Below are 56,864 nucleotides of genomic sequence, written 5' to 3' on the forward strand. Positions count from 1 at the left end.
ATCAGTCAGGCGAGATCGACCGAAGTGGTCGGATCTCCAAGTGCGGCGATCCGTTGCTGCGCACGTATCTGTTTGAAGCGGCCGGGATCGTGCTGAACCGGGTCTCGCGCTGGTCTGCGCTGAAAGCCTGGGGCACCCGGCTCGCCAAGAAGGTGGGCGGCAAGAAGGCGACCGTTGCGGTCGCGCGTAAACTGGCGGTGATCCTGCACCGGATGTGGCGTGACAACACGGACTTCCGGTGGGCGCGTCAGGACGGGCAGGCCGCATAAGGTAGCCGCCTCAAGAGATCCGCCAGATCTGGCGGTACGATGTCCCTTGTCGGGACGAGGCAGCAGCCATCGCGTGGGCACCGTTGCGGCCTGAAACCTGAACCTCAGGGAGCAGATTGACCGCGTATGCAACATGGCGAGGCTGAGGCTTCCGATCCCATCATGCGGCGGTGTCTGCCGACCGCGGAGAGAACCATGACCCGACAGGTGATATCAGCCAAACTGACGGAAAGGGCCGCTCAAAGGGCTTGACCAGAATCCCCGGAATAAGAGAACGGTCCCCGTGGATTTCAGTCCCTCCGGATGCCAACAGGTCGCCGCTGTTGCTTTCAGGACCCCTGTTGGAACTTCTCCTCATCCGTCTATGGAACAGCGGTTAGGAACAGGAACACGGCAAAAATCACGAGGTGAACCGAACCCTGGAGCACCGTAGTGCGACCCGTCGCAAAGGTCAGCGTGCTGACGAACAGCGACAGGACAAGCAGCACCATGCCCTCCGGGATCAGGCCTAGAGTGAGGGACTGGCCAAGATAAACGGAGACCATCCCGACGATCGGGATCGTCAACCCGATGCTGGCGAGGGCCGACCCGAGCGATGCATTGAGAGCCGTCTGCAATCGATTCGCCTTGGCCGCCTTGATGGCTGTCAGGCCCTCCGGCAGTAGCACGACCAGGGCGATCACCACCCCGACCACCTCCACTTCCAGGCCGGCGCGGAGGATCGCGCCCTCGACGATCGGCGATAGCGACTTGGCGAGCAGAATGACGGCGCCGAGGCTGACCACGAGCAGGACGGCACTCAGGGTGGTCGCGACAGCGTCCGGTTTCGCGCCATGCTCATGGCTGTCGCCGACCATCACGAAGTCCTCGCGATGACGGAAGGTCTGGATGAACACGAAGGTGACGTACAAGGCGAGGGAGACCGTGCCGCAAAAGAGAAGCTGGCTCGGCGCGTAGGTCGGTCCGGCTGTGGTCAGGGTGAAGTTGGGCAGGATCAGCGACACGACCGCCAGCGTTGCGATGACGCTCAGGATAGCCGAGGCGCTTTGCAAGCGAAACTCCTGCTGGAAGTGCCGGAGCGCACCGAGGACCAGACAGAGGCCGACGATCCCGTTGAGGACGATCATCACGACGGCAAAGACGGTGTCGCGGGCAATGGCCCCGGCGCCCTCGCCCCCCGTCACCATAACCGAGATGATCAGGCCGACCTCCAGTGTGGTGATCGCAAGGGCGAGCAGGATGGAGCCGAACGGCTCGCCGATCCGGATGGCGAGGATCTCCGCGTGATGGACCGCCGAGAAGACCGAGCCGCCCAGCAGCGCGATGGCCAGGATCAGGATGGGCCAGCTCTCGACGCTCGCCCATCCGGCCAGCTTCGCAAGGATCAGAAGGGCTCCTGCCACTGGAGCGGCCCAGCACCAATGGGGCATCCGGTGCGAGTGCTGATCGTGAAGGGGCATCAAGCCTCCAGGGAGATGGTGCATCGCGTCTGTCATTGCATGCCTCCTAGTTTGTCGCCGCCGGAAGCAGGACGGGTCGGGCAACGGCGATGATGCCGCTCTCGCGCAAAGTCCGCTACACGGCAGCTAGAACAACCTCAGCCTGCGCCGTCACCGGACGCAACAGCCGTTGACGAGGCCTGTCACACCTCAGTCTGTTAGCTTGTCGGGATTGTATGCGTCAAGTTCCGCAAAGCGGGGCGGCCGGTCAGGCTGGCTAAGCGGCTTCGCGAAGTTGATCCTTATTGTGCTCCTTCAGATCATCCATTGTGAGATAGCGGTACGCCTCGAGCCAGTTCTCACGAGGGTCCTGTGAGGTTGGCAAGGACTTGCGGCCTATGGCAGGGTCTCGGGCATGAGCACAACCCCAAAACCGTACCGCGGCTTCTGAGATCATCAATCAGGCGGTCTGGATGTATGACTGCTTCAGCCTGAGCCTGCGTGAAGTCGAACTGATCCTCGCCGCACGAGGTGTCGTGGTCAGCAACGAGACGATCCGCGAGTGGGGTCTGCGTTTTGGACATACCTATGCCAACAGCCTCAAGCGGCGCGGGCCGAAACCGGGAGACAAATGGTTTTTAGATGAAGTGTTCATCCGGATACGAGGCAAGCTGCGCTATCTCTGGCGAGCCGTTGATCAGCACGGGAGCGTGCTCGATGTTTTGGTTCAGGGGCGTCGTCACACGACAGCGGCCAAGCGGTTCTTTCGGAAGCTGCTGAAGGGTTTATGCTATGTGCCGCGGGTACTCGTGACGGACAAACTCAGGTCCTATGGCGCCGCCAAACGCGAGATCCTTTTGAGCATTGAGCATCGACAGAGCCGAAATCTGAACAATCGTTGTGAGGTCTCGCACCAACCAGCCCGACGGCGGGAACGCCATATGAGACAGTTTAAGTCATGCCGGCACGCTCAGCGATTCCTCGCCACCCACACCCCGATCCACAACAACTTTCAACTCCGCTACCATCGCCTCTCTGCCGGTGAGTATCGGGCTGCGCGCGATCACGCCTTTTCCATCTGGCGCGATGCCACGGGAGTTGCCCTCGCAGGTTAGCGTAGACGGTGTTGTCACGTTAACTCGGGTTTGACCGCGACCGTGTAGACGGGCCGGTATGCCCAACCCCGTCAGCGACAAACGCCATCGCTTTCCGCCTGAGATCATCGCCCATGCGGTGTGGTTGTACTTCCGGTTTCCCCTGAGCCTGCGGATGGTGGAGGAGATGCTGTTGGAGCGCGGCATCGTCGTCTCCTCCGAGACGGTCCGCCGCTGGGCGCTGAAGTTCGGGCCGGCGTACGCGCGTCGTCTCAGGCGCAAGCCGCCGAGCCGCCGCGATATCTGGCACTTGGATGAGGTCGTGGTCACGATCTCGGGCCAGAAACACTGGCTCTGGCGGGCGGTTGATCAGGACGGCCATGTGCTTGATGAGGTCGTCCAGGACCGCCGCGACACCCAGGCCGCCAAGCGCTTGCCGAAGCGTCTCTTGCGGAAGCAGGGCGACCGCGAAGACAACCCTGCTTCCGGCAGCCGGCCATCAGTGGCACCAAACGAATAAGCAGCACAGCCGCAATATCGGCCTCCCGTCTTTGCCGGTCACAAGACCGGCAATGACATCGTTGAGCAATTACGAGAAAGGACTTGATCAATGAGTTGTGATTAGGCAATCCCCATCTGAACAACAGGGCCGAGAATTCGCATCTTCCGCTGAGAAAGCGGGAGTGGATGATAAAGGCTTTCGGTCCGCGGGAGGCCTGCAGCGGTTCACCTCCGTCTTTTCAGCCGTCAGGAACTTGTTCGTTTCGTCCCACTCGCACCGGTCTGCCCTCGCCACCCACCTTCACTGCCTACAAGCCATGGCGGCATGGAAAGCCGCGGCGGGCGTCCTCGCCTGAAAGAGCGGGGACAGAGCAAATTGCGGTCTCCTCGGGTTAACGTGACATCACCCTCGCAGCCGGTTCAGTTGATCCCCCATGTCCGCCATCCCTGGACAAACGCCAGACCTCTGACACCTGCTGTCGGGTTTGTCGAGTCCGCGACACGGTGCTGTGCGGCCCGGCGCCTGCCGCGCTCTCATGGAAGCCCTTGAATAATCTGCACAACATCTTTTCTGAGGCGCTTTGGGCGCAGTTGGCACGAAGTTTGCACCCTTCAGTACGAGGCGGCAGGAGCGGCCGACCGGATCGTCATGGTTTGAGTAACCGCGCGGTCGATGGACCAAAGGAAGGAAAGCAATATGTCAGGACAGCACCGTCACCTTAAGCCGAGAAGCCCTCGTTCAGGCCCTCCCGGCCAGCCCTGTCCCATTGATAAGGACGGCGCCGGCTCCCAGCCGAAATCTTCAGCAAGGCAAGTAGCCTCGTTCAGTTGACGATGCCGTTTCGAGCACATCCAGTTCAGCTCAATGATGCGGCGCGCGGAGCCCGGTGAGCGCTGTGTGGTGATGCAGTCGCATACTGCGTGAAACAACGCGTTGAAGACGACATACGCAGACAATGATCCTTGAACAGGTCAGACTTACCTTAGGAGTTATCTCGTGAGTGAATCGACAAGAGCACTTGTCGCGCTCTGCAGCGCGGCAATGCCGTTAGGCCTCGCGGCAGGGCTTTCGCCTGCTTATGCCACCGATCTCGGAACTCAGCAGGCCCCGATCGCGGCAGTGTCCTCGAGCCCGCTGTTCTCAGCCGAGGTGTTCAGCGGTTATCTCGCGGGCATTGCCGGCGAGTACGTTTATCGCGTTCCGGTCGACGGATCGAAGCTGAGCCAGCTCAACTGGCAGATCGACAACGCGGCTGTCCTGGGTGGACGCCTGTCCTATCAGGCGCTCGACTGGCTTTCGCTGCGTGCCGGGGGATGGTCCGTGATTGCCTCCGATAATGCCATGGACGATTTCGACTGGTTGCGTGGCTATAACGGTTTTGACAGCTGGTCCCATTGGTCCTCCCATTCGGATACGAGGCTCGCCAAAGCCTTCCAGATCGATATCGGCGGCGCAGCTCGTTTCTATGAGCAGAACGGCCTCGCCCTCGACGCCTTGGCCGGCTATCGCTTCCTGACCACCAAGATGAACGTTTACGGCGGGAACTACATCTATTCGAAGGATGGCTTCAGGGACAAGGTCGGCACGTTCGACCCGCATGAACTCGGTATCGCTTACCAGCAATGGTGGCACACTCCTTATGTTGGCCTGGGCGCGACCTATACGGCCGGATCCTGGCGCGTGACCGGTGAGGTTATCACCAGTCCGTTTGTCGTTGTGAAGGCCAAGGACCATCATAACCTGCGGGACCTTCTATTCACCGAGGATTTCGCTCCCGATTGGATGGTTGGTGTGGACCTTGGTGCTGAATACGCCGTCTCGGAGCGCCTCTCGCTCACGGCGAAGGCCGAGTACCAGAAGTATTTCGAGGCGGCGGGTGAAACGCTTGCATACAAGGGCGGCGAGGGGCTGGTCGCCCGCGCGCCGAAGCCTGCAGCCGGCGCCGATCTGAACATGCTGATGCTGACCGTGGGTCTCAAAGCCAACCTGTAACCGGTAAGGTTCTATACCAGGAAATCGGGATAGGGGGGAACCTTGCGGTTCCTCCCCTCCCACACCACCGTACAAACGGGTCCGTATACGGCGGTTCGCCAGATTACTCGGCTCGGCGGATATAGACAGAAGCGAGACCAAGGCTCTCGAAGAAGGCATTGGGGAAGGCAAAGGAGAGCGCGGGGCTGTTGCTGAGCCGCCAGACACCATGGGGGCTTCCGGCGGCTCGCGCGGCCAGATCCCGTCTGATGCCCATGCGACGCAGTTCCGCAAAGCGGTTACGCCCGTACTTCCACTGCTTCCAGACGATGGCACGGAGCCGTCGCCTGATCCACTTGTCCAGAAGCCGCAACTCCCCTGGGGTCTCGCAGAAACCGAAGTAGCCGCGCCATCCAATGAGATAGCGCGATAGCTCCGGTATAATCTGCGCGAGGCTGCGCCCTCCATTCCTTGCCGTGGGTTCTCGAACCCGCCCCTTGAATCTGGTCAGTGCCTGCGGTGCGATGCGCCGCCTAATGTAGGCACGACCTGAGAAGCTAAAGTCGAGGAACTTACGCTCGGTTGGAGAAGCGACAGCGCTCTTGGCCGGGTTCACCCTCAGCTTGAGACGCCGTTCGAGGAACCGGGTGACGCTGGCCATGACCCGTTCGCCTGCACGAGGACTGCGGACATAAATGTTGCAATCATCGGCGTATCTTGCGAACCGGTGGCCGCGCCGTTCCAGTTCCTTGTCGAGCACATCGAGCATCAGGTTTGAAAGCAGCGGCGAGAGCGGACCCCCTTGCGGGACTCCCTCATCCATCGGATCGACCATGCCGCCCACGAGCACACCTGCCGTCAGATAACGGCGGATGAGCCGGAGCAGGAGCCGGTCCTGCACCCGTTTGGCCACCAGACCCATCAGGATGTCGTGGTTCACCCGATCGAAGAATTTCTCCAAATCGAGATCGACGACGGTGTGGCAGCCGTCTGCGATAAACTGCTGCGCGGCGGCCACAGCCTGGTGCGCCGAGCGTCCGGGCCGGAACCCGTAGCTCGACGGCGAGAAGGTCGGGTCCCAGTCCTCTTGCAGCACCTGCATCACCGCCTGCTGGAGGAAGCGGTCGAGCGCCGACGGAATGCCGAGGCCTCTAGTGCCTCCGGATGCCTTCGGAATGTCGACGCGCCGCACCGGCTGCGGCTGGTAAGTGCCGTTGAGAATTTGGGCCCTGATCTCGGGCCAGTGGTCTTTCAGGTGAGCGGCCAGATCGTCGACAGTCATGCCGTCAACGCCGGGCGCGCCCTTGTTGCGTCTGACCTGGGCCAGCGCCTTCTTCAGATTGTCGCGAGCGACAATCCTCTCCATCATTGATCCCACCGGGATCGCTGGGCTTTCGGGGGCGGGTGCCGCCGGCACGACTTCGGCTCCTTCGACGAGCGCGCTCGGGGCTTCACCCTCTGCCACACCGCCGAAAGCCAACTCGAGTTGGTGTTGCTGCCGCTTGGTCTGTCGAGACACCTGCGCTACTTGCCCTCTCTAACGTTCGGGCCTTCGGCCTTGCGGCCTACTATGCCGTCTGCTGACTTCTCCGCCACGATCACGGGCCTTGCGACCCGCTCAGTCCGGAAGACCGGACATGGTGGAGATCTCCCGAGGTAAGTTCGACCGCCTTCCCCGCACACCTGCCGAATTTACCGTCCCGGTCTTTGATGACTGTGGACTTCGCGGTCATTGGCCCGCTCGTCCGACCTGGGTGGCCTCATATCCGGTTCTTGTTCATCAGGTCGCGGTTTTGCTCCATGCTTCCTTCAGACCCCGCCTCACGACGACGCCCTTGCACTTCGCTAACCCTTCGCCGTCATCAGGCTGGGTAGAGGACTTAGAGGCTGGTGAGCAATTTTATTGCTCGATGTAAGTCATTGATTCAGAATAGGTTTGATGCTGGCCGCTGTTGCGGATGTGGGCTGTTTGACGATCCGGGAGCCCCGCCATGGATGCCAGTTCCTACGCCTGCGATCTCACTGATGCCGAATGGGCGCTGCTTGAGCCCCTGGTCCCGCGCAGTCATCCTGCGGGACGGCGGCAGACTTACCCGTTGCGGCGCATTGTCGATGCGATCTTCTATCTGCTGCGCACCGGAGCCCAGTGGCGGCTGCTGCCGCATGAGTATCCACCCCGGTATGCTGTCTTCTATCACTATGCCCAGTGGCGCGACGACGGCACCTGGGAGCACGTGACCCAAGCCTTGCGGGAGAGCTATCGGCGTACGCTCGGCCGCCATCCTCAGCCGACAGCGGCGATCATCGACAGCCAGTCGGTTAAGACCACTGAGATGGGTGGACCACGAGGGTACGATGGTGGCAAAAAGATCAAGGGCCGCAAGCGTCATCTTCTCGTTGATACGCAAGGCAATCTGCTGAAGAACAAGGTGCATTCGGCCGACATCCATGATCGCGCCGGCGCCGAGCTCTTGTTGGAGGGTTTAGAGCATCTCTTCCCGGCCATTGAGCGCCTATGGGCTGACACGGCTTATCGCGGATTGAAGGATTGGCTGCGCAAGGCACTGGGCTGGAGGCTGTCCATCCCGCAACACTGGTGGTCCGGTGGTGTCTGGACGCGGGCTGACGCGGAGCCGCCGACGCGCCCGAGTGGCTTCCAGGTGCTCGCACGCAGATGGATCGTTGAGCGGACCATCGCCTGGCTCACCACCAACCGGCGATTGGCCAAGGTGTCAATCGGCTTCCAAATATGACCCTCGATCAGCATCCAATTCTAACCCTCCGGGCATAGAGGCAATTCCGCCATTCTGTGGCGTGATTAGATTCTGTTCTTGAAGCGCCAGCTCTCGTTGCCGGTCTCGACGATCTCACAGTGGTGGGTGAGCCGGTCGAGCAAGGCCGTGGTCATCTTTGCGTCACCAAAGACGCTCGGCCATTCCCCAAAAGCCAGATTGGTTGTGACGATCACAGAAGTCTGCTCGTACAGACGGCTGACCAGATGGAATAGGAGCTGGCCTCCCGATTGGGCAAACGGCAGGTAGCCGAGTTCGTCCAGCACAACGAAATCCATCCGCGAGAGATAGTCCGCCATCCGGCCCTGCCGGCCCGCGCGAGTCTCCGCCTCCAGCCGGTTCACCAGATCAACCACGTTGTAGAACCGCCCGCGGGATCCAGCGCGAATGCACGCTCGCGCAATCCCTATCGCCAGATGGGTCTTGCCCGTGCCGGTGCCTCCCACCAGGACGACGTTGCGTTCCTGGGTCAGGAACTCCCCGCCGGCCAGATCCCGCACGAGGCCTTCATTGATCGGCGTGCCGGCAAAGACGAAGTCCTCAAGGTCCTTGGCCAGGGGCAGTTTGGCAATCGTCATCTGGTACTTGATCGAGCGCGCCTGCTTCTCGGCGATCTCGGCAGACAGAAGATCGCCCACCACCCGCTGCGGCTCATGACTGCGCTTGACCGCGGTCGTGATGATCTCGTCATAGGCCGACCTCATGCCATAGAGCTTGAGGTCGGCCATGGCAGCAAGGATCTCAGTCCGTTCCATCACACAGCCCTCCTGATACTGTCGTAGCGGGCACAATCGGCCTGCGGCTCATGCCGGAGCCGCAACGCCTGTGGGGTCGTAATCGTCCGCGGCGGTTCCGGCTCGCGCTGCCGGGCGAGAATGTTGAGGATCACATCAGCGGACCAGACGCCCTCACTCAGAGCCTCGGCACAGGCAGCCTCAACCGCCGGCAGGCCGTCGCTGAGCACGGCCGCCAGGATGCTGACCATCTGGCGGTCGCCATCGTCCCGGCCGGCGTGCTTGCGCCGGACGCGCTCAAGGGCAGCGGGCAGAATCCAGTCCTTGAACGGAGCACCATTGCGCAGAGCCCCGGGCTTGCGGGCCAGCACCGGCACGTAATGCCAGGGATCGAAGATCGTCTGATCGCGGCCGAAGCAGCGGACATGCTGCGCGACAACTCTGCCATCCTGGCGGCATTCAATCCGATCCGCATAGGCCCGGATCTCCACCGGGCGTCCGACAGCGCTGGCGGCCACCGAGTACTTGTTGGAGTCGAAGCGCACCAGACAGGTTCGGGAGACGGAGGCCGGAATGGCGTGGAAGCCGTCGAACGGTCCGGGATAGGGCACCAGACTCACGCGCTCGGCTTCGAAGACCTGCCAGATCGTCCGGTCGCGGTGCTCGGGATGGGCATGCGCTTTGGCATAGGCGATACACTGATCGAGCAACCAGGCATTCAACTCGTCATAGCTCTTCACCCGCAGCCGCGGGGTGAAGAAGCGCTCACGCACGAGCCCAACCTGGTTCTCTACCTGACCCTTCTCCCAGCCGGAGGCTGGCGTGCAGGCGACCGGCTCGACCAGGTAGTGCCCGCACATCTGGAGAAAGCGACGGTTGTAGGCGCGCTCCTTGCCGATGAAGATGGTGTCCACCGCCGTCTTCATGTTGTCGTAAATGCCGCGCCGGCAGGCGCCCTTGAAGAAGGCGAAGGCGCGGTCATGGGCGTCGAAGACCATCTCCTGGCTCTCACGCGGATAAGCCCGCACGAACATCATGCGCGAGTGGCAGAGCCGGACATGGGCGACTTTGACGGTCACCGGCATGCCGTTGAGCAGGATGGCCTCGTGGCTCCAGTCGAACTGGTAGGCCTCGCCCGGTGCAAAACTCAGCGGCACGAAGACGGCGGTCGCAGAGGTGGACTGCTCCCGGCGCCAGCTTCTGGCATAACGGCGCACGGCATCGTAGCCACCCTCATAGCCAAGACCCCGCAGCTCCTCGAAGAGGCGGATCAGGGTCAGACGTTCCCGAGTGGGCTTGGCGTCATTGAGCGCCAGAAGGCGATCCAGATCCTCCCTCCAGGGGCCGATGCGTGGCAGAGGCTGGCGTTCGCGCTCGTAGCGGAACTCAGTGGCTCCCGAGCGCAGAACCTTGCGGACTGTGTTGCGAGCGATGTGGAGCTCGCGGGCGATCTGCTTGATCGTCTTGCCGCGCACGAAGAACTCGCGTCGGATCCGTGCAATCGTGTCCACGCCCTTCATCCCCTGCCACCTATCCTGATCCAGGACAGGCAGTGTGCTCGCGTGACAGCCGCAGGGGTCAAATTTGGACGCCGATCCCCCGTCTCAGAGGGTCAACATTGCATGCCGAAACACAGGCCAAGGACTATGAACGTCTGGTCGAGACCAGCGAGATGCTGCTGTATCTCGCCATGAGCCGCATCCTGCTGCGCCGTCTCACCCGAAAGGAAAGATAATTGCTTACCAGCCTCTGAGTCCCTACATCTTCGATGCCTCCCGCACGAAGCCAGGACAGTGGCCGGGCCAGTGGGAGCAGACAGGCCAGCGCTTTACCTGGGCGTTTCCGGATCAGAACATCCGGATCGAGGGGAGCCTCCAAGGACCAGGTCAGTCTGCTGCGCGGCTCACGGGCATCAAGACCTCGCCAGGTGGCAGGTCTGCAGTGGTGTGCACGGCCCTATCCAGATTGCCGAAGATCGGGGAGGGGCTTGTGATCCCGAGAAACAGCCGCTTCATCGACCTGGATGGAGGTGTACGACGCCAACTATGATGTCCGCCTGATGACGACAGAGATGGCCGGTTTGGTGTGAGATGCATCACTCTTCTCCCGATTGCGGGAGAAGGTTGATGCCGGGCATTCACGTCACCGACCGCCAGGTCAGGCGCTACATGAGTTCACGCAAGGACGGATATTCTCAGGCCGCCGCTGCGGCACGGGCCGGGTTCAGCGAGCGCACCGGCCGGCGCATCGAAGCCGACCCGGTTCTTCCCAGCCAGCGCGAGGGACGGCGCTACCGGACGCGTCCGGATCCGTTCGCCGCAGTCTGGCGCGACGAACTCGTGCCGATGCTGGAGGCCGCGCCCCAGATCCGGGCCACCACTTTGCTCGAAGAGTTGCAACGGCTGCATCCTGGGCGCTATGGCGACGGCCACCTGCGCTCGCTGCAGCGCCGGGTGGCCCATTGGCGCGCCACCGAGGGACCGGAGCGCGAGCTGATCTTCCGACAGGAGCACCCGCCCGGCCGACAGGCTCTCTCGGACTTTACCAATGGCGCCAAGCTCGGCGTGACCATCGCCGGCCGACCCTTTCCCCATCTGCTCTACCATTTCTGGCTTGCCTATTCCGGCTGGCGCTTCATCAAAGCCATCTGCGGCGGAGAGAGCTTCACGGCTCTCACCGAAGGCCTACAGGAGGCACTCTGGCAGCTCGGCGGCGTCCCGCGCGAGCATCGCACCGACCGGCTCTCGGCCGCCTATCGCAACCTCGCCGAGCGCGAGGACGAGGCTAAGGCCTATGCCGCGTTCTGCAGCCATTACGGTCTGCAGCCCACCCGCAACAATGCCGGCATCGCCCACGAGAATGGATCGGTCGAAGCCGCCCATGGCCATCTCAAGCTCGGATTACGCGAAGCTCTCGACTTGCGCGGCTCGAAAGACTTCGCCGACCTGGAGGCGTACCAGGCTTTTCTGCAGGACTTCGCCATGCGCAAGAACGCAGCCGTGCAGGCGGCACTTGCCATCGAGCGCAAGGCGCTGGCTCCTTTGCCGCGCTTTCGCACCAGCGACTACTCGGTGGCGACTGTCACCGTCACACGCTCCGGCACGATCTCGGTGCGCAACGTCCTCTACACCGTGCCCTCGCGCCTCGTCGGCTGTCGCCTCAAGGTGCACATCTACGATGACCGTCTTGTCTGCCATCTCGGGCTGAGCCCGGTGCTGACGGTCCCGCGCCGCTACTTCAAACGCGGCGGTCCCGGTGTCCGTGTCATTGATTACCGCCATCTGGTCCATGCTCTCGTGAAGAAGCCGCAGGCCTTTCGGCACTCGGTCTTCCGGGAGGATCTGTTCCCGCAGACCGCCTTCCGGCAGGCCTGGGAGGTACTTGATGCCAGGCTCGATCCAAGACAGGCGTGCCGGGTCTATGTCGGCCTGCTGCATCTGGCGGCCACGCACGCCTGCGAGGCCCAGCTGGCCGATCATCTCGCGAGGGTTCTCGCCGGCGGCGGCCTCCCGGATCTCGACCAAGCCCGGACCGTCGTGGCCGGGCCGTTGAACGTCCAGGCGCCGGTTGTCCATGTGAGGGCGCCGGATCCGAGCGTGTACGACTGCCTGATCCCTGTCGATCCCATCGCTGCTTCAGAAGGGGCCGCACCATGACCCGATCCTCATCCGCCGCGCCGCCGGTCGACACGGCGAAGTTGCCGGTCCTGCTCACCACCTTGCGTCTGCCGACCATCTCGCGGCTCTGGCAGGAGATCGGCGCCCGGGCCGATGCGGAAGGCTGGGGATCGGCCCGCTTCCTTGCTGCCCTGTGCAAGCACGAGATCCATGAGCGACACAGTCGACGCATTGCCCGCCATCTCGCCGAGGCCGACCTGCCCCATGGCAAGACCTTTGCGACCTTCGACTTCTCCGCGGTGCCGAGCCTGCGCAAGGCGCAGGTCCTGGCCCTGGCGGAAGGCGATGCCTGGCTCGACCAAGGTGCCAACATTCTGCTGTTTGGCCCCTCTGGGACCGGCAAGACGCACCTCGCCGCTGCGATCGGCACCGCCCTGATCGAGGCCGGCCAGCGGGTGCTGTTCACGCGCACCACCGATCTGGTTCAGAAGCTGCAGGCCGCCCGGCGTGATCTGAGCCTGCCGGCGACCCTGACCAAACTCGACCGCTTCGATTGCCTGATCCTCGACGATCTCGGCTATGTGCGCAAAGATCAGGCGGAAACGAGCGTCCTGTTCGAGTTGATTAAAGATCGTCATTCATAATGATGCTTCCTCTTCTGGTCACGTCAAACCGCCGGCCCGGGTAAGCGTCGTAGGTGCCACTCCCAAACTTGGCCATGCGGCACCCGGAAGGCTTGATAGTCTCTGTCGCGAACCTTCGCCCAAAGCGCATCCCGCGACAAATGCTCATCCGCCATCACTTGGGCAAAGCGCGGCAGGCGATAACCGATCGGGCTCGTGCCATCGAGGCGAGCCAGATCGTCTTCATTCAAGCGAACCCAGACCCGCGATGCCGTCTGATGTTGATCGAAGTCCAAGACGCCGTGACGTACCCACACATGCAGCAAGGAGGGCGAGACGCCAAGCCGCTGCGCGGCCGTCCTGGCCGGCATCAATCCATCCGCACGCTGGACAGCCCCTTGCGTTTGCAGGGGACACAACGTGGGAATGCCATGCTGCTTGCGCATCGAGTGAACCCGGGCATAGGTCCAGAACTTGCCAGTCCGCGTGCGGAATCCTTCAGTGTTCAGCCACATTGCGATCTGATGGTCAGGGTATTTCTCTGCCAGAACGCGCAGACGCGCGAGCACCTCGGGCTCAGTGCAAGCATGCCACCCCACTGGCGGACAGTGCACCTCGTGCCGGCTTGTCGCTCCACCGCTCCACACAATGACGACCTCCGCCCGGCGGTGCTGGGGATCAACAGAGACGACAACCTCTGACATGACCAGGCGCAGCAAGCGCTTGCGGTCCACAGCAGTGGTCGTGCCGGCATGCCAGAGGCCTGGCAGATCTCCGGCCAGATGCCGAACGGCTTGTTGCTCGGCCCCATCCAGAGGCAGCAGTTCCGTCCGCCGGATGACGGCGTAGTCCTGCTCCAGCTGCTCGAGCGTTTCCAAGGCCGCATTCCACCGTGTCTCGAGCGTTCGGGCGACCAAGCGGTTCTCGGGCTCGATCGCATCGTATTGTCGCTGAGCGCGCTGGACATCGTAGCGGGCGCGTTCAAGCCTGAGCTGCCACTGCCGGTCGAGAGCCTGACGCTCGTGTTCGAGCACGGCGAGCGCCTCCAAGGTCGTCGCAAGGGCTGCCGGCTTGACCGCCTCCAGGAAAGCCTCTCCCGCCGCCCGATCGAGATGCGAGATCGGGAAGGCCTGACACAGCGGGGCGCCGTAATCAATCTGCGCCCGCCGGCACTCATAGCGCAGACGATCGCTGCCATGGCTGACGCTCATGCGCCGGCCACAGCGCCCGCAGATCACGAGGCCTTGCAGCAGAGCGCGTCCCTCGCGCGGGGCGCCGTGCCGTTTGGCAGCGAAGTTGTAGAGGTTGTCCTGCAGGGAGCGCCGGTTCAGCAGGTACTGATCATAGCTGAGATAGGCCGGATAGACGCCTGGGATGACGATATCCCACTCATCCACGGGGCAGCGTCGGGTGGTCACGACAGGAGGATCCCCGGGGCTGATCTCCTGCTTGCGGCGCCCGTAGACGAAGACTCCGGCGTAAACTGGGCTGGTCAAAACCTGCTGGATCATCTGGTAGGTGGGCCGGACCCAGACGATGCGGCCAGCCTCGGCGCCCTGCTGGATCAACCGCGGCATTTTGAGGCCGTGATCCGCCAAGTAGCGCTGAACCGCGCGCCCGTTGCGCAGCAGGGCGAAGCGCTCGAAGATCCGGATCAGCACGGCCCGGACCTCGTCGTCGGGATCGAGCACGACGGTGCCGTCCCCCAGCCGCCGATAGCCGACCGGCAGGCGCAGGGCCAGCTCGCCGCGCCGGGCCTTGTTGAGCAGATTGCCGCGCATCCTGGCATGCAGGATATGCAATTCCGCGGCAAATAGGGTGCCTTTGACGCCCAACAGCAGTCTGTCATTTGGATCCTGCGGGCAGTACACGCCGTCCTCGTCCGCAATCAAGGTGCGGAAGACGGCACACAATTCGATCACGCGATGCCAGTCACTGTTGCGGCGCGACAGGCGAGAGACCTCCGTCACCAGAATGATGCCGACCTCTCCCAGGCCGATTGCAGCGACCAGGCGTTGAAAGCCCGTCCGCAGGTGGCTGCTGGCGCCAGACTGTCCCAGGTCCTCGTCAATGACTTCGACCTGGGGTGCGGCCCAGCCCATCTGGCACGCTCGCTCGGCCAGCTGATACTGCCGGCGGGTGCTCTCCTGGTTGTTCTGGACCTGCCGCGGCGTCGACTGGCGAATGTAGACGATGGCGCGTCGCGTCAGGTGACGGGGTTCGATTTTGGGGAAGATCGCAGTCATGGCACGGCTTTCCTTGCGCGTGCGCGTGTCCCGGGGCGAGGCGAAGCTGGCGCTGCACGAGGTCGGTCCAGAGGGCGACCATGAGCTGGCGGATCTCGGGCTGGAGGGTGCTCCACACCTGGAGGGGTGGGGTCTGACGGTGCAGGCGCATGGCGGGCCTCGGGAGCAGGAAACGGCGCATTGCGTAAACCAGCGACCAGGCTGGCCAGCGCCCGGAGACTGCCGGGGGTGAAGGTGAGAGCCGGAGCGGCCACCCTGGGCAGCGGAGCCGCTGCCTCCACGTGGCGAGCCGGTAGAACCTGCCGCCCGCCATCCGAGCCTTCAATAACCAAGTGCGGTTCACCGTTGTGGCGCTTGCGCCGTATCACGCGGACCAGTTGGCCAAACAGGGGATGGTGTGAGGCTGTAATCCGAACCCGTTCGACCGAACGGGGATCCAACTCATCAGTTTGGTGGTCGTTGTGCCGAGCGCTATGAGCGCCGCTCTCTGATCACGACCTGTAATCAGCCCTTCAGCACCTGGAATCAAATCTTCCCGGATCCCGCCATGACGGTGGCGGCGATTGATCGTCTGGTGCACCACGCCACCATTCTGGAGCTCAACACCGAGAGCTATCGACGCCGGACCGCGACGGAGGCTAAGAGTGCCGCGGTCTAGTTGTCGTCGGACGCGTCCGGCTAGTTGACGCCGCCCCCGGTGACAGGTCCACTGGGGCATGTCCTGGAAAGATCCCAACGCGCTCCAGATCAAGATCACCCTGGCCGAGATCGAGCCGCCCGTGTGGCGGCGGCTGGTGGTGCCGTGGACCTGGCATCTGGGACAGCTGCATCTTGCGATCCAGGCGGCGTTCAACTGGTGGGACTACCACCTGCATGAGTTCCGCATTGGCGGCCTGCGCTATGGCGATCCGGAGCTGCTCGAGGACGGCGCTTTTGAGGATGACCCGCGCGTGTTCGACGAGCAAGAGGTGCGGTTGCGCGACTTCGACCGGGAGCCGGGCACGTCATTCACCTACCTCTATGACTTCGGGGACAGCTGGCTTCATACGGTTGAGATCGAGAAGCTGCTGGCTCTCGATGCGCCTCCTCGCTTCGGGACCTGCATCGCAGGCGCCCGCGCCAGACCTCCGGAGGATGTGGGCGGCGTGAGTGGCTATGAGCGCTTTCTCGCCATCATGGCCGACCCGGACGATCTTGAGCACACCGAGACCCGGATCTGGTGCGGTGGCCACTTCGACCCGGAATGGTTCGATCTGGCGCTCACCGACAAGGACGTCAGGAACGCCCTCAAGCCCAATGTCCGGCGCCGCCTGCACCAGCCTAAGCCCGCACGAAAAAGCCGGTCATCGTAGTTGACGCTACCCGGACACTAAAATTGTCGTTGCACATGGAGGGGAGGGCGAGCTCAAGGTGCCGGCCGGCATCTCGCTTCAGGAGGAAGGATCCCGCTGAGAGCGGCAATGTGACGGACCACCGAGCGTTGGGAATGCGCCGCCTGATGCCCAGATAAGACGCATGTCGCACAAGGCTTCTTCGCCCCGCACCCCCGACCTGTTCGAGTATACGCTGACCATTCCGACCCCATCGTCCGAGCCGACGCCTGCTCCAGTCAGGCCGCCAACGCTGGCGAGCCTGTCTGACGTGCAACTGGCCCAGCAGCTTGGCCAAGTCGTCGAGGACATGCAGCGCCGACTGGAGAGGAAGGGCACGCGGCCGGAGCGAGAGATAGCAGTGCAACAGGCCAGATCGTCCCTGGACCGGCTTGTGCCAAGACCCGCCAAACAGACCAGATCGTCGAGATCAGCCAAGCCCGCACTCACCCTGCAGGAGGGGCAGCGCAAGGCAGTCCGGGCGGCGCTTGTGGCAGGCGTCGCTCCTGCCCAGGTTGCTAAGCATTTCGGCCTGTCGCTGGCCGCCATCGACAAGGTGCTCGCGGAGGCTGGCTAAGCAATCTGCGCATCTCGCGGATCACGAGTCTGGCTGGGGAGCGGCCTGAAGGGAAGCGCGGCACCGCAGGAGGGGAGGGGAGCCGCGACGTCCCGTGCTCCGGGTGACTCGGATGTCGGTCTGAAACTCCGCGGCGCGAGGGGAGAGGTTAGATTTTCCGGATCGGTCCCGCATACTGGGCGACGATCGCATCGGCCGTCAGCAAGGTGATCCCCTCGATCATGGCTTGCGCGATCAGGATGCGATCGAAGGGATCCTTGTGGATCGCCGGCAGGCCGACAATCGCCACGGCATGTTCGCTGACAACCGGCAGTTCGCTGTAGCCGTTATCCAGCAGCCCTCGCCGTAGGACACGCGCGTCGGCGGCAAAGTCGCTCCGCCCCAGGCTGCTCTTGATGGCGATCTCCCAAAGGCTCGCGGCGCTAAAGAACAATTCATTGTCAGGCGCCTCGATCAGTCTAAGGGCTTCGTCAGACAGTTTGTCCGGTTCGCCAGCTGCCCAAAGGAGCACGTGAGTATCAAGGAGAAGCTTCATGACTGGCCGCTGAAGAGCGCGTCGATGATCTCTTCCCCCATGCGGTCAAAGTCGGTGGGGACCCTCACCTGGCCGGACAGGAACCCGACCCGCTTGACCTGAGCGGCCTCGGGGGCTGTGAGCGGCACGACCTTGACCATCGGCTTGCCCGCTTTGGCGATGACGAAGCTTTCGCCCTTCGCGGCCCGCTCAATCAGGCGGGACAGATGGGTCTTCGCCTGGTGGATGTTCACCGTGTCCATCTCAGCACCCTGCAACTTAGTTTAACGGACTTAGTCTATCGGAGAAGGGAGTGTCCCGCAATCATTTGGTACAGCCGCCCGGGTCAGCGCGCACGGGCCTGGTGCCGGCCGCTGGGTCTGGCGGCCGCGGCTGGCAACGGTGAGGGCGGTCGAGGGCCGACCTCGGCGCCCAGCGGTCTCGAACGCCGCGAAAACGGCTCAGCTAACGATAAGCGGCCGCAATCGATTACATGGATGACAGGGGATTTCAATTGAGAGCTCCCAGCGGTAAGGAGCTTGCGCGACCCGCTCTCCCCCTTGTGCATCCGCGGCGTCGCTCCTCTGAGAAGAGGGCATCCTCCCAAACTCGGGCTGCTGGCAACGGCAGCCCGTTTCTTTAGCGCAGCTGGAGTGTGGCGATGGTGGGCAAGAATGTGATCCGGACTGACCTCGCTGATGCCGTTTGCCAGAAGGTTGGCATCTCCCGAGCTGAGGCCATGGACCTGGTCTCGCAGGTTCTCGGCGAGATGTGCGATGCTCTTGTCACGGGCGAGAGTGTGAAGCTGTCGGGGTTTGGCATCTTCCATGTGCGCGATAAGGCCAGGCGGGTAGGACGGAATCCGAAAACAGGAGTTGAGGTGCCGATTGAGCCACGCCAATCCATCATGTTCAGCGCCTCGCCTGTTCTCAAGGCACGCGTGAATGGCGGCCGCAAGAAGCCTGCCCGGACGAGAGCCAAGCGAGGTTCTGCCTCAGGGGCTGACGCTACCAAGTCGCCCATTTTGAAATAAATGGAATGAAATCGATTTCATTTGCGACATGATCTTGCGAGGCCTTAGCCTTTCGTATAATGCCCCTGCCTCACAATCAGAGCCGCGTCCAGCCACTTCCTAGAACAGAGCCGCACTGCTCTGCACCTCGGACCCTTGGAGAACAGCGGCCCCTTGCTTTTCAGTCCAACGGGGTTTGCTTTCATGCCGCGTTACTACTTTGACGTCCACTACGATGAGGCAGCGTGGTCGCTTGATCCGGACGGAGGGCTCCGCCCCCTCCATAATCCGATGATCCGGCCGCGGTGCTCAGCCCAGGCTGCCTTGCCACAAAGCTCTGCCTCAAGCTCGGCTCGCTTGTCGGGGTGAGTGACAGCCTCCACCAAGTAGCGATTCATCGCAGGGATATGCCACTCGGGATTGTCCTCAATCAGGCGCCATGTTGCCTCGATCGCGAAGAGGTCCTCATAAATCCCACCCTGCTTGCTGGTTCCGAGCCCGTTTCTCGGCGCTTTGACAAGCGGGGTCAGGTCTCGGCGTGAAGGGACAACGATGACAGCTTGGAGGATCGAAAACCCGTGCGGCCGCTTGTTCCGCCCGTTGCGATGGAGGCGACCAAGTCTCTGGAGGAGGACATCGACGGGACAGAGGTCTGTAATCAGGAAATCCGCGTCGATATCCAAGGATTGTTCTAAGGTTTGCGTGCCAACAATAACGCGCCCTCCGAAACTCCGCGTGCCTCCGAGTTCCATCTCAACATGCCGATCGAGCAGCTTCCTATCGCTGGCGGAGAAGCGGCTATGATGCAGCGTTGGGCGTCCTTCAACGCGGAAGAATTCCGCCGCCTCAGCACCGGCGAGGGTCTCGAGTGCCGAGGTATCGTCAACTTAACAAGTTGAGTTAGGTCTGCCCGTCCCGGATCGTCAGATCAGATACCGGCAGCGACACCAGTCACCTCAGCCCAAGTCATAAATGCCTGTGCTCGGGATTTGCGATGATCGGCGGCATGGATGTTGGCGGGACGACGGAAGAGGTTTGCAACCTGATCGTGAGCGGAGAGGAAGCGCTGGGCCTGACCGGCTGACTTGAAGCGCTTCATGATCCGCTCCCGTCGTCGGGTGGGCTGATGACTGCTTTTCCGCGCGATTGTTTAAACCCTTATGCTGCCGATGCTCGACGCCCGGCATGATCTCTCGTTTTGCGGCACCATAGCTCGCGAGTTTGTCAGTGATCATCACGCGCGGTGCGATGCCTTGCTTCTTGAGCAGCTTGCGCAACAGCCGCTTGGCTGCTTTTGCATTGCGGCGGCTCTGGACCAAAATATCGAGCACAATCCCATATTGGTCGACCGCTCGCCAGAGCCAGTGCTTTCGGCCTGCGATGCTGATCACCACCTCGTCGAGGTGCCACTTGTCACCCGCTGCCGGAAGACGGCGGTGGATCTGATTGGCAAAACCCTGGCCGAACTTCAGCGCCCACTGCCGCACCGTCTCATGGCTGACCAGGATGCCGCGGGCAGCCAGCATCTCCTCGACCATCCTCGGGCTAAGGGGAAATCGAAAATACAGCCAGATGGCGTAGCTGATTACTTCCGCAGGAAAACGGTGGCGGGCGTAGCGAGAGGGACGTGTCGAGGTCATACTTCGTCTATGCCAGCATACCATCACTCAGAAGTTAACCTGACGGTGCCGTTTTTTCTTGATCATTATCTCTCAATCTGCCCGAAATCGTTCTTTTGAGGCCGTAGGGTGTACACGGCGGAGCACTTGCGCGTTTCCTCGACTTCGCAATGTCGCAGCTTGATGCCTGTGCCTTTGAGCTGTTGCGGCCCCACCACGAGCACAAGATGCTGTGCAATATTTTCAGCAGTTGGATTGAACGGGACCAGCACGATGCCATCGCCGAGCGTCGTCCCGTCACCGGTTCCGGTTGTGTTGTCGATCAACACATTCGCAACCGGGTCATGCTCCCACAGCAGCATCTTATGGTCCCAATTCTCTTCCAGCCACATACAGAGCTTGCTCTTTATCTCGCTGAAGTCGATGACGCGCCCCAAGTTGTCGAGCTCATCTGCTTCGCAGGTGAAATGCACACGGTAGTTATGCCCGTGCAAATGCCCGCACTTGCCTTCATGCCCAACGACGCGGTGTCCGCAACTGATGTCGTGGTAGCGCTTCGCCTGCCAGCTCATGCGTCACCACGCAGCGATGCATAGTTCGCCGTTGTAGGCAACTCCATGCGTCCCTCACGCCACGCGCGCACAACCAACGGGTCGGGAACTCCAGCTTCAAGAAATCCTTGGGCTCGCAAGACGTTTGAGTGATTCATGTCTGTTGGCGGGTATTTTCCGTCATAGCTGGTGTGGCTGTATGCCAGCGCTTCAATACAACCGGCAAGCTCCATGGCTAGGGCGATCGACTGCGCTTTGCTCAGGTTTAGGAGGGGCGCGAGTATCTTAATTCGTTCTTCCATGTGGCGCCCGAGCGACTGGTTGATTGCCTCTTCCATCTGCGACAGGAACAACTGACGACAGTCAGGGTAATTTGCATTGTCCTGCTCGCTTATCCCGGTGACGATGTGGTTGCATCCGAGCGCGACTGCGCGATTCGCAGCGATAGTGAGAAAAAGGGTATTGCGCATGGGAACGAATGTCAGCTCGACGCGGCTACCGATGACGCGGTCCATCTGCGCGTAGCTTTCGTATCTCTCAAGTTCGTTTTCGCTAGTCAATGGGGACGCCGACTGCAGGTAGTTTGGAACTTCGATCACTTCGTGCGAGTCCACGTTTGCCATGCCGGCAATCTTGCGTGCGGCTTCGATCTCGATTCGATGCCGCTGGCCATAATCAAACGTTACAGCATGCAACGCGTCACCTTTATCGGTGAGCAAGCCGCGAGCCCAGAAAAGGCAGGTTGTGGAGTCTTGCCCGCCAGAAAGAACGACAAGGATATTCATCAGAGTTACTCCATACGAAGGATCTTGTGAACTTGAAGTTGCAGCCTGTAACCGTATTGCATGCACGACCGCACACACGCTTGCAGGTGACGCTCATTGAGCTGCGGGTTCTGCTCGTCCATCGGCTGCAGGTATATTGTGCCCGTGTAATTCACTGGAGGTCGCGCAACGCGCAGTTTGCCGAGGCTATTGTCAAGCGCGTACACCGGCAGCCCGTCGTTTTCGTCGACGCTGTGCGCAGCTATCACGTATTTGAAGCAACACGCTCGCTCAGCTGTAACCGGGTTGATTTTGCCCGACTTTGGACTGCACACGATGTATAGACCCTCGCAATCAGCAGTGTTCTTGTTGATGATGTTGAGCGGTGGAGGAGGCAGCAAACCGTTCGTTTCGACCTGCACATAGCAACCGAAACGCTGAATGAGTTTGAGCACCAGCACTTCGATTTGCTGTCGCAACGGCTCGCCGCCTGTGATGACGACAAGTCCGGTGAACCTCTTGATCGGGAAGTTGTCGGTTGTGCCCTCGACGAGTTCATCGATGTTGTTGGATAACGGCAGCGAATCCCGGTAGGCTTGTTGGATCTCATCGCAGATTTCGTCGGTGCCCATCCAGCGTCGTCCTGACGTGTAATTAGTATCGCATGCGGGGCACTGCAGGTTGCAGCCGGCTAGCCTGACAAAGACCGCGGGGGTGCCGCAGAACGGTCCCTCACCTTGAATGGTGTAGAAGATTGAATGGACATCGAGCTTATCGTGACCAAGCTGAAGCAGGGTCGTACGCTTCTCAGGCGCTTGTCTATTCACGCGCATCTAGGCTCCGGGATTACAAACCGACTCTGGCGAACCTTAGCGATCAGCGGCATGGGCTTCGCTTATCCTGTCCGCGCCCAACGGAGCCGTACCGATCTCCCGTCCGGGACTGCGGCTGAGGCGACCAACGCCGCCCCAGCTTTTCCTGGTCGGTGTGCTCGACGCCAGTGGAACCTTCATATGGAGCACCTGGCCTTCCCCACAGTTCGGGTTGCCTAAGGCGAATCCGACGGAGTTCACTCCGCGTAATGAAATGGCGCTGGCATCGGGTCGACAGCTTGGAACTGAGGCAAATTTCACTGGGGCAATGGCCCTTTCTGTCGTTATTCCCATCGTTTCTCCTGGCTCCGAAATTCAACTGCGAGCTAGGAAGCAAGTAGCACGCCAACAGAAAAGCCACGTTAGAGCACCGGACTGGAAATCCGACTCCCGGGGTTTTGGCCTGGTGCGATCTGTGATTCACTCTCTGGAACGGGAGGTGGATCATGGGTCACTGCTATTCTCTCGATCTTCGGGTGCGGGTGGCCGACTTTGTCGAGGCGGGCCATTCCTGCCGGGCGGCGGCAGGGCACTTTGACGTCAGCGAGAGCTTCGCCATCAAGCTCGTGCGGCGCACGCGGGACACCGGCTCGCCGGCGCCAGCCCGTCAGGGCCGTCCGCCCGGAGGCGGCAAGCTGGTGCCTTATGAGAGCTTTCTGATCCAGACGGTTGAGGCCGAGCCGGCCATTACCATGCCTGAGCTCGCCGCACGGCTGCTGGAGGAACACGGAGTGGTGGCGGCTCCGGCGATGCTCTCGCGCTATCTGTGCCGGCGCGGCTTCAGCTATAAAAAAAGCCCTGATGGCGGCCGAGTGCGCACGCGCCGACGTGCGGGATGAGCGCCAAGTCTGGCACGCCCAGCGCCAGCCGCGCATGCGCGAGCAGCCGCACCGCTTGATCTTTCTTGATGAGACCTACGTCAACACCAAGATGACCCGCCTGCGTGGGCGCTCTCGCAAAGGCCAGCGGCTGCGCATGAAGGCTCCCTTCGGCCATTGGCAAACCCATACCTTTTTGGCCGGGCTGCGGTGCAGCGAACTGAGTGCGCCGTGGATCATCGATGGTCCGATCACCCGGTTGGCGTTCGAGGCTTATATCGAGACGCAACTCGCGCCGACGTTGTGCCAAGGGGATGTGGTGATCCTCGACAACCTGGTCGCTCACAAGAGCGAGAAGGCCGCGCAGTGCCTGAAGCAAAGAGGCGCCTGGTTCCTGTTTCTGCCGCCGTATTCGCCCGATCTGAATCCGATTGAACAGGCCTTCGCCAAGATTAAGGCACACCTGCGCAAAGCCGAGGCCCGAACCTTCGACGCACTCTGGCGGGCGCTCGGTGACATCTGCAACCTGTTCGAGCCGCAGGAGTGCTGGAACTTCCTCAAAGCTGCTGGCTATGCGTCCGTTTAACCGTCCGATGCTCTAGAACAACAGGTTGCACAGACATCACTATGGCGTATGTCCGACAACGCGCGCGGGGCATGTTGAGAAAGTGACTTCGAGCGCTGAGAGGGACGCCCAGGGTGGAAACGGATGACGGCGCCGATTTCGTTGCATTGCGGAACTGAATCGGCCGGCAGCGCTTTAACCAAGCCGCTCCATCTTACCCCACCATGTGCATCCGAGCACTAAGTAGGTCGCCAAAAGTTATGCAACAGCTTTCTGAGCCAGAAGCGTTTGGACAGCATGCCGGCCTTGCGGAACGCTTGTTGCGGCGTCAGCGTCAGCACCCAGGCTGCGGCCTCGGCGGCCAGAGCATCGATGGAAGCCGCCTGCCGGTTGGCCGCGATCAGCCGCTTGAGCTCGCGCCAGAGTTGATCCATCGGGCTCAGTTCGGGCGCCTGCCGGGGCAACCACACGAACCGGATGCGCAGCCGGTCGGCCAGGGCTTGGGTCTGCGGGGCAGTGTGGGCGCTCGCCCGATCGGTGAGCAGCCAGAGCCAGCCAGCCTTGCGGTAGCGGCGCCGCAGCGCACGCAGGAACGCCTGGGCATCGGCCTGACCGGCACGGGTGCGGATCAGCACCACCCGACGCGCGCTTTGCAAGTCGATCGCCCCGAACAGCACCCGCTTGGCATTGCGGCCGGTGATCGGCACGAGGGCCTGCGTGCCCTTGAGCGCCCAGGTCGCGCGCAGCGGCGGAAACAGCCGCAGCAGCGTCCAGTCGAGGCACAGCAGCCGATCGCTCCTGTGCCAGCCCGCCTTCAGGCGTCGGGTGATCCCCCCTTATATGGGCCGATCCGTCAAGCGCTGGCAGGCGGTGTGCCGGATCGAAGTCAGAGTTTGACCTGGCCGACAGGGTCGAACCAAAGGAAGCCGAGTTCAAAGCCTGCCATTCTGGCATGGCGGCTCTCAGCTTGGGCGAGGCGGGCGGTCAAGTCCCGCAGCCGCTTCGCGGTGCGCCGCAGGCGCAGGGCTTGAGGGCCGGCCGAAGCTCCAAGCCATCCTGGAGACTGCCCGAGGGCAACTCGCTCCGACACTGTCCGTCTACTCAAGGGCGGGATTCGACAGTTTGCGGTGACCTCCGAGGCTGAGCCCGATGGCGCTCATGCGAACCGTTCGTCCGCATCACCTTATATCCGGTTGGGCCCAAGCCCTGACCATAATCCCGCATGCGTCGGGAACGGGCTCCGGGGTGAGCGCGACCATTCTTTTTCGCGGCATTGTTCCAGCCAGGGGGGACAACGCGGTCGCACTCCCCTCAGACATCACGCGCTGACACTCCCGCGCCAGTGCGCAAGCGGGTTCAGGGCTTCACGGCCACATCGGCTGGCAGGGCGCCTGTTTCGACATAGCGCCACAACAGGATCAGCAGCTTACGGGCGAGCGCCACAATTGCAATGCGTCTGACCCGCCCGGTGGCCGACCCCACACGGCTGCGGAACCAGACCGCGAGTGCACTGTCAGGCTGGTTGCGCAACCACAGCCAGGCGAGTTCGATCAGCGCCTTGCGGGCGCGGGCGTTGCCCGCCTTGGTAATCCCTTGCTCGCGCGAGCGGCGGCCGCTCGCAAACGGGCTGGGGGTCAGTCCCGCATAGGCAGCCACGTGGCGCCGGCTGGCAAAGCATCGGTAGAACACCTCCTTGGCGAGGACAGTTGCAATCTCAGAGCCGATCCCCCTCAGATGCAGCAAGGTCCCAAGCTTGGACGAGGACGCGGCTCGTGCCGCCGCCGCGTCGGCATCGCGCCTCGTCTCGACCTCGGCCAGGTGCCGCAGGACCAGTTCGAGCCAGTCGAGCTGACGCGCGATCTCCGCCGACAGCCGCGGCGGCAGCGGCCGGCCATCCCCCGTGATCAGCTGCGCCAGGCGCGAGCGGCGATCCGGCCGCAGCGGCTCGTAGTCGTCGATCCCTTGCGTCGCGCACAGCCCCTTGATCCGGTTGACCAGGCGAATGCGCTCCTGCAGCAGCGTGGCCCGCTCGCGGCTCGGACGACGCGCATCCTCCTCGTCCGGGGACGGTGGGCGGACCATGGAGCAGACCTTCGGCTCGCCGCGGGACCAGGCCATCAGCGCCCGCAGCAGAGCCTGGGCATCCAGGCGGTCCGTCTTGGCCCGCCGGGCCCGGCGGTCGACCTGCAGCGAACTCGGGTCCATGACATGGCTGCTGACGCCGTGCGCCTCGAGAAGGCGGTGCAGCCAGAACCCGTCGCGGCCGGCCTCGTAGCAGCACGATACATGTGGGCTCACGCCGGTGCGTCGTTCCACGCGGGTCCGGATGCGGGCAAGCAGGTCGAGCACCGCCTGTCCATCACCGGCGGGAAGCCGATGCAGCTCGATCTTCGCGGCATCGGGGGCATGCAGCGCCACCAGCCAGGAGCGGCGGCTGAGTTCAAGGGCGAGATAGATCGTGTGGGTGCTGTCCGAGACTGAAGCGTCGGCTGAGGGAGAGGAGAACATGAGCGGCCTCCAGGGTGAGGTGAGGTGACCGCCTTACTTCACCAGTTCGGCGGTCGCTGGCCCATGAGATCTTTTTCTGCGGCAGGTGAGCCGCGCGCGCGACATAGACATAGCGCGGCCGCTTCCAACGATAGCCGGCTTCGTGCAGCCGCCGCCGCAGCGTCTGGCGGCTGACCGCGAGGCCCTTCGCGGCCAGGTCGTGGGCCAGCAGCGGCACCGTCCAGCTCGTAGCCTGGTAGCCGCAGCGGCGCGGGTCGCGCGCCAGGGCCGCCGCCAGCCGCTGCGGCGTGAGCCTCGGCTGACGGCGGGGACGTCCGCTGCGCGGCCGGTCGATCAGGGCCGTGGCCTCATGCTCGGCTCGGTACTGGACGAGCCAGCGGTGCACGCTGGAGCGGTTGACCCGGCAGCGGCGGGCCGCCTCGGCGACGGGATGGCCCTCGGCCACCAGCAGCAGCGCCTCGAGGCGGCGATACACCCGGGCCTCACGGGCACCAGAAAGCGCGGCAGTAAGCCGCTTGCGATCCGCCTCGTCGAGCCACGTTTCGGGAGAGTGATCATGGTGTTGCATGCTCTCCAGGGAACACCCGCAGTGCTTGCGTTGCAAGTCTTATGAAGACCTACTTAGAGAGCGCAGGCGACCAAAGGTATCAACCAACGCTTATGGCCGGGGCCGCCCTTGAACCATTCGAGTACACAACGGCGGAGTATGGGTGATGCCAAATGAGCAGCTGATTTGAGATGATTGCTGAGCAGCGCACGCTGGACGCGGCAGCACAGCCTGACGCTGGGTCGACCGGTATGCCTAATCGCTTTTTGCCGACACCGGTAACCGACGCTCACCTTTCCAATCCGGAGATCTTGACCAGAGCTGCCGACTGGCTGCCACCGCTGGCGGCTGGCGAGCGGACTTGAGGGAACAGGATCATTTACTTATGAGGCTTCGAGTGATGCCACACACGTTGCCTGCAAAAAGGCCCGACTGCCGAAAACCGCCGCAGTGGCAAGGCCTGACGGCCTCCTTTCCTATACCCGTCCACACGACCCAAGCTTTTCCTATAACGAATCAATCGTGGACCGAGGAAGTCGCAGCCGAAAAACATCGGACAAGAGTCGCTGCAGTTCGGTCTTCGTTTTGAGTGTTTCTGTTTCCTCAGTTTGGTTCCGAATCATGCTGAAATCCTTGTTGAACAAGTTCGCAGTCCCTTCGGCGGTCAGCACGCTCATCATGAGGCTGGATGGAAACGGCGAACGGTCCCAGCGTGCGCAGATGAAGTTCGCACCCTCGAAATCTGAGGGCAAGGCGGTGGCTCGATCGAAGCCATAAAGAGCGAACCATTCATTCCCGTTCTTGCGTTCAACGACGAGTTCTCCGCTGGCGGAATCAGCTCGCAGGCGAAACACGTCACGGCCAGCTGCTTGCAGTTCCTCTGTATCGATCCGCAGCGGTTTAATCGGTGCTGGACCACCGAAGCCAGCGTCGGCAAGCCAGTCGACGCCCTCGATGGTTACGATGAATGCCTGATGTGTGCGTGGCCCACCCTCCACTGCACCCATACGCACTCTGCCAAGGATGGGCTTGATCGTGAAACCGAGTGCTTCTAGCGCCAAGCCAAACAACTTGTTCAATTCGAAGCAGTACCCCCCTCGCCGAGCATTGATCAGTTTGGCCCAGATCGAATTCTCAGTCAGATTGGGTATATAACCCAACAGCACATCGATGTTTTCAAAGGGAATCGCGCGCATTTGAGCCTGCTGAAGGGCAACAAGACCGTCGACCGTTGTCGGCACTCGAGCAAGGCGAATACGATTCAGATAGATCGCAATATTGAATGCCATGGGATGTCCTTAACAGCTAGAAATTCGTATCGTTGGACGCTCGCCGGAAGGGAGATGACGTCCCAGGGTCACGGAGCAGAGTACGATGGCCATCTTCCCCTATAGAAGTGAACGTGCCGACCACTCCGGAGCCATTCCTCGTGTTCGCACTGAACCAAAGCGGCCGTTCGAGCGCGGCAAATATCCCCGCGATGCCGGAGAGTCGCGCATTGCTCGTACAGGGCGCTAAACATCACGGTGCTGCGATAAGGGGTGCACAAAGGACTTCCGATCACAGCGGATTGCAACAGTTCCTATTCGACCTTCTCAGGCCTCCGCTCATGGTGACTCGCTGTGGCTCACTACGAGTGGTCGAGATAAGCGTCGAACGCGGCAGCAACGGAGCGAAGCAAAATGCGATGGCCATGCCGCACGCGGATGAAGCCATTCTCGACGTCCACTATCCCGTCGTCGGCCAGCATCGCCAAGTGCTCAGCTGAATCGGGAAAATGGGTCCAATCGAATCCGTGGGCGGCACAGATTGTCGGTACGTCGGCTTCGAGATCACACATCAGTCGCTCGATGATTGCGCCTCTGACGCGGTCCTCGTCGGTGAGACGATAGCCCTTCGACGTTGCCAAGCGACCAGCTGCGATTTGCTGACTATAGGCCTCCAGCGCAGCTTCGTTCTCGACGTAACCCTCTCCAACACGCCCGATAGCCGACGCACCAAAGGCGATCAGGGTTTTGCAGGTGTCGGCAGAGTAACCTTGGGAGTTGCGCCGCAGGCGACCGCTTTTCTGAGCCAATGCGAGCTCGTCGTCCGGCAAGGCGAAGTGGTCGAACCAATCTGTCGATAGCCGGCGCTAACCAGCGTCTCGGCTACGGCCTCAGCTTGTTCGGCGCGAGCAGCGCCGTCCGGTAGCGCTGCCTTCTCAATGAGGCGCTGATGTTTATTAGAGGATGGCGCGTGAGCGTAGCCAAACACGGCAAGCCGCTGAGGGCGCATGGCTACCGCCACCGTTGCGGTCTGGACGCAGGACTGCATCGTCTGATTGGGAAGACCGTAGATGAGATCAATGTTGATGCGGCTTATCCCCTGCTGGCGCAGGTTTTCGACGGCAATCGCCGTTTGCTCTACACTCTGGACCCGATTGATCGCTTTTTGAACAAAGGGGTCGAAACTCTGCACGCCCAGGCTCGCGCGGTTCACCCCGGCTGCTCCTAAGGCTTCGGCCATCTCCGTAGTGAACGTGCGCGGATCGATCTCGACGGCGATGGCGGTCTTTTGCCTAAATGCGAAGCGTCGGCGCAGAAGCTCCATCAAGGCGAGGAATTCCTTTGGCTCAAGGAGCGTCGGCGTTCCGCCGCCAAAGTGTACGTCGCTCACGGGCAGCGCCTGCGGCGTTAGCTCCGAGACCAAACGGATCTCATCGCGCAGCGCTGCCACGTAATTTTGGATCGGCGCATCCCGCCGGGTGATGGTAGGGGGGCAGCCGCAATACCAGCACATCGACCGGCAGAACGGAATATGGATGTAGAGCGATACGGAATCGTTAGCTGGTAGGCCGCCCAGCCATTCCCCATAAGTCTCCGCGCCGATCGCTGCGGAGAACTGCGGTGCGGTTGGATAATTGAAGTACCCAGGCACGGGTGCCTCGCTATGTTTTGTCCCTAGCATAGCGTCTCTCATCCTGATGTTAATGATCTTCACGCAGAGGGTGTAACATAGGGCGGTGTCGGTCATCGTGAGGAGGTGCGCGATGGATGACAACGTCTGGCGGCCGGCGCATTTGACGCCGGAGCAGATGGAGGAGCGCCGGCTGGCGGCCGCGACGCTGTTGCGCCGGGGCCGGCTCTCCCAGGCTCAGATCGCCCGGCAGCTGGGGGTCAGCCGCGCCAGTGTCTGCCGCTGGGCCGCTACGCTGGCCCAACAGGGTCGGCGCGGCCTAGCCGCAATACCGTTGACTTAAGCTATAGTACCAAACGCCGGCGCAGCCGGGCGACCCACTGGTTGAAGCGGTACACCTCCAGATCATGGGATTGGCAGTACGCCGTGCGTGTCAGTCGACTGACATTCCAGTCGCGAACGTGCTGATGCCATGAAGGGCGGCCGCAGGCTTGGCCTGGTGGTCTGGAAGCAGTCTGCGGGAGAGCCGTTGACAGGAGCACCGTGTCCTCCACCATTGGCGCGACAATCCGGATAAGCGCGCTGGAGCGGACGATCGGCGCGGTCAGGGGCGGCCCAGCCCGCGCCTTGGTCGGGAAGTTGCTCATCTTGCGTTTCACCACACGTGGATTGTGGCGACCTCGACTGGGCTCGGCCGGTGTGTCGATGATCTCGATCAGGATCATCTCATGCATCTGATGCTGTCGCTGAGGGGGAAAACGCGGCATAAAACGGGAGATGCCGCCGGACAATCCGCACCGTGTGGAGGAAGGACAACGTGTCCGGGTCGCACCCGGCCTTTCGGCTGGCAGCATGGATCAGCTGCCGCACAACGCCAGATGGACGAGCAGAAAGCCATAGAGTTCTTGTTCGGCCAGATCCGCCCGGCGACTGCGCAGCATCAGGCGCTGCCCGGGCAGGCTCACCTTGAATTCGGCGAAGGTCCCCTCGCACTCCCACCGTTCATGATACAGCGCTGCCAACTCCGTCGCTGGCGCGACGGCCGGGTCGAGGAGCGTGGTGACCAGCCGATAGAGGGGCTCCGCGTCCGCGATGCCTTCCAGGCGGTAGTCGATGACGCGCACGACCTGTCCCCCCTCATCGTGTCGACGCTGCTTGGGCGAGGCGTAAAGCCGGCTCAGATACGAGCCATCGGAAAGGCGCTGGCGGCAGGGCAGTTTGTGGTTGATGCGCACCCGCCAGAGCAAGTCGGCGCCCGTCGCCGCCGCCAAGCGCCACAGCTCAAAGCCGACGAAGGCCCGATCAGCCAGACACAGCATGTTCGGCTGCAAGTGCTGCAACACGCGCGGCGTCAAGCGGACCTCGCTGGTGTCGTAGCGGCCAACCGCCACGGCGAACATGGCATGGGTGCCGGTTTCAATCAGCCCCACCAGGCGCAGCTTCGGGAAGCTGCTGGCGCCCCGCGAGGCGGCAGGGCGGCCGAACTGGGCCTCCAGTTCCGGCGTATCCGGAAGATCAATGGTCGTGCCATCCACACTGACCAACCGGCGACCACGGTACCACGCTCCGGGCGTGCCGGGGTCCGCAATGGGATGGGCCACCCGCTGGAACAACTCCCGCACGGGCGTGACCCCCAGCCGGATCCGCGCACGGGTGATGGCCGACTTGGTCGCCCCCAGCGCGTCGAGCCCGCCCAGGCGGAGCCACCGCACCCCCTCCAGCAGGCATCGCAACACCTCGCCGTAGGAGGCCTGTGCATACAAGGCCAGCGCCATCACATAGTACACCACCAACGGCGCTGGCAGCTGTCGATGCCGCTGGCTCTGTCGCTGCGTCGCGACCAGCACAGCGTCAATCAAGGCCGCCGGAACGGTCGTCGTCAGCACCCCGAGTGTGACGAGATCGCTGATCCGTGGGCTGTCCGGCAGGCGCGCTGGAGGTCGGGTCATGACTGAACCCTCCGCAAGCTACCCCCCTCGTCACTTCACACCCCATCGGCAGCTTAAGTCAACGGTATTGGGCCTAGCCGCTCTTATTCATGATGTGGCTGGAGAGGGCTGGCGAGTGTAGCCTAAGTGACTGACGTGTCGTAGGATTTGGTTGCTGACACCAATCTCTGCCACCGATTGCACCGTGCCACACCCGCCATGCCGGATGATACCCCTCCAACGTTTCCGTTTCCAGCCGTTGGCCGCAAGAAGATCACCGCCGCGTTCGACGGTGGACGCCTGTCGTCCGACGGCGGCGTCATGCTCCTGGCCCAGGCCGAGCGCCGGCTGGGCGTCGCCGAGCGGCTGGCGCGTTTCATTCCGGATCGGCGCGATCCGGCCCGCGTCAGGCATGCTGTGGCGGACATGCTCCGCGCCCGCATCTTCGCGATTGCGTGCGGTTACGAGGACTGCAACGACTTCGGTCCGCTGCGCGCGGATCCGGCGTTCAAGCTCGCCTGCGGGCACTTGCCGGAGACGGGTGCGGATCTGGCCTCGCAGCCAACCCTCTCACGCCTGGAGAACGCCCCGAGCCTGCGCGATGCGATCCGGCTGAGCTATGCTCTGATCGATCAGTGGATGGACAGCTATGTGACCCCGCCGGACGGCGTGGTGCTGGACATCGACGATACCTGCGACGTCGTCCATGGCCATCAGCAACTATCACTGTTCATGCGCATTACGACGAGCGCTGCTTTCTGCCGATCCATGTCTATGACAGCGCCACCGGCCGACCGGTTGCCGTCGTGCTGCGGCCGGGCAAGACGCCCTCGGGCCGTGAGGTCCGGGCGCATCTGCGACGTCTCGTGCGGCGCATCCGCACCCGCTGGCCTCTCACCCGCCTCACGATCCGGGGCGACAGTCACTATGCCCGCCCTGAGGCCATGGACTTCTGCGAGCAGAACGGCGTCAGCTACCTCTTCGGGCTGGCTGGCACGAGGCTGCTCACAAGCAAGGTGCAGGACACCGCGGATGCGGTGCGCACTCAGCGGGCGGTCGAGGATCGCGAGGTCGTGCGTGGCTTTGCCGAGACGACGCACCGGGCCAAGAGCTGGTCGGGCGAGCGCCGGGTGGTCGCTCGCATCGAGGCGACCCGCCTCGGGCTCGATATCCGGTTTGTGGTCACCAACCTGATCGGCACCAGTCCACGGGTCATCTACGAGAGCCTGTACTGTGCCCGGGGTCAGGCCGAGAACTGGATCAAGTTCCACAAGACGCAGCTCGCCTCCGACCGAACCTCGTGCCGGCGCGCCGTGGCCAACCAAGTCCGCCTCGTGCTGCACACAGCCGCCTATTGGCTGATGCTGTCCGTGCGCGAGACCATCCCAGCCGCTCGCGATCTCGCCCGGGCGGAGTTCGCAACGCTGCGGTTGCGCCTGCTCAAGATTGCCGTGCGGGTGCAGGAAGGCGCCAGCCGCATCCGGCTGGCCTATGCCTCCGGCTGCCCAGACGCGGATCTCGTCCGCCGTCTTGCAGGGGCTCTGCACCCCAGCCCCGGGCCGCCTCGCCCTGAGCGCCGGGGCTGGCATCGCCCCGATCATCCCATCCCGTCCCTGCCAACGCGTTCCCCACGTTCCAGACCTCGCCGCGGTGAAAGAAACGCAGCGGATCGGCACGCCCGAGCTGCAGATCAAACCATCCCAGCCGACTCCGGTGAATACGATGGGTTAGGCACCGTTCAGGAGCGATTGCCTACAACGATTCGCGACAGGAGGCGCGACCAGGATCGTCGCCTTTCGGGAGATCGGCAATGACGAAACTGGCTGCTTTATCGGCTGTTGCTCTCATCGGTCTGAGCACGCTCACACCCGGTGTGGCCGAGGCGCGAAGCCGTCGGAATGTGGCCGGGGCAGCGATTGCAGCGGGTGTGGTTGGTCTGGCCATTGGTGGCCTGCTGGCCTCACAGGCCCAAGCGGCTCCCGCCTACGGCTATCCGGCCTATCAACCGGACTACGGCTACCGCCCGGCGCCTGTGCGCTACCGCTATGTCGAAGAGGCCCCGGTGGTTTATCGCCCGGTGCGCCGCTACGAGCCCAACTACACCTATACCCGCCGAGTGACGGTACGCAGAACGATCATCAAGAAGCGGTTTGAGACTGCCCCGGTCTACGACAGCTATGGGGATGATTACGCCTGGTGATTGCTGCTGTCAGTCGGCCCACCTCATGCCGTCTGCCCTGCCGGGGCAGGATCACGGGTATCCTCATCGGCTGACCGACAGATGCATCGATCACGACAGTTCCAGATCCGTCGTGGTCGACCGTTTTGCTGACGATATGGGGGAATGTCGTGTGATTGCGAAGCGGCGCTACAACCGCTTCGGCGAGCTGCTGATCAAGCGCATTCGCATCTGCGGCGGCAACTGATCGAACATCTTTGGAAAGCGACGGACCTGCTTTCTGCTACGGTCTTTGGTCGACCATCAAATCGTCCCATTCCTGGTCACTGCTCGACATGCTGCAATCTCAGGAGATGTCATGCTGAAGCTGCTCATAGCTGGTCTTTTAGGAGTCACAGCCCTCAGTGCCGGAGGTCTGTACGCCAATGGCACTGCACAACCTGTCAATGAGGCCGCGATCCGGGCAACCGCCCCGATCATAGTGGCTCAGGCCGTCGATGAGGATAATGAGGACGAGGACGTTCAACCTGACGTCCAACCCGGCCCGGATGACCAAGATGACCAAGATGACCAGGAGGACATCCAGGACGACGAGGAGGCTACTGCTTCGCACCCGGTGAGTGTCGGCCTCGGATAGCGACATTCCCGAGACCGTTCCGGCACCTGCCCCATGTTCGGGGCGAGCGATGCCTCGCTCTGCACCGTCAGGTTAACGGTAGGGTGACCGGATAGAGGCCTAGGTGAGGGATGAAGAACGCCCGTCACCCTCGCTATGCCCGCCACCGGTTCCCGGCTGAAGTGATCAGCTATGCCATCTGGTTGTATTTTCGGTTCCCACTCAGCCTGCGCATGGTCGAAGAGATGCTGGCGGCTCGCGGTATCGAGGTCAGCCACGAGACTGTCCGGCAGTGGGCGCTGAAATTCGGCCAGAGCTTTGCCAATCAGATCCGTCGCCGCCTCCCGGCACCCGGAGACAAATGGCACCTTGATGAGGTCGTGATCAGCATCGCGGGTCGGAAGCACTGGCTCTGGCGTGCCGTCGATCAGCACGGGGCCGTGCTCGACATCCTGGTTCAGAGCCGCCGCAACGCAACGGCTGCCAAGCGTCTGCTGCGAAAGTTGCTCAAGAAGCAGGGCGCTGCTCCTCGTGTCATGATCACGGACAAGCTGGCCAGCTACGCCGCCGCGAAGCGGGCGGTAATGCCGGGGGTTGAACACCGACAGCATCGTGGCTTGAACAATCGAGCGGAGAACAGTCACCAGCCGACCCGACGACGTGAGCGCACCATGAAGCGCTTCAAATCAGCCGGGCAGGCGCAACGTTTGCTCTCGGTTCACGATCAGGTCGCGAACCTCTTTCGCCGCCCCGCAAACACCAACGCCGCTGATCACCGCACGGCGCGAGCCCGGGCCTTCATGACCTGGGCGAACGTCACAGGTGCTGCGGCTGGATTCTGATCCAACCGCCCAGGGCAGGTGGAACTGCGTCAGTCCGTTAAGTTGACGATGCCTCGAGGAGATTGCGGAGCGCTGCAGGGCCTTTCTGCGCACGTGGCGACTGCGCCACCCGGCGGTGGCCGACAGCTTGGAGGAAGCGGGCGAGGCGCTGTTTGCGTTCACGACGCTGCCGCCCTCGCAATGGAAGTCGGCCCGGACGACGAATGCGATCGAGCGGCTGCACGAGGAGTTCAAGCGGCGGATCAAGACCCAGACCGTGCTGCCCTCGGATGCCACCGCCGCCATGCTGTTCTGGGCTCTGCTCGCGTCCGGTCAAATCACCATGCGCAAAGTCGACGGCTGGAAGACGCTTCCCAAAATCTCATCGGGCCAGGAGACGACGATTGACCTCGCCGCATGACCGAGTACCCTGTCCATACCGGAGATCGTGCCACCCGAATTTCCACACAACTCGCGACGGCACTGATGATGGGGCTAGAATCCGCTGATCAGGACCCCAACCGGTTGAGCAATTCCATGACAGACCGCACCACACTCGCCCGCCTCGGCAAACTCGTCGCTGTTGATGTCGCCACGGGACACCCGGGGGCAAACAGTTGGACCGCATCGCAGGTCCTGGAAGCACAGCCAGAGGCCGTTCTCGATCTGATCGAGATGCTCGTGACCGAAGGGCGCAAGGCCCGGCCCAACGAGCAGTTGGTCGCCGCCTACGTCTACATGATCGGCCAGGCGCTGGAGGTCATCCGGATGAACCTGGAGAACGGACAAGCATCGGCCCGCGAGCTGGCTGAGGCTATCCGGCGAGCCTTGTTGCAGGCGGGAACCTCCGGCCGGGTCGAACCAACTCTGCTCATGATGGTCCTGATGCAGTTTTCGAACGCCAAGCTTGATCCTGGCGCCGAACTCCAGCGCCTCATGGCAGACCTGTTCGAGCAGATCAGCCCGCAACAAGGAGCCGGCCGGAGCGGTGGCGACTTCGATGCTTACCTCAACGATCTCGTAGAGGAGGTCGGCGGCGACCCGTTCGCGCTCCACGCCCAGATGCTGGAGATGGCAGGGGCCCTCCCGGCAGAGCACCGCACCACAATGGGCGTCTCGCTGCTTCAGACGGGTGAGGCCAGCGCCCGTGAGGCCGTTTTGGGATGGCTGCTCGACCCCTCGACTGAGGTGCGGCATGCGGTGGCCACCGCCCTCGAGCACTCGGCTCACCATGGGGCTGTTTCAGGCAGCATGCTCCGGCGCCTGATTGTGCTCCGCAATTGGCTGCCCGAGGCTGATCGCCCCCTCTTGGATGGAGCCATTCAGGCCTGTCGGCGCACGGGCGTGGAGTGCGCGTCCTGGCCTCAGTCGCAGGTCTATGATGCACTGGCCTCCGGGATTGATGGAGCTGGAGCCCAGAGTATCTTTGTTCTAGCCCGAGAAGGTCGTCGGAAGGCGATTGGATGTTTGCTGGTCAAAGCCGGGGTAGGGGTCCGTGACGCCTGGGCGCGCCGCGGGCTGACACGCGCCGAGATGGAAGAGTTTTTGGATCAGGTTGCGGGCGGAATGGAAGTATTCCCGATCAGCTTGGAGTACGTGCGGCTTGCGACAGCTCACGCCCTCGCCGTGAATCTGGCGTCCGGGACAATGGCGCCGTTTGCGTTGCTGGATTTTGTCGAGACGGCGGACCTGCAAGGGTTACAGCCTCAGGCCCTGCCGCTTGAGCGACTTCTGGCTCTGCTCGAGGCCGAAGCGGATCCGGCCGCGCTTGGTTCAACGGCCGAGCTGCTGGCGAGGAGCCGTGCTGTGGTCGCCAGGTTCGGCTTTCTCGAGTCCTGGTTCGAGGAGGGTACGGCAGTCGAGCAGTTGCTGGAGGGCAAGCGGATGGCCCGGGCAAAGCGCGTTGCCCTCGTGCGAGAGAGCCTGTTGCCTGAGCACGCCACCAAGTGGGGTGACCGCCTTGCTCGAACCGCATTGTTGCTGCGCCATTGTGAGGATGAGGAGCCCTGGCAGGAGTTCTTCGTTACCGCCAAGGAGGTTCTGGCAGGCCGTGCGATGGCTGAAATTCCATTGATGAGCCGTGTGGCTGAGGTGACAGTGGATGCTTACATCGCGAGCCGATCAGCGGAGCGTATGACCGGCAGACGTGGCGTGTAAAAAACTGTATCGAGTTGTGAGGTTCGACGACATCGTTTCAACTTTCTGATCGTCAGATCCACCTCTGAGATGCAATGCTGATCCTGTTGCTGCTGTGGACCTGTAGGCAGCGCAGGAGTGCTGTCTATCAGATCCACAGCCTAAGGGCTGGGGAAGGCGATGGATCTGATCAAGGCGCGTCTCGCGTGGGTCGAGCTTTATGCCAAGACCGGCGATGCTGGGCTGGTCTGCCGCCGCTGCGGCATCTCCCGACCTACTCTACGCAAGTGGTGGCGCCGCTATCAGGCCGATGGCGAGGCGGGCCTGGTGGACCACAGCCGCCGCCCGCATCGGCTGGCTGCCCAGAAAGTATTTGCTGACCAGGAAGCGCTTATCCTGTCGCTTCGCCGGGAGCGAAAGCTCGGGGTCAAGCAACTGCGCAATGAGTTGATCCGGCAGCACGATCTGACGCTGTCGCTCGACACCATTCATCGGACACTCGTCCGACATCGCGAGCAGGTGCTGAAGCGGCCGCGGCGCTGGCGCAAGGGAACACGCCACTACAGCCGTCCTATTCCGGGCGATCGCGTCCAGATGGATGTCTGCAAGATCAGGCCTGGCGTTTATCAGTACACCGCGATCGACGATTGCAGCCGCTACAAGGTGCTCGGCGGCTACAGCCGTGCCACGGGCGCCAACACCCTCGATTTTCTGGAGCGCCTGATTGAGGAGATGCCATTCCCGATCCAGCGCATCCAAACTGATCGCGGTCGTGAGTTCTTTGCCGAGGCGGTTCAGCAGCGCCTGATGGACTGGGCCATCAAGTTTCGGCCGATCCCGCCCAGGTCGCCCCATCTGAACGGCAAGGTCGAGCGGACGCACCGCGCTGATCGAGAGGAGTTTTGGGACACGGTTGATCCCCAGGATCCGGAGATCGAGGCGAAGCTGTCGGAGTGGCAGCATCACTGGAACTGGCATCGACCCCATACTGCCTTGGGCGGTCAGTCGCCCATCGACCGCGTCTGTGAACTCCTCGATCAGACGCCTCTGGGTGAAGCCGTTGAAGCGAGCTACGACGTCAGCCGAGAGCGTATCAGGATTGCCGATCACCGGCTCGATCTCGCGCTGGCTCAAGTGAAATGATGTGCCCAGACCCTACAGAGGAGTACACTTGGCGCTTTGACGATGCGGTGAAATCCGTTCTCACCATCCCGCGAAATACGCAGCAGCAGCGCCCGAGCCTGATCCTGGCTCCAGATCGTGCGGCGGTCTTCGCGAAAGCCTATGAGTGGATTGAGCTCCAGCTCAGGTCTGCTAAGAGGACCGCATGACGTACTGCCTGATCCAGCTCGCCCCGGGGGCCTATGATCTGCTCCTGCATGGAAAGATCATGGGCAGCGTTGTGCGATCGGGAGAGCGCAGTAACAACACCTTCTGGACGGCGGAGCTGCTTGAGGATGGGCCGCCGAACCAACGGCCAGCTCCCTTTGCGGCCATCGAACACACCTTCGTCACCCTGGAAGCCCTGTGTGAGTGGCTTGGACATCCGAAGGTCATCAGCAACTCCGGGCGCAGCGCAGTCGCCCGAAGGGCCTGAGGCCTTGACACCGAATGCTGCAAGTTCCTGGTTTCTGCAATGGATAGGACACCTCCCCGGATCACCATCACCTACTGCACGCAGTGCCAATGGCTTCTGCGCTCGGCCTGGCGGGCCCAGGAGCTTCTTTCGACGTTCGCAACCAATCTGGGCGAAGTGGCCCTTGTGCCGGGGACCGGCGGAGTGTTTCAGATCACCTACGAGGGCGAGACCATCTGGGATCGCAAGCACGACGGAGGCTTCCCCGAGGCGAAGATCCTGAAGCAGGGTGTCCGCGACCGGCTGGATCCCGGACGGAGCCTCGGCCACAGTGACCGGGTGCCATGACCGGGCAGCCGTAGAGTACCTAGGTCTACGTGGATGACGGCGCTGCCATGAGGAAAGATCCTAGCAGCCTGTCGGACTGACGTCTTCAATCGAAGGTAGGGTGGCTCTGGCTGGTCGAGAACCAGTGGATGGGCGGGAGGCAGTCCGAGAGAGGCTTGGGTTGGCGATTTTCGACCGGTGGACGATTTGGCGGTCTTTAGGCTTTGATGACGCCCGCATCAGGCTGGGATCAGGGCGAACATGCGCTTGATGTTCCAGGCCATGGTCACGAGGTTCCATTCGCCGCAGGCCTTTTGGTGGCCGCGCATCGAGAACTGCCGGAAGCCCAGAACGGATTTGATGATGCCGAACACCGGCTCCGGTGTCTGCTTACGCAACGCATAGAGCCTTTCGCCTTCGGGTGTCTTCAGGCGGTAGGCCATGGCCTCGACAGACGTCGGATTGTCCGGCGGCAGCAGCTCGGCAAGGCGCTCGCTGAGTGGCGGGTAATGCGCCTGCCGGCCCGTGGCGATCAGCGGCTCGATGCCGGCATTCGCGCAAGCATCGACATTGGCAGCGCTGAAGTAGCCGCTGTCGGCCACCAGCGTATCGGGCCGCCCCACCTCTTCCGGCAAGACCGTGATCTTGTCGACCATCGGCGCAAGTTGCTGCTTGTCGTTGGGCGCCTGCACCACCTCTGCCGCGACCACCAACAGGCTGCCTGCGGCGACGACGGCCTGCGCATTGTAGCATTGCTCGAACCCGCCGCCGGCCACCGGCATGATGCGCGAATCCTCGTCGGTCAGATTGATCTGGTCGGTGGGAGAAGGGCCCGATGCAGGTGGGGACGGCGGCTTGCCGCCGGGCTTCTTGCCCGAGTTCTTTTCCTTTTCCTTCCGCGCCGCAAGCTGTGCCTCATACTCGGCCTGCTCACGGGCGTGACGCTCTTTGGCGCGAGCCTCGATCTTCGCGCGCGCCGCGGCAAGCTTGCGTAACCGCTCTTCCCGGAGCGCAAGTTCATCGGGGATCGAAAAGCCGTCGGGAAGATCGGCCTGATCGGCAGCTTCGGCCTTCGCCATCAGTTCGGCCACTTCGGCCTTCAACTGCGCTTCGATCTTGCCCGCATGCTCATACGAAAGCGCGCTGTGCCGGCTGGCATTGGCGTGGATCTTCGTCCCGTCAAGCCCAACCGTGCCCATCTTCAGAACGCCCATCTCGCGCGCCAGAAGCAGCACCTGCACAAACAGACCCTCGATCTCCTTGAGAAAACGCCGCCGGAACGCGGCTATCGTATCGTGATCGGGATGATCGTTCGCCGCGATAAACCGGAAGGCGACCGAGTCATACGTCGCCCGTTCCAGCTTGCGACTCGAAAAAACGCCCGTTGCATAGCCATAAACCAGAACAGCAAGCAGAACCTTCGGATGATACGATGCCGAACCCGACCCGCGATAACTGCCGCTCATCGTCCGCAGGTCCAGCCCTTCGATAACCTCGGGTTTGTCGAGTCCGCGACACGGTGCTGTGCGGCCTGGCGCCCTGCCGCACTCTCATGGAAGCCATTGAATAAGCTGCCGAACATGTCTTCTGAGGCTCTTTGGGTGCCGTTGGCACGCCTTTTGCAGGAGGGGCGGTTATAACCGTCGGTGCGAGGCGGCAGGAGCAGCCGACCGGCATTCATGGCGTGAGCGATAGCGCGATCGCTGAAACGAGGGAAGGAAAGCAACATGTCAGGTCTGCCTATACGCGCGCCGCCCTTGTCGACCTCCGGCAACCTAAGGCGGCAAGCGCTCTTTCAGCTCATCCTGTCTGGCCCTGGGCGTGGACTGGGCATTGTTCTAATGGCATTAGGCGTAATTCTCATGAGCGTTTCCGCCACCAACGAATTTTAGTATTTAGCGCTAGAAAAGGAGAACACAATGACGATCGAGATGTCAGCTTATGGTGTGACCGCATTAACTCCTGCAGAAGCATCTGCAACTTCGGGAGGAAATCCGGGGTTTATATTTGGGATGATAGTTGTCCCTATCGTTAATTTCATCGGTATGGCTGCCGCTGCTGCATCTGTCTTTATCATTATACGTGGTATACAGCGCGGATGGTCGTGCTAAAGAATATAGGGGCGTAAGCCCCTATATTTCAACTTAAATACGAATTGACAGTTTCTTATAGACGCTGCACATCAGGGGAAATACTGAATGCCAGGTATCTTATTTCCTTCTGAAATAGCCAGCTACACTGCAGAGAGCATCCTCTCCCGACGACCAGGACGCTCTTTGGTTATCTATCAGATGATTGTGCTCGCTGTGGTTGCGACATTGGTGTCGCTGCCACTCATCACCATAACGGTCTCTGTCCAAAGTGCCGGTACCATTCGCCCCACCATCGAGAAGACGCCCCTGATTGCGCCCGTCTCCGGACGCATCTCCCGTATCCTTGCCGTTGAGAACGATCTGGTTGCCCAGGGGCAGGAGATCCTCGCCCTCGAGGATGAGGTGGTTGAAGAAAAGCTCAGGACGCTTACAGGCGACATTCACGCTAAGAGCAATCGTGCCCGTGACCTCGAAACCCTGATCTCCTCCGGCACACAGGCCAAGGACCCGATCCGCCTCCTGACCGAGTCTGCCACGGCCGAGCGGGCGCACTTTCTCAACCTGCTGCGGGAGAACGAATATGCCCGCAGGAATGCCGTGGCGGAACTCGACCGCGCTAAGCGACTGGTCTCCGTTGGTGCAGCGCCCGCAAAGACCGTCGACGAAAAGGCTTTCGCCCTCCAGAGCATTGAGGTTCAGGGCGAGATCCTCGCCCGGCGCAAATCCGCCGAATGGAACCAGGAGCTCTTCGACACCAACCTGCGCCTCAAGGAACTCACGGCCACCTTGCGTCAGCTTGAGACCGAACGGGATCTGACCCGCATCCGGGCCCCGGTGTCAGGCGCTCTCGAGCAATTCTCCGGCCTCAGCCCCGGCAGCTACGTCCAGGCGGGGCAAACCGTCGCTTCGGTCTCGCCGGACGGCGAACTGGTGGCGGAAATCTACGTCTCCCCCAACGACATCGGCTTCGTGCGGCTGGGCCAGACGGTGCGGCTCCAAGTGAATGCCTTCAACTACAATCAATGGGGCATCATCGAAGCAACGGTGCTCGACGTGGCGCAGGACTTCACCCTCCACGACGGGAGCCCGGTCTTCAAGGTCCGCTGCGCGCTCTCCCGCAGCCATCTCGCGCTCAAGAACGGGGTCATCGGTCACCTAAAGAAAGGCATGACCGTGCGGGCCCGCTTCCTCGTGGCCGACCGCACTCTCCTGCAACTCCTCTACAATGAGGTCGACGATTGGCTCAATCCCCTCCTGGCGGGCAGCTAATCCTTCATCTTCCAAACAGCCAGCGAGCCGCCATGTCGAGCAAGGTCGTCAAGTTCAAGCAGCGCGACATCACGGATTGCGGAGCCGCCAGCCTTGCTTCCGTCGCAGCCTTTTACGGTTACAAGCTGCCATTATCGCGCATCCGCCAGTATGCCTCGACCGACCGCTCCGGCACCAACGTGCTGGGCCTCACGGAAGCGGCCCAGAAGCTGGGCTTCATCGCCAAGGGGGTGAAGGGTGACTTCGACAGCCTGTACAAGATCCCGAAGCCCGCTATCGCGCACGTGATCGTCAAGAAAGTCCTGCGCCACTTCGTCGTAATCCAGGCGGTCGATGCGAGGTGGGTCACCGTCATGGACCCAGCCTATGGTGAAATCCGCAAGCTGTCGCACGAGGAGTTCAAGACGCAATGGACTGGCGTCCTGGTGCTCCTGGTTCCGGCAGACACCTTCAAGCGCCGCGACGAGACCACCTCGCCCCTCGCCCGCTTCGCCCGTCTGCTTGCGCCACACAGGGCGGTGATGGCGCAGGCTCTTGTCGGGGCGCTGGTGACGACGATCCTCGGTCTCTCGACGGCCATCTACGTCCAGAAGATCGTCGATCATGTGATCACAGCGGGCAACCGCAACCTGCTCAACCTGATGAGCGTCGCCATGCTGCTGATCCTGGTGGCGCAGATCCTGATCAATCTCCTCAGGAACCGGCTCGTCCTGCAAACGGGGCAGAAGATCGATGTCTACTTAATCCTCGGCTACTACAATCACATCCTAAGTCTGCCCCAGAAGTTCTTCGACAGCATGCGCATGGGCGAAATCGTCTCCCGCATGAACGACGCAGTGAAGATCAGGAGCTTCCTGAACGACGTCTTGATCAACATGTTCGTCGACGTGCTAATGATCCTGTTCTCGTTCGGGCTGATGTTCATCTACTCGTGGAAGATCGCCTTAGTCATGGCGGTCTCCACCCCGCTGTACCTCTTGGTCTGTTGGACCATCAACCGGCTGAATAGGAAACGCCAGCGCGCCATTATGGAGAATGCCGCCGACCTGGAGGCGCAACTGGTGGAATCTCTCGGAGCTATCTTCACGATCAAGACCTCCGGCATCGAGAGCTTCGCCAACTTCAAGATCGAGACCCGCTTCATCAAGATGCTGCACTCCGTCTACAGTTCCGGCCTCATCTCGATCTTTGGAGACAATGCCTCGACTTTCCTCGCGACCCTATTCACCATTGTGCTGATGTGGTTCGGAACAACGCTTACCCTCGATCAAACCGTCACGCCCGGCGAGTTACTGTCCTGCTACACGTTGCTCGGCTATGTCACCCGGCCGGTTACCAGCCTGATCCAGACCAACCGGATCATTCAGGATGCCTTTATCGCGGCGGATCGCCTGTTCGAGATCTTCGACGTGGAGCAGGAGACAAGCGGCGGCGGCATTGATGCCACCAAGTCCGACCTTGGTGATATCCGCCTAGAGAACGTCACATTCCGCCATGGCCCGCAGCTTGAGCTTTTTCAGGATCTCAGCGTCACCTTCCGCCGGGGCGAGATGACAGCCGTGGTGGGGGAAAGCGGCTCGGGCAAGAGCACCCTTGCGTCTCTGCTGCAGAATGTCTACCCCCTTGAGGGTGGGCGCATCCGGATCGGTCCTTATGCCCTCCAGAATCTCTCGACCGTATCCCTGCGCAAGGTTGTCGCTGTGGTGCCGCAATCGGTCGACGTGTTCTCGGGCTCGGTGATCGAGAACATCGCCCTTGGCGAGTTCGAGCCGGACATCGAGAAGATCCTGCAAATCTGTGATCAAATAGGGCTACGGGAGCTGATCGAGCGCTGGCCCAGCGGTCTCCAGACCTATCTGGGCGAGAATGGTGTACACCTCTCCGGCGGCGAGAAGCAGCGCCTTGCCTTGGCTCGGGCTCTGTACCGGGATCCGGAGATCCTGATCCTCGACGAGGCGACCTCCTCTCTCGACTCGATCGCCGAGGGGTTTGTCCTGCGGGTGGTTGAGGATCTGCGTTGGGCCGGTAAGACCATCGTCATCATCGCTCATCGACTCAGCACCATTCGTAGGGCCGACAAGATCGTGGTCCTCGACAAGGGGCAGGTTGTTGAGGAGGGAAGGCATACTGATCTGCTGACAGCTGATGGCGCTTATGCTCGCTTGTGGCGGGCGCAAACCGGCGCCTTGTTGCACGGATGAGCAAGTTGGTAATCGGGGCTGGAACTGTCGGAATTTCCGTATCTGGGCCGGGTTCATCATCCTGGCCTGAAGCGGCCTTCGAAGAGAACGGCAAACTGCGCTTTCGCCATTCCCCAGGCATCGTCACGTTATCGATAGAGGATCGGGTGCCGCCGTATAAGCGGGTATGACGAAGCTGTGCCCTCTGCTCTATGCCCGCCACCATTTTCCGGCCGCGGTGATCAGCCTCACGGTCTGACTCTACTTCCGCTTCCCCTTGAGCCTGCGGATGGTGGAGGAGAGGCTGGCCGCCCGTGGGATCGAGGTCAGCCACGAGAGGGTTCGTCGTTGGGCAGAGACGTTCGGCCGCGAGTTCGCCAATCGCATTCGCCGACGAGCTCCTCAGCCCGGTGACTGCTGGCATCTCGATGAGGTCGTGATCACCATTGCTGGGAAGCAGCACTGGTGTGGTCTTGCTTCGAAAGAGATACTGCTGGCGAATGCCTCATGCGCTGGTTGGATGCGTCATGAGCTCGGTAAATGCTGATTGAGGGGTTTGCGCGAGCGGCGTGCCCGCGAACCAGGCACCAAGCCGAATGAGGTTCATGGGAGAGCATGAGGTTTTGTGTTGGGGTCGTCTAATCGCTAGCCATTTTGCAAGTACTTTTTTCAATCCTCTCCGGCTCGACGCCAGGATCAGGGTCAAGGAAGCATTCAAGAGGAGCAGTCACTGCGGATCAGAGCCGCGCTCGGTCGACGTAGGCCGGGAGCAGGGTCGTCTTCGCGGTCGACAGGTGTCGCCGCATGATGGAGCTTCGCGGGAGGAGCCTTCCTATGTGGACGCCGCACTCGGCTGCATCAGCGGTGCATCCCAACACGCGGAATGGCTCGGCCCACGTCCCGGCAGGGACGCCTCAGCGCGCTCAGAGCCTGAACGCGATCCTCAATCCATCAAGCGACTGCGCCAACAGTCCGGTCGAAAAAGGTGCCGGTCTTGAGCATCGCGTGCATGATAACGGCAAGTTTCCTCGCTACAGCAACGGCGGCTCGCTTGAAGCCGACCCGCTCCCGGAGTTTGAGGCCCCAGGTCCGCAGGCCACTCTCGGCCGAGCTGCGGGTCAGGATGACCGTTGCCGCCTCGAAGAGCAGTCCTCGCACCTGACGATCGCCTCGGCGTGAGATGTGGCCATCATAGTCGACCTCGCCCGACTGGTAGCGTCGGGTGGTCAGGCCGAGCCAGGCGCCGACGGAGCGGGACTTCCTGAAGTTGTTCGGATCCTCAATGGCTGTTGCAAAGGATGTCGCCGTGATCGCCCCGACCCCGGGGATCGACATGAGGATGCGACAGGCTTGGCTCTGGCGAGCGCCGGTCACGAGCTGTCGCCCGAGTTCCGCTGCCCGGATGCGCAGGCCGCGCCACGCCTCCAGCATCGGCAGCACGATGGCAGAAAGCCCGTCCTGGTCGACCAGAAGACCGCGCACATTCTTCTCGAACGTGCTGCCCTTGCCGGCGGGAACCACCAACCCGAACGTCTTCATCAAGCCTCGGATCTGGTTGGATAGCTCGGTGCAGATCCGCACCAGCCGGGTGCGGGCCGCGACCAACGCCGCTCTGTATCGTGTGGTCATCAGCCGAATGCGCAGCCATTCTCCCACCCGCGACTACGTCCGAAAGCGAACGGCAGAGGGTAAAGGCAAGATGGAGATCATTCGCTGTCTCAAGCGCTTTGTGGCACGGGAGATCTTCGGCTATCTCTGCCGCGCCAGCAGGCCTCTCGCGACCGTCTCTTCAACCTCTTGACCTCTATAGGAGCATCAACGCCCCGATGGAGTCATTCTTCCATTCCCTGAAGGTGGAGCTGGTTCATCAGCGTCGCTGGACGACCCGCGACGAGGCGCGACGGGATCTGTTCGGCTATATCGAGAGCTACTATAATCGGCAGCGCATGCACTCGGCCCTCGGGTATCTCATACCCGAACAGGCCGAGCGGAAAATGAACTAACCCGGTGTCCGCGCAATCGGGGGAAGATCATCACTTCATTCGTCGTCCCGCAGGGGACAGCCTCCCGCTCGGGTGCGGAAGCTCGTGGTTCTCCTTAATCTGGCTGCTGGCGATCGGTCGGGTCTGCTCAGGCCACCTGAACCTCTCGCGTCCACCGGAACTCCGTGCCGTCGCACCACATGCGATGCATGATCACCGCCAGACGCCTCGCCAGGGCGATCACAGCCTTTCCGCTGCCACGCCGCTGGGCCACCGTCATGGCCCAGGCCTTCAGCCACGACCACCGGGTGGACGGCCGCAGCATCGTCTGAGCCGCCCCGAACAGCAGCGTTCGCATCATGCCATCCCCACAGAGCGAGGTGTGGCCAACCCGATCACTCTCGCCGGACTGGCTGCGGACGGGCGTCAGCCCCAGGACGGGCCCGACAGCTTTCGAGGTCCGGAACCGGACCGGAATGTCGATGGTCGCCACGAAAGCCAGCGACACAACCGGACCCACCCCAGGGATGGTCATCAGGCGCCGGCACACCTCATCCCCGCGGGCGAGGTCCAGAAGCTTGCGGTGCAGAGCCGTAAAGTGCTCGCGCAGCTTGCGCCGGGCATCCAGCAGCCGCTCGACACTCTCGGCCAGGTCCGGCATGCCTGCAACGAGCTCGCGAATGCGCTGCTCGACCTTGACCGCTCCCACCATGCCAACCTTGAGACCGAAGTTCAGCAATCGGCCGCGGACGTCGTTCTCGATCGCTCTTGTTGATCTGCGCTTTCAGGAAGGCTTTGGCGTGGCGCGTCTCGATGCATACGACTGGCAGGCCGGTGTCTGCCAGCCCGTCGAAGAGCCATTGCGAGAGCTGGCACGCCTCCAGCCCGATCCGCTCCAGCTGCCAGGCGGGATCCTGCAGGATCCGCAGAAGATCCTCCGGATGGGTGGCGACCTTGACCTCTCGGCAGATCCTCCCCGTCTCGTCCAGGATGCACACGGAGGTTTCTTTGACCGCGATGTCTAATCCCGCATAGTGCTTCATGGTGCGTTCCTCCCACTGAGGCTCGAGGCCGTGGCCTCGTTGTACCATCAGCCTGGAGCGCTGCACCTCATGGCGACGTGGCAGGGGCGGCGGCAGGCCGAATACCTCATCTGAGAACTCGCATCTCCCGCTGCGAAAGCGGGAGCGCATGATGCAGGGCTTTCGGTCCGCAGGAAGCCTGCAGCGGTTCACATCCGTCTTTTCAGCCGTCAGAAACCTGTTCGTCCCGCCCCATTCCCGCTGCTCTGTCCTCGCCACCCACCTTCACCGCCTTCAGGCTATGGCGGCTTTCCAAGCCGCCATAGCCTGAAGGCGGGCGTGCTCGCCTGAAATCAACAAAGCAGGGCTTATTGCGGACTCCTCAGGTTAACGTGACATCACCTTCCAGGACACGGCAGGACCGGGAATGGGAACACCGCTCGGAGCAACGACGACGCCAGCCAATCTCTCCTGTCCGTTGGCATTTTGGCGTGAGATGTCGTTGTGAGCGATTTCAAGCACTTATGTTTGAGCATGTAATTTGAGAATATCCATTTGAATTGAGAACTTGCGGTGCTTTGGACATTTCTTTTGAGACAATCCGCTCGCAACGTTAGCCCTACGATTCAGAGCCGGAGGCCGTGAGCACCTAGAGAGCATGGCTTCTGAATTGACGTTTGAAATGAGACAGCGGGCCGCCTGTTCGTCTCATTATTGATGTCCAAACTCGCCGGGAATCCGATTTTCTCATCTCAAGATGCCAGCTGACACCACCGCCGGACAGTGCGCCAGTAAGGCGCCGTCCCAGAGCCGATAGAAACCTCCGGGCCGCTCCGTTCTCCGGAAAACGGCAGACTCCTTGCGCCATATCAAACAGATCCCATCCCTGAAAGCGTATGAGATCCCCTCAAGAGCCGTTCCTGAAGCTCGTCGGAATTGTATCGCATAAGGAGAAAGATCATGCGGAAGGTTATCGTTTTTGGCACCCTCGTGGCCGCTCTCGGATTCGCAGGTGCTACCGGGGCCGCCGAGGTCGAGGTGAAGATGCTCAACAAGGGCACCGAAGGCGTCATGGTGTTCGAGCCGGCGCTGGTGAAGATCAACCCGGGCGATACCGTGAAGTTCGTTGCCGCAGACAAGGGGCACAATGTCGAGACCATCGACACCATGGTTCCCGAAGGCGGCAGGACCTTCGTGGGCAAGACCAACGAGGAACTCGCGATCACCTTCGACAAGGCCGGTGTCTATGGCTACAAGTGCAAGCCGCATTACAGCATGGGCATGGTCGGCCTGGTCGTGGTCGGCGAGCCGGGGAACGTAGATCAGGCCAAGGCCGCCGCGCATCCTGGCAAGGCGAAGCAGGCCTTCAGCAGCCTCTTCGATAAGCTCGCCGCAACCAAGGCGGCCGTCAAGTAAGGACTTGAGCTGCTCGTTCGCCGCTGCGATGGAATCATCGCGGCGGCGTCATCGTTTCAGGGCGATCGATGGCCACCCTGGTACCGTCGATTTAGGGGTCAACGCAAGATCTGTGCCCTAGATACGTCGGCATTATCAACCAAAGACAACTACTTTCGAGAAAAGGTCGATCCCGCCGGCTTTGGTCCGGCGCATCTCGCGTCCAATTGCGAAGCGGAAAACGGCTGGAAGCTGTAGAGCTGGTGGGACACGTGCCCATAAGGTCTTGGTCACTTGGTGCCCCTTGCGCGTGCGTCGCGGCGCCTGACCGGTGATAACCCGCCGCGATCACCGAAAGCCGATTTCATTGAGGTAAAGGTCTGCCAGATGTGGGCTGATGTGATGGAACACGCCCCAGACGGTCCGGCGCATCCGGTCATTAAAGCCTTCCGCGGAGTTGATGCGCACCGGGCCACGGGCATATTCGCGGGCCTTATGATGAATGGTGTCGTGGGCTGAAAACGCGCTGCCAAGTGAGACAAGGCCTTCCACTCATCGCTCATCAGATGCGCACTAGGTGATATCGGCCAACCAGACCCGGTTCGGCTCGAAGACGGTGAACTTCTGCTGCAGCAGGTTGGGCGCGATCGGCAAGGAGGGACGACTGTCTGTGGTGGTCGGCCGGAAGCGCCGACGGGCCAGAGCGCGAATGCCATGCCGGCGCATCAGTCGCTCGATCCGTCCGCGGCTGACCCGATGGACTTCTGCTTGCAAGGCGGCATGGATGCGCGGGCTACCATAGCGGCCATGATGCTGGCCATGGAGTCGCTGAACAGCCTGGAGGAGGCCTCGATTGGCTGCGGCCCTGGTGCTTTCCGGACGGGATCGCCATGCGTAATAGCCGCTGGGCGAGACCTGGAGCACGCGGCACATGAGCCGCACCGGATAGGCGCGGGCATGCTGCTCGATGAAACGAAACCTCATTTCGGCACCTCCGCGAAGATGCCGATCGCTTTCCTCCTAAGAAACAGCGCCCGTGGAAGCGTCAGCGGCGACCGCCTGCAGCACAAAGCCGAAGGCCTTGGCGCGGCGGTGCAGGTTATCGATCACCCGCTTCCGATACCGCTCCTCATAGTAGGATGCTCCCGGGTCAGCATAATCCATGCCGTGGCGCAGGGCGTTGTAGAACAGCACCGCTATCTTGCGAGCGGTTGCCGTGACGGCTTTGGCCTTGCCGATCCGCGTCGACAGCCGCCGGTAAAAGGCGCCCAGCGCCGTCTCGGTCTTTCCGACCGTCACTGCCGCCAACCGCAGGAGCGCCGCTGCCCGGCTCCCGGACCGGCGCGTGCGAGAGGACAGGACCCTGCCACCAGAGATCTTGTTGCCGGGCGCGAGGCAGAGCCAGGAGGTGAAGTGTTTGGCGCTGGGCCAAGCCGTCAGATCCGTCCCGCACTCGGCACCCAGTTTGAGCGCCAAGGAAGGCCCAAGACCATGGATCTGGGTCAAGTCCTGGCCCAGAACCGCATAGAGGGCACGGCGGAGGTCGAAGCTCGGCTCATTGGGTTGGCGGCTCATGCGCCGGCAAGGAAGCGGGATCGAGCCCGTGCATGCTGAGTTGCGGGTTTCGGAAAAGTCCGGACAGGATTTCCGGTAATCTCCGGACAGTGCTTTCAGTAAATCCCGGACAGCGGTTCCGCTAAATCCCGGACAGTTTCCGGCGGCGGTGTGACGGTTGGTTCGCGGCGGCGCCGTTTTGGTGGTTAGGCCTCTCACGACAACGTTGAGAGGGGCCGATGCCGAGACGGAAGCAAGCAAGACGAACGACAGTGAGGGATATCCGGACGATCCTGCGCCTGACCCATGAAGAGGGTCTTTCGGTGCGCGAGGTTGCCGAGCGGCTGAAGATCGGCAAGAGCTCGGTATCGACCTATTTGCTGCGTGCTCGGGAAGCCGGGCTTTCATGGCCCCTGCCGGCCGGCTCGGACGACGATGCAAAGTTGGAGCGGCTGCTATTCGGCAGAGTTGGCCGGCCGCCGCGGGATCTGAGCGAGCCCGATTGGGCATTGATCATTCGGGAACTGAAGCGCAAAGGCGTGACGCTAACGCTTCTATGGCAGGAATACCGCGCCTGCCATCCCGATGGTTACGGCTTCACCTGGTTCTGTGAGCGGGTTGCCGCCTTCCGGCAGCGGATGAGCACTGCGTTCCGCAATCGGCACGCGGCGGGCGCCGTGATGCAAACCGACTATGCCGGGCCGACGGTGCCGGTGCTTGATCCGGCGACGGGGGTTATCCATCCGGCCCAGATCTTTGTCGCGGTGCTGGGCGCCTCCAACCTGACCTTCGCCTTTGCCAGCTCCAGCCAGAAGCTGCCGGACTGGATCGACGGCCAGGTGCGTGCACTGGCCTTCTACGGTGGGGTCACCAAGGCAATCGTATGCGACAATCTGAAGTCGGGCGTGGCCAAGGCCCTGTGGTTCGAGCCGACACTGACCGCGACGTTCGCCGCCATGGCGGAGCATTACGACACCACGATCCTGCCGACACGCAGCAAGAAGCCGCGCGACAAAGCGGTTGTTTCATACTGCACCTTGTTCGGATTTCGATGAAGTGATGGGCCCCCGTCGGGCTGGACGCGCGCCTCGCCCGCCGCAGCCCTTGAGGATGGTCTCGTCCGAAGGAACATCCCATAGGCCACGGGCGAGACGGTCACTGTAGCACTTCCGGATGAGACCCTGTCGTCCCCATTGATGGACGGTCGCCTCCGAGACGCCAAACCGTGCGGCCACCTCGCGCGTAGTGAGCATATTGCGACGGCGGAGGCGCTCATAGCGGCTCGGCAGATGATAGGTGCTGCGGATCAGCGCAACTTTCTTGAGGGTGAAGGCCTTCCCCTCCCAGGTGCGGCGTCCTCTCCGGTTGAGGATATCGGCGACTTCGCGATCGCAGTGCTCGTCAAGCAATCCGTCCACCTCGGAGACGATCTCGGGCTTGATCTTGCGGATCTGCGCGATGGGAAGGGGCCGCTCAAGGGTGAGGGTCCGCGTGGCGCCGCCCGGGAGGCGGACATGCGCGGTGATCGTATCGGCTTTGACGAGCGTCACATCCTCAATCAGCAGACGCAGGATACGTTTGCGCTCCCGTGGGTCGATCCGGGGATCATGCCAGACGCGCGGGAACTGCTCGGCGAGATCAAGAATGCGCCGCCGCGCCTCGGCGTCGAGTTCACCGACCTGCTCGCGAGCTTTGCGCTCATACGCCTCGGCTGCTTCGGCGTGAAGCCGCAGCTTGTCGTTCCAGTCTGCCTCCAGGGTGTCGGCAACAAGCCGGTTATTGGGATCGACTTTCATGTAGCGATGACGGGCCAACTCCACGTCATAGGCCATGCGTTCGAGGTGCTGACGACGCAAGTTGTCGGTCTCGGCCGCGCGCTTCAAGTTCCTGCTGCACGGCCAGGGTGACCTCCAGCGTCATCGGGGTCATCAATTCGACGAGAAGCGCGCCAATGGCCGGATCGACGACTTTGCCCGGAATGGTCTGGCACACCGCTCCGCCGCGTCGCACCAGGGTTTCCTGGCAGATGTAAACTGGAACGCTGCATCCATGCTCCTGCTGATAGCGGACGCCCATGCGCGAGCCGCACAGACCGCACAACACACGGCCCTGCAGCAGCGCAGGTCCTTCGCGGGCGGGACCGGACAGGCGCTCCCCGCCAAACGCGCGCGCGTTGTCGGCGAGCCGGAGTTGATTGGCTTCGAAGCATTCCCAGCTGATATAGCCCGGATGCAGGTTCGGGATGACGAACTGCCACTCGGCCCTGGGGACCCGGATTGTCGCGGCCCCTCCCTCAGGCCGATGACGCGTGCGCGTCCGGCCATACACGAAGGCGCCGGCATAGCGCGGGTTATGCAGCACTTGCAGAATGCGGGCGTGCTGCGGCGGGGCCCACAACAGCTCTCCCTTATTCGGCCCCTTGCGCAGCCGGCGCGGGAACAAAAGATTCTGCTCCTGGAAGAAGCGCACCGTGCGCATGGCACTGCCGGTGCGGGCGAAGGTCTCGAACACCAGACGCAAGGCCCCCTGGACCTCCGCGTCGGGGTCGAGGTCGAGACCGCCATCAGGCCGGTAGACCAGACCGACCGGCGGAGCCATTTCGAGCTCGCCGCGCCGGGCCTTGTTGAGCTGACCCCCGCGCATCCGCGCCTTGAGGATATGGAGCTCGGCTTCGCTCATCGTGCCCTTCAGGCCGAGCAAGAGCCTGTCATTAAATTCGGCCGGGTCGTAAATGCCATCCTCATCGAGAATGAGCGTGGCCGTCAGCGCGCACAGCTCGATGAGCCGGTGCCAATCGGCGGAGTTGCGCGCCAGACGCGAGACTTCAAGCCCCATCACGATCCCGGCCTTGCCGAGCGCCACCTCACTGACCAGTTCCTGGAAGCCATCACGGGTTGCGGCGCTGGAGCCGGACTTGCCGAGGTCCCGATCAATGACGCGGATGCGCTCGGCCGGCCAGCCGGCGGCGATGGCGCGACCGCGCAAGCCATATTGGCGCTGCGTGCTCGCACCATGCTCGGCCACCTGACGCAAGGTCGATTGACGGACATACAGATAGGCATCGCGCTTGAGATGATCGGCCGTCACTTTGAGATCAGGCATGGGCGGGGCCCTCCATGAGCGCAACGACGATCCCGGCCAGAAGGCGGGTGAGTTCGCCAGCGGGCGACACGGGCTCGACAACCAGGACAGGCGACCTTGGTGCCGGTCTGGCGGGCACGGGCGACCGAAGGCTTCGCCCCTTGAGCCAGCTTGCCACGCCACGCTGGCGCAGGATGCCAAGGTCCAGACCCCAGACCGGCTCGGCCGACAGGACCGCGGCTCGCAATCTCTCGTAGGTCTCGACGGCGCCGATGCCGATCAGGCCGGATGGGAGCGTTTTTTTTTGCGCGCCAGCGCTCGTTCCAAACTGCGCTTGTGGACCTTGAGACCAAACCGCTCCTGGATCGCGTCGAGACATTGCAGCGTGGTGAGGTCCGGGCTGGCAAGCTTCATCTCGGAGACGAAGGAGACCACCGCGGCCGACAGCTTGTGGCCGTCCTTGGGACCCCGTTGGCCCGGGATAAGACCGGCCAGACCCTGGCTGGCCAGGGCATTCTGGGCTTTGTAGAAGGTCGGGCGCGAGACCCCGAAGGCCGCGGCGACTTCGCTGATGGAGAGACCGTCCATCTGATGCCGACGCACCATCTCGTAACGCACCTGGATGAGATCGCGCGCATCGAAGAACGGGTTGCTGGTGAACAAGGCGTCCTGGACGCCCTCGGGATGGGGATTGAGGGTGCCGTCGCGCGCCAGTGCGGCGCTCTTGAGATCCCGGCGGTTTGGCCTTGCCATGATCAACCTCGCCCGAGAGATGTAAAGTAGAATATGCCACAACGTGACCGTCGTCAAACGCCAGGTTGACGCTACTTCCCTTACACCTGAAGGTCTTTAGCGCGATGCAAGCTCGCGTTGCGGCGCATGGCATGGCGGAATTAGATTTACACATGCGGCATAATCTCCCTTACAACTTGCCGCGCTCCGGGGAGATAGCGTCGTAAGTTGGGGACGGCATGAAGGGATGAAGCGGCGTATCGTGGGGGTGTTCGAGCCTCCACTTCTCCACCGAAGGAGGGATACGCCTTGTCTGATCATAACGTCTTCAAGCTCGCCCAGCCAGGGAGCTTTACCGACTCTCTGACCGACATCCTGCGCGAGGGTGCCCGCGCCTTACTGGCCCAAGCCATTGAGGCCGAAGTCGCCGATTTCCTCGCCCAGCACGCCACACTCAAGACGGAGAACGGACTGCAGCGCCTGGTGCGCCACGGCTATCTGCCATCCCGCGAGGTGTTGACCGGCATTGGCCCGGTCGGCGTGCGCCAGCCCCGCGTGCGTGACCGGCAGGCGAGCCCGACCGAGCAGGTTCGGTTCAGGCCCTCGATCCTGCCACCCTATGCCCGGCGCTCGAAGAGCCTGGAGGTGCTCATCCCGGTCCTGTACCTCAAAGGCATCTCCACCGGCGACTTTGCCGAAGCGCTCTCGGCCCTGGTGGGCCAGGACGCGCCCGGGCTGTCGGCCTCGACCATCGCTCGCCTGAAGCAGGTCTGGAGCGAGGACCATGCCCGCTGGCAAAAGCGTGATCTGTCGGCCAAGCGCTATGTCTACCTGTGGGCGGACGGCATCCATCTGGAGGCACGCTTGGAAGACCAAGCCCAGTGCATCCTCGTCCTCATCGGGGCGACGCCGGAAGGCAAAAAGGAGTTGGTAGGCTTTACCGATGGCCTGCGCGAGAGCGCCCACTCCTGGCGCGACCTGCTGCTGGACCTGAGACGGCGGGGATTGGCGGCTGCGCCGGAAATCGCGGTGGCCGATGGTGCGCTGGGCTTCTGGAAGGCGCTCGGCGAGGTCTGGCCTCTGACGCGCGAGCAGCGCTGCTGGGTGCACAAGACCGCCAATGTCCTCAACCGGCTGCCGAAGAGCCTTCACGCCAAAGCCAAATCCGCCCTTCAGGCCATCTGGATGGCCGAGACCAAGAAGGATGCTCTGGCCGCGTTCGACGCCTTCACGCAAACCTACCGCATCAAGTACGAGAAAGCCGTGGACTGCCTGGTCAAAGATCGCGATGCGCTCCTGGCCTTCTACGATTTTCCCGCCGAGCACTGGAAGACCTGAGAACGACCAATCCGATTGAAAGTACGTTCGCCACCGTGCGGCACCGAACAATCCGGGCCAAGGGGTGTCTGTCAAACCAAACTGCCTTGATCATGGTCTTCAAGCTGGTCGAGGGAGCTCAGAAGGGCTGGCGACGCCTTGATGGACCAAACCAGTTGCCAAAGCTGATCCAGGGTGTGAAGTTCGCTGACGGCCTTGAGGTCGGTGCTTCCCAACCTGGATCTCAAGCTCAACCCGCCGCCTGATCTGTCAGGCCGTCACCAAAATCTGGCGTTATCTCCGCCCACGCGCTGCTCGATGTCTGCGCCGGCGAGGTCGACTACACCCGGACAGTCCTGCCGATCGGCGAGGGTCAAGCCCTGGTCGATGAGATCATCCGTCCTCATGTCCTCCACCTCGTCACCGTGGAATTCGGTTCTGACGAGCAGGCGAGGGGCTTCCGTCCGCTCGAGTGGTTCGGACCCGAGGTGACAGCGGATCCCCGCTATACCAATCAGTCCATCGCTCTGCGGGGGCTCAATGAGACTCCAGAGATCCCGCTGTCCGATGCGGCGCTCAACAGCCTGATCGATACCCTGGGTGGCCGCTTCCCCGCCCAGGCGCGGGTGGCCAGTACCCAGCCTAAGGCCAAGCAGGGGCCGGTGACCCGAACCAGCGGTGAAGCCGTCAAAGTCAACCTCGACGAGATCGAGGACGCGATGATGCGCGAGATGGAGAAGACGCTCCAGAAGGG

Annotated in this window: 43 protein-coding genes and 22 pseudogenes (2 of these 65 running past the window's edge); 34 read left to right on the forward strand and 31 right to left on the reverse strand. The window is 62.2% G+C overall.

Features of this window, described 5'->3' with window-relative positions; genetic code table 11:
* Positions 1-269, forward strand: partial view of an IS110 family RNA-guided transposase gene (locus U0023_RS28970; protein WP_322883817.1) — the 3' end only. 763 nt of this gene lie to the left of the window's left edge; the window shows 269 of its 1,032 coding nt (coding positions 764-1,032); its start codon lies off the left edge, out of view; it ends in the stop codon at positions 267-269.
* A gap of 362 nt (positions 270-631) precedes the next feature.
* Here the strand turns inward: U0023_RS28970 and U0023_RS28975 are convergent, their stop codons facing one another.
* Complete coding sequence (locus U0023_RS28975) at positions 632-1,729, reverse strand: calcium:proton antiporter (protein WP_040639773.1); 1,098 nt, start codon at positions 1,727-1,729, stop codon at positions 632-634.
* Between the two features lie 431 nt (positions 1,730-2,160).
* Here U0023_RS28975 and U0023_RS28980 point away from each other — a divergent pair, with 431 nt between their 5' ends.
* The 3 genes and pseudogenes from U0023_RS28980 (at position 2,161) to U0023_RS28995 (ending at position 5,296) form a co-directional block, all read left to right on the forward strand.
* A complete protein-coding gene (locus U0023_RS28980; protein WP_154661346.1) occupies positions 2,161-2,823 on the forward strand; it encodes an IS6 family transposase in 663 nt (220 codons plus the stop codon).
* Positions 2,824-2,881: 58 nt separating this feature from the next.
* Positions 2,882-3,659, forward strand: a pseudogene (locus U0023_RS35765) (IS6 family transposase).
* A 641-nt stretch (positions 3,660-4,300) separates the two neighbouring features.
* Positions 4,301-5,296, forward strand: coding sequence for an omptin family outer membrane protease (locus U0023_RS28995; protein WP_009495309.1), 996 nt, complete (start codon positions 4,301-4,303; stop codon positions 5,294-5,296).
* Between the two features lie 103 nt (positions 5,297-5,399).
* On the opposite strand, the gene ltrA is transcribed toward U0023_RS28995, so the two are convergent.
* Positions 5,400-6,641 carry a group II intron reverse transcriptase/maturase gene (gene ltrA, locus U0023_RS29000; RefSeq protein WP_009495311.1) on the reverse strand — a complete coding sequence of 414 codons (1,242 nt, stop codon included), beginning with the start codon at positions 6,639-6,641 and terminating at the stop codon, positions 5,400-5,402.
* Positions 6,642-7,266: 625 nt separating this feature from the next.
* Between ltrA and U0023_RS29005 the strand changes: the two genes are divergently transcribed.
* Entirely contained in the window at positions 7,267-8,028 is a 762-nt protein-coding gene (locus U0023_RS29005; RefSeq protein ID WP_009495312.1) for an IS5 family transposase, read from the forward strand.
* A gap of 65 nt (positions 8,029-8,093) precedes the next feature.
* Here the strand turns inward: U0023_RS29005 and istB are convergent, their stop codons facing one another.
* Complete coding sequence (gene istB, locus U0023_RS29010; RefSeq protein WP_009489215.1) at positions 8,094-8,822, reverse strand: IS21-like element helper ATPase IstB; 729 nt, start codon at positions 8,820-8,822, stop codon at positions 8,094-8,096.
* Positions 8,822-10,321: an IS21 family transposase gene (gene istA, locus U0023_RS29015; protein WP_009489216.1), complete on the reverse strand. Its 1,500-nt coding sequence runs from the start codon at positions 10,319-10,321 to the stop codon at positions 8,822-8,824. The genes istB and istA (U0023_RS29015) overlap by 1 nt, the downstream gene beginning before the upstream one ends.
* 606 nt (positions 10,322-10,927) lie before the next feature.
* Between istA (U0023_RS29015) and istA (U0023_RS29020) the strand changes: the two genes are divergently transcribed.
* A complete protein-coding gene (istA, locus tag U0023_RS29020) occupies positions 10,928-12,457 on the forward strand; it encodes an IS21 family transposase (protein ID WP_009489074.1) in 1,530 nt (509 codons plus the stop codon).
* A pseudogene (locus U0023_RS29025) lies at positions 12,454-13,056 on the forward strand (ATP-binding protein); the annotation flags it as partial. The gene istA (U0023_RS29020) and the pseudogene U0023_RS29025, both read left to right, overlap by 4 nt.
* Positions 13,057-13,085: 29 nt before the next feature.
* Here the strand turns inward: U0023_RS29025 and U0023_RS29030 are convergent.
* Positions 13,086-15,287: a recombinase family protein gene (locus U0023_RS29030; protein ID WP_009495314.1), complete on the reverse strand. Its 2,202-nt coding sequence runs from the start codon at positions 15,285-15,287 to the stop codon at positions 13,086-13,088.
* Between U0023_RS29030 and U0023_RS29035 the strand changes: the two genes are divergently transcribed.
* Positions 15,286-15,519, forward strand: a complete 234-nt coding sequence (locus tag U0023_RS29035; protein WP_040639775.1) for a hypothetical protein — start codon at positions 15,286-15,288, stop codon at positions 15,517-15,519. The genes U0023_RS29030 and U0023_RS29035 overlap by 2 nt on opposite strands.
* A 13-nt stretch (positions 15,520-15,532) precedes the next feature.
* Here the strand turns inward: U0023_RS29035 and U0023_RS35770 are convergent.
* A pseudogene (locus tag U0023_RS35770) lies at positions 15,533-15,655 on the reverse strand (hypothetical protein); the annotation flags it as partial.
* A 95-nt stretch (positions 15,656-15,750) separates the two neighbouring features.
* Between U0023_RS35770 and U0023_RS29040 the strand changes: the two are divergent.
* The 3 genes and pseudogenes from U0023_RS29040 to U0023_RS29050 all read left to right on the forward strand — a co-directional run.
* Positions 15,751-15,945 (forward strand): annotated as a pseudogene (locus tag U0023_RS29040) (ATP-binding protein); the annotation flags it as partial.
* A 58-nt stretch (positions 15,946-16,003) separates the two neighbouring features.
* On the forward strand, positions 16,004-16,639 hold the full coding sequence (locus U0023_RS29045; RefSeq protein ID WP_009489076.1) for a plasmid pRiA4b ORF-3 family protein: 636 nt from the start codon (positions 16,004-16,006) through the stop codon (positions 16,637-16,639).
* A 163-nt stretch (positions 16,640-16,802) separates the two neighbouring features.
* Positions 16,803-17,234, forward strand: coding sequence for a hypothetical protein (locus tag U0023_RS29050; protein ID WP_009495320.1), 432 nt, complete (start codon positions 16,803-16,805; stop codon positions 17,232-17,234).
* 148 nt (positions 17,235-17,382) lie between these two features.
* On the opposite strand, the gene U0023_RS29055 is transcribed toward U0023_RS29050, so the two are convergent.
* On the reverse strand, positions 17,383-17,769 hold the full coding sequence (locus tag U0023_RS29055; RefSeq protein WP_009495321.1) for a type II toxin-antitoxin system VapC family toxin: 387 nt from the start codon (positions 17,767-17,769) through the stop codon (positions 17,383-17,385).
* Complete coding sequence (locus U0023_RS29060; RefSeq protein WP_009495322.1) at positions 17,766-18,011, reverse strand: type II toxin-antitoxin system Phd/YefM family antitoxin; 246 nt, start codon at positions 18,009-18,011, stop codon at positions 17,766-17,768. Before U0023_RS29060 ends, U0023_RS29055 begins: the two co-directional genes overlap by 4 nt.
* A gap of 398 nt (positions 18,012-18,409) precedes the next feature.
* Between U0023_RS29060 and U0023_RS29065 the strand changes: the two genes are divergently transcribed.
* The gene (locus U0023_RS29065; protein WP_009495323.1) at positions 18,410-18,781 is read left to right on the forward strand and encodes an integration host factor subunit alpha; all 372 of its coding nucleotides are present in this window, start codon (positions 18,410-18,412) and stop codon (positions 18,779-18,781) included.
* Positions 18,782-18,990: 209 nt separating this feature from the next.
* Here the strand turns inward: U0023_RS29065 and U0023_RS29070 are convergent, their stop codons facing one another.
* The 6 genes and pseudogenes from U0023_RS29070 to U0023_RS35775 form a co-directional block, all read right to left on the reverse strand.
* Positions 18,991-19,569: a hypothetical protein gene (locus tag U0023_RS29070; protein WP_407667439.1), complete on the reverse strand. Its 579-nt coding sequence runs from the start codon at positions 19,567-19,569 to the stop codon at positions 18,991-18,993.
* A 119-nt stretch (positions 19,570-19,688) separates the two neighbouring features.
* Positions 19,689-20,400 (reverse strand): annotated as a pseudogene (locus U0023_RS29075) (IS6 family transposase).
* Between the two features lie 65 nt (positions 20,401-20,465).
* Positions 20,466-20,951 (reverse strand): 6-pyruvoyl trahydropterin synthase family protein, encoded by a 486-nt coding sequence (locus U0023_RS29080; protein ID WP_009495327.1) that lies wholly within the window; start codon positions 20,949-20,951, stop codon positions 20,466-20,468.
* The gene (gene queC / locus U0023_RS29085; RefSeq protein ID WP_009495328.1) at positions 20,948-21,715 is read right to left on the reverse strand and encodes a 7-cyano-7-deazaguanine synthase QueC; all 768 of its coding nucleotides are present in this window, start codon (positions 21,713-21,715) and stop codon (positions 20,948-20,950) included. Before queC ends, U0023_RS29080 begins: the two co-directional genes overlap by 4 nt.
* 5 nt (positions 21,716-21,720) lie before the next feature.
* Complete coding sequence (locus U0023_RS29090; protein ID WP_052600739.1) at positions 21,721-22,326, reverse strand: hypothetical protein; 606 nt, start codon at positions 22,324-22,326, stop codon at positions 21,721-21,723.
* Positions 22,327-22,346: 20 nt separating this feature from the next.
* Positions 22,347-22,527 (reverse strand): annotated as a pseudogene (locus tag U0023_RS35775) (hypothetical protein); the annotation flags it as partial.
* Positions 22,528-23,012: 485 nt separating this feature from the next.
* Here U0023_RS35775 and U0023_RS29095 point away from each other — a divergent pair.
* Positions 23,013-23,970, forward strand: a protein-coding gene (locus U0023_RS29095) for an IS630 family transposase (protein WP_245273188.1) whose coding sequence is annotated in 2 segments (ribosomal slippage) — positions 23,013-23,363 and positions 23,365-23,970 — 957 coding nt in all. Because the reading frame shifts where the segments join, the coding sequence is not laid out codon by codon here.
* Positions 23,971-24,188: 218 nt separating this feature from the next.
* Here U0023_RS29095 and U0023_RS29100 read toward each other — a convergent pair.
* From U0023_RS29100 to hemN, 6 genes and pseudogenes are all read right to left on the reverse strand, one after another.
* Complete coding sequence (locus U0023_RS29100; RefSeq protein ID WP_322883855.1) at positions 24,189-24,779, reverse strand: transposase; 591 nt, start codon at positions 24,777-24,779, stop codon at positions 24,189-24,191.
* Between the two features lie 56 nt (positions 24,780-24,835).
* Positions 24,836-25,039: a hypothetical protein gene (locus U0023_RS29105; protein WP_154660886.1), complete on the reverse strand. Its 204-nt coding sequence runs from the start codon at positions 25,037-25,039 to the stop codon at positions 24,836-24,838.
* A 266-nt stretch (positions 25,040-25,305) separates the two neighbouring features.
* Positions 25,306-26,457, reverse strand: a complete 1,152-nt coding sequence (locus U0023_RS29110) for an IS110 family RNA-guided transposase (protein WP_009489212.1) — start codon at positions 26,455-26,457, stop codon at positions 25,306-25,308.
* Positions 26,390-27,025, reverse strand: coding sequence for a helix-turn-helix domain-containing protein (locus U0023_RS29115; protein WP_245272843.1), 636 nt, complete (start codon positions 27,023-27,025; stop codon positions 26,390-26,392). The genes U0023_RS29110 and U0023_RS29115 overlap by 68 nt, the downstream gene beginning before the upstream one ends.
* Positions 27,026-27,510: 485 nt before the next feature.
* Positions 27,511-28,293 carry an arylamine N-acetyltransferase family protein gene (locus U0023_RS29120; protein ID WP_009495334.1) on the reverse strand — a complete coding sequence of 261 codons (783 nt, stop codon included), beginning with the start codon at positions 28,291-28,293 and terminating at the stop codon, positions 27,511-27,513.
* A gap of 341 nt (positions 28,294-28,634) precedes the next feature.
* Positions 28,635-29,953, reverse strand: a pseudogene (hemN, locus tag U0023_RS29125) (oxygen-independent coproporphyrinogen III oxidase).
* Positions 29,954-30,035: 82 nt separating this feature from the next.
* On the opposite strand from hemN, the gene U0023_RS29130 reads away from it, so the two are divergent.
* Entirely contained in the window at positions 30,036-30,245 is a 210-nt protein-coding gene (locus U0023_RS29130) for a helix-turn-helix domain-containing protein (protein WP_009495337.1), read from the forward strand.
* Between the two features lies 1 nt (position 30,246).
* Here U0023_RS29130 and tnpA read toward each other — a convergent pair whose 3' ends face one another.
* Both tnpA and U0023_RS29140 read right to left on the reverse strand, forming a co-directional pair.
* On the reverse strand, positions 30,247-30,636 hold the full coding sequence (gene tnpA / locus U0023_RS29135) for an IS66 family insertion sequence element accessory protein TnpA (RefSeq protein ID WP_009495338.1): 390 nt from the start codon (positions 30,634-30,636) through the stop codon (positions 30,247-30,249).
* Positions 30,629-31,851 (reverse strand): annotated as a pseudogene (locus tag U0023_RS29140) (IS4 family transposase). Before U0023_RS29140 ends, tnpA begins: the two are co-directional and overlap by 8 nt.
* A gap of 198 nt (positions 31,852-32,049) precedes the next feature.
* On the opposite strand from U0023_RS29140, the pseudogene U0023_RS29145 reads away from it, so the two are divergent.
* The 9 genes and pseudogenes from U0023_RS29145 to U0023_RS29185 all read left to right on the forward strand — a co-directional run.
* A pseudogene (locus tag U0023_RS29145) lies at positions 32,050-33,386 on the forward strand (IS1380 family transposase); the annotation flags it as partial.
* A 254-nt stretch (positions 33,387-33,640) separates the two neighbouring features.
* On the forward strand, positions 33,641-34,030 hold the full coding sequence (locus U0023_RS29150) for a hypothetical protein (protein ID WP_009489207.1): 390 nt from the start codon (positions 33,641-33,643) through the stop codon (positions 34,028-34,030).
* Between the two features lie 337 nt (positions 34,031-34,367).
* Positions 34,368-34,646 carry a hypothetical protein gene (locus U0023_RS29155; protein ID WP_009489205.1) on the forward strand — a complete coding sequence of 93 codons (279 nt, stop codon included), beginning with the start codon at positions 34,368-34,370 and terminating at the stop codon, positions 34,644-34,646.
* A 110-nt stretch (positions 34,647-34,756) separates the two neighbouring features.
* Positions 34,757-35,467 carry an IS6 family transposase gene (locus U0023_RS29160; RefSeq protein WP_009489204.1) on the forward strand — a complete coding sequence of 237 codons (711 nt, stop codon included), beginning with the start codon at positions 34,757-34,759 and terminating at the stop codon, positions 35,465-35,467.
* A 58-nt stretch (positions 35,468-35,525) separates the two neighbouring features.
* Positions 35,526-35,867, forward strand: a pseudogene (locus U0023_RS29165) (transposase); the annotation flags it as partial.
* Positions 35,868-35,983: 116 nt separating this feature from the next.
* Complete coding sequence (locus U0023_RS29170) at positions 35,984-37,603, forward strand: hypothetical protein (protein ID WP_154660902.1); 1,620 nt, start codon at positions 35,984-35,986, stop codon at positions 37,601-37,603.
* 159 nt (positions 37,604-37,762) lie between these two features.
* Positions 37,763-38,725, forward strand: coding sequence for an IS481 family transposase (locus U0023_RS29175; protein WP_009489201.1), 963 nt, complete (start codon positions 37,763-37,765; stop codon positions 38,723-38,725).
* Between the two features lie 184 nt (positions 38,726-38,909).
* Entirely contained in the window at positions 38,910-39,179 is a 270-nt protein-coding gene (locus U0023_RS29180) for a hypothetical protein (protein ID WP_009489199.1), read from the forward strand.
* A gap of 39 nt (positions 39,180-39,218) precedes the next feature.
* Positions 39,219-39,506, forward strand: a complete 288-nt coding sequence (locus tag U0023_RS29185; protein ID WP_009489198.1) for a SelT/SelW/SelH family protein — start codon at positions 39,219-39,221, stop codon at positions 39,504-39,506.
* Between the two features lie 218 nt (positions 39,507-39,724).
* Here U0023_RS29185 and U0023_RS29190 read toward each other — a convergent pair.
* Positions 39,725-40,981: pseudogene (locus U0023_RS29190) on the reverse strand (transposase); the annotation flags it as partial.
* 423 nt (positions 40,982-41,404) lie between these two features.
* Here U0023_RS29190 and U0023_RS29195 point away from each other — a divergent pair.
* The 4 genes and pseudogenes from U0023_RS29195 to U0023_RS35955 form a co-directional block, all read left to right on the forward strand.
* Positions 41,405-41,596 carry a hypothetical protein gene (locus U0023_RS29195; RefSeq protein ID WP_154660900.1) on the forward strand — a complete coding sequence of 64 codons (192 nt, stop codon included), beginning with the start codon at positions 41,405-41,407 and terminating at the stop codon, positions 41,594-41,596.
* Between the two features lie 165 nt (positions 41,597-41,761).
* Positions 41,762-42,847, forward strand: coding sequence for an HlyD family secretion protein (locus U0023_RS29200; RefSeq protein ID WP_009489196.1), 1,086 nt, complete (start codon positions 41,762-41,764; stop codon positions 42,845-42,847).
* A 32-nt stretch (positions 42,848-42,879) separates the two neighbouring features.
* Positions 42,880-45,048, forward strand: a complete 2,169-nt coding sequence (locus U0023_RS29205; protein WP_009489195.1) for a peptidase domain-containing ABC transporter — start codon at positions 42,880-42,882, stop codon at positions 45,046-45,048.
* Between the two features lie 166 nt (positions 45,049-45,214).
* Positions 45,215-45,493: pseudogene (locus U0023_RS35955) on the forward strand (IS6 family transposase); the annotation flags it as partial.
* 485 nt (positions 45,494-45,978) lie between these two features.
* Here the strand turns inward: U0023_RS35955 and U0023_RS29215 are convergent.
* Positions 45,979-46,632: pseudogene (locus U0023_RS29215) on the reverse strand (IS110 family RNA-guided transposase); the annotation flags it as partial.
* On the opposite strand from U0023_RS29215, the pseudogene U0023_RS29220 reads away from it, so the two are divergent.
* Together U0023_RS29220 and U0023_RS29225 are read left to right on the forward strand one after the other, a co-directional pair.
* Positions 46,631-46,828 (forward strand): annotated as a pseudogene (locus U0023_RS29220) (IS110 family transposase); the annotation flags it as partial. The pseudogenes U0023_RS29215 and U0023_RS29220 sit on opposite strands and share 2 nt — an antisense overlap.
* Positions 46,829-46,844: 16 nt before the next feature.
* Positions 46,845-47,030, forward strand: a pseudogene (locus U0023_RS29225) (IS3 family transposase); the annotation flags it as partial.
* A 127-nt stretch (positions 47,031-47,157) separates the two neighbouring features.
* Here the strand turns inward: U0023_RS29225 and U0023_RS29230 are convergent.
* Positions 47,158-48,052 (reverse strand): annotated as a pseudogene (locus U0023_RS29230) (IS110 family transposase).
* Positions 48,053-48,152: 100 nt separating this feature from the next.
* Here U0023_RS29230 and U0023_RS29235 point away from each other — a divergent pair.
* Both U0023_RS29235 and U0023_RS29240 read left to right on the forward strand, forming a co-directional pair.
* Positions 48,153-48,362: pseudogene (locus U0023_RS29235) on the forward strand (IS6 family transposase); the annotation flags it as partial.
* Positions 48,363-48,991: 629 nt separating this feature from the next.
* Positions 48,992-49,447 (forward strand): pseudoazurin, encoded by a 456-nt coding sequence (locus U0023_RS29240; protein WP_009489188.1) that lies wholly within the window; start codon positions 48,992-48,994, stop codon positions 49,445-49,447.
* Between the two features lie 327 nt (positions 49,448-49,774).
* On the opposite strand, the gene U0023_RS29245 is transcribed toward U0023_RS29240, so the two are convergent.
* The 3 genes and pseudogenes from U0023_RS29245 to U0023_RS29255 form a co-directional block, all read right to left on the reverse strand.
* Positions 49,775-49,978, reverse strand: coding sequence for a transposase (locus U0023_RS29245; protein ID WP_009489187.1), 204 nt, complete (start codon positions 49,976-49,978; stop codon positions 49,775-49,777).
* Positions 49,979-50,002: 24 nt separating this feature from the next.
* Positions 50,003-50,446, reverse strand: a pseudogene (locus tag U0023_RS29250) (IS3 family transposase); the annotation flags it as partial.
* A pseudogene (locus tag U0023_RS29255) lies at positions 50,447-51,022 on the reverse strand (transposase); the annotation flags it as partial. It abuts the pseudogene before it with no gap.
* A gap of 197 nt (positions 51,023-51,219) precedes the next feature.
* On the opposite strand from U0023_RS29255, the pseudogene istA (U0023_RS29260) reads away from it, so the two are divergent.
* Positions 51,220-52,020: pseudogene (gene istA, locus U0023_RS29260) on the forward strand (IS21 family transposase); the annotation flags it as partial.
* On the opposite strand, the pseudogene U0023_RS29265 reads toward istA (U0023_RS29260), so the two are convergent.
* The 3 genes and pseudogenes from U0023_RS29265 to U0023_RS29275 form a co-directional block, all read right to left on the reverse strand.
* Positions 52,006-54,082 (reverse strand): annotated as a pseudogene (locus U0023_RS29265) (recombinase family protein). The pseudogenes istA (U0023_RS29260) and U0023_RS29265 sit on opposite strands and share 15 nt — an antisense overlap.
* Entirely contained in the window at positions 54,075-54,308 is a 234-nt protein-coding gene (locus U0023_RS29270; protein ID WP_040637903.1) for a hypothetical protein, read from the reverse strand. Before U0023_RS29270 ends, U0023_RS29265 begins: the two are co-directional and overlap by 8 nt.
* 32 nt (positions 54,309-54,340) lie before the next feature.
* Positions 54,341-54,814 carry a helix-turn-helix domain-containing protein gene (locus U0023_RS29275; protein ID WP_009489181.1) on the reverse strand — a complete coding sequence of 158 codons (474 nt, stop codon included), beginning with the start codon at positions 54,812-54,814 and terminating at the stop codon, positions 54,341-54,343.
* A 288-nt stretch (positions 54,815-55,102) separates the two neighbouring features.
* Here U0023_RS29275 and U0023_RS29280 point away from each other — a divergent pair.
* A pseudogene (locus tag U0023_RS29280) lies at positions 55,103-56,376 on the forward strand (IS256 family transposase).
* A gap of 222 nt (positions 56,377-56,598) precedes the next feature.
* A protein-coding gene (locus U0023_RS29285; RefSeq protein ID WP_245272856.1) for a hypothetical protein crosses the window boundary here: on the forward strand, positions 56,599-56,864 show its 5' portion. The gene runs 13 nt beyond the window's last position; 266 of the gene's 279 nt are visible here — the first part of the coding sequence; the start codon lies at positions 56,599-56,601; its stop codon lies off the right edge, out of view.

It is taken from the genome of Microvirga lotononidis, from assembly GCF_034627025.1.
Classification (GTDB): Bacteria; Pseudomonadota; Alphaproteobacteria; order Rhizobiales; family Beijerinckiaceae; genus Microvirga; species Microvirga lotononidis.

Excerpts from the sequence above, each read along its gene's own strand:
- U0023_RS28975 (WP_040639773.1), bottom strand. The coding sequence starts at position 1,729 with ATGCCCCTTCACGATCAGCACTCGCACCGGATGCCCCATTGGTGCTGG.
- ltrA (WP_009495311.1), bottom strand. The coding sequence starts at position 6,641 with ATGGAGAGGATTGTCGCTCGCGACAATCTGAAGAAGGCGCTGGCCCAG.
- U0023_RS29005 (WP_009495312.1), top strand. The coding sequence starts at position 7,267 with ATGGATGCCAGTTCCTACGCCTGCGATCTCACTGATGCCGAATGGGCG.
- istB (WP_009489215.1), bottom strand. The coding sequence starts at position 8,822 with ATGGAACGGACTGAGATCCTTGCTGCCATGGCCGACCTCAAGCTCTAT.
- istA (WP_009489216.1), bottom strand. The coding sequence starts at position 10,321 with ATGAAGGGCGTGGACACGATTGCACGGATCCGACGCGAGTTCTTCGTG.
- istA (WP_009489074.1), top strand. The coding sequence starts at position 10,928 with ATGCCGGGCATTCACGTCACCGACCGCCAGGTCAGGCGCTACATGAGT.
- U0023_RS29035 (WP_040639775.1), top strand. The coding sequence starts at position 15,286 with ATGGCACGGCTTTCCTTGCGCGTGCGCGTGTCCCGGGGCGAGGCGAAG.
- U0023_RS29030 (WP_009495314.1), bottom strand. The coding sequence starts at position 15,287 with ATGACTGCGATCTTCCCCAAAATCGAACCCCGTCACCTGACGCGACGC.
- U0023_RS29045 (WP_009489076.1), top strand. The coding sequence starts at position 16,004 with ATGTCCTGGAAAGATCCCAACGCGCTCCAGATCAAGATCACCCTGGCC.
- U0023_RS29050 (WP_009495320.1), top strand. The coding sequence starts at position 16,803 with ATGTCGCACAAGGCTTCTTCGCCCCGCACCCCCGACCTGTTCGAGTAT.
- U0023_RS29055 (WP_009495321.1), bottom strand. The coding sequence starts at position 17,769 with ATGAAGCTTCTCCTTGATACTCACGTGCTCCTTTGGGCAGCTGGCGAA.
- U0023_RS29060 (WP_009495322.1), bottom strand. The coding sequence starts at position 18,011 with ATGGACACGGTGAACATCCACCAGGCGAAGACCCATCTGTCCCGCCTG.
- U0023_RS29065 (WP_009495323.1), top strand. The coding sequence starts at position 18,410 with ATGGTGGGCAAGAATGTGATCCGGACTGACCTCGCTGATGCCGTTTGC.
- U0023_RS29080 (WP_009495327.1), bottom strand. The coding sequence starts at position 20,951 with ATGAGCTGGCAGGCGAAGCGCTACCACGACATCAGTTGCGGACACCGC.
- queC (WP_009495328.1), bottom strand. The coding sequence starts at position 21,715 with ATGAATATCCTTGTCGTTCTTTCTGGCGGGCAAGACTCCACAACCTGC.
- U0023_RS29090 (WP_052600739.1), bottom strand. The coding sequence starts at position 22,326 with ATGGGCACCGACGAAATCTGCGATGAGATCCAACAAGCCTACCGGGAT.
- U0023_RS29110 (WP_009489212.1), bottom strand. The coding sequence starts at position 26,457 with ATGTTCTCCTCTCCCTCAGCCGACGCTTCAGTCTCGGACAGCACCCAC.
- U0023_RS29115 (WP_245272843.1), bottom strand. The coding sequence starts at position 27,025 with ATGCAACACCATGATCACTCTCCCGAAACGTGGCTCGACGAGGCGGAT.
- U0023_RS29120 (WP_009495334.1), bottom strand. The coding sequence starts at position 28,293 with ATGGCATTCAATATTGCGATCTATCTGAATCGTATTCGCCTTGCTCGA.
- U0023_RS29130 (WP_009495337.1), top strand. The coding sequence starts at position 30,036 with ATGGATGACAACGTCTGGCGGCCGGCGCATTTGACGCCGGAGCAGATG.
- tnpA (WP_009495338.1), bottom strand. The coding sequence starts at position 30,636 with ATGCATGAGATGATCCTGATCGAGATCATCGACACACCGGCCGAGCCC.
- U0023_RS29150 (WP_009489207.1), top strand. The coding sequence starts at position 33,641 with ATGACGAAACTGGCTGCTTTATCGGCTGTTGCTCTCATCGGTCTGAGC.
- U0023_RS29155 (WP_009489205.1), top strand. The coding sequence starts at position 34,368 with ATGCTGAAGCTGCTCATAGCTGGTCTTTTAGGAGTCACAGCCCTCAGT.
- U0023_RS29160 (WP_009489204.1), top strand. The coding sequence starts at position 34,757 with ATGAAGAACGCCCGTCACCCTCGCTATGCCCGCCACCGGTTCCCGGCT.
- U0023_RS29170 (WP_154660902.1), top strand. The coding sequence starts at position 35,984 with ATGACAGACCGCACCACACTCGCCCGCCTCGGCAAACTCGTCGCTGTT.
- U0023_RS29175 (WP_009489201.1), top strand. The coding sequence starts at position 37,763 with ATGGATCTGATCAAGGCGCGTCTCGCGTGGGTCGAGCTTTATGCCAAG.
- U0023_RS29180 (WP_009489199.1), top strand. The coding sequence starts at position 38,910 with ATGACGTACTGCCTGATCCAGCTCGCCCCGGGGGCCTATGATCTGCTC.
- U0023_RS29185 (WP_009489198.1), top strand. The coding sequence starts at position 39,219 with ATGGATAGGACACCTCCCCGGATCACCATCACCTACTGCACGCAGTGC.
- U0023_RS29195 (WP_154660900.1), top strand. The coding sequence starts at position 41,405 with ATGACGATCGAGATGTCAGCTTATGGTGTGACCGCATTAACTCCTGCA.
- U0023_RS29205 (WP_009489195.1), top strand. The coding sequence starts at position 42,880 with ATGTCGAGCAAGGTCGTCAAGTTCAAGCAGCGCGACATCACGGATTGC.
- U0023_RS29240 (WP_009489188.1), top strand. The coding sequence starts at position 48,992 with ATGCGGAAGGTTATCGTTTTTGGCACCCTCGTGGCCGCTCTCGGATTC.
- U0023_RS29275 (WP_009489181.1), bottom strand. The coding sequence starts at position 54,814 with ATGGCAAGGCCAAACCGCCGGGATCTCAAGAGCGCCGCACTGGCGCGC.